Below are 57,671 nucleotides of genomic sequence, written 5' to 3' on the forward strand. Positions count from 1 at the left end.
ACCCACAGAGGGAGGAAGATAACACCCCCCAGGAACCTTCCTGTGAGGCCTACTACAGACAGGGCCAAAGAGGCCTTATTCAATATCCTGGGTAACAGATTCTATTTCGAGGAGATCAAAGTCCTCGATCTCTTTGCCGGTACCGGGAACATCAGTTTTGAATTCGCCTCAAGGGGCAGCCGGGATATTATCAGTGTAGATCAGCATGCAGGGTGCGTGAAGTTCATCCAGGAGAAGTCGGCAGAATGGGGCTTACCCATCAGGGCGGTAAGAATGGATGTCTTCAAATACCTGCAGACCGCCACAGGAAAATTTGATCTCATCCTCGCCGATCCTCCGTACAATTTTTCTGAAGCAGAACTGAAGGAAATTCACGATCTCATCTATGACCGTGAGCTGCTAGAGCCGGACGGTACCCTGATCATCGAACATTCAAAAAAAACGGATCTTTCGAGCCTAAATCACCTGGCGGAAGTGAGGAAATACGGGAATAGCTGGTTTAGCTTTTTTACGGAAGAAAAATAAAAAGCAGATCATAAGCCGGATTCTGTTCCCTTGAGGGGCCCTTATCATTTATCTGGATGTACAGTTGCCCGCACATTCTATCCGCCTACCCTTCAGCTCGGACGTGCCGCCCTCAGACGCTGATATACATGGCGTTTCACCGCATAGAGTTTACCTGATTTCACTACAGCCTTACCTGTACTTGCTTTCTGTTGCACTTGTCCTTTCCCATTTTCACAGGAAGACGGGCGTTACCCGCTATGCTGCACTCCGGTGTCCGGACTTTCCTCCCCCCGTATAGAACGGGGAGCGATAAGGTGATCTGCTCTTTGCAAAGATACGCCAATTGTTGATAAAAATTCGTGAAACCCGATCAAAAGGAAGGTCGTTACCAATCCCTATCTTTATATTTGTGAGACAGGTTGGCCCTTAGGGTAATCGATTTCGCTTCATGGAACCATTCATTGTTTCTGCCCGCAAATACAGACCCCAGTCCTTTAAGGATGTGGTGGGGCAGGAAGCCATTACCAATACCCTTACCAATGCTATAGAGAACAATCACCTGGCGCAGGCGCTGCTTTTTTGCGGACCGAGGGGGGTAGGTAAAACCACCTGCGCGAGGATCCTGGCGAAGCAGATCAACCGAGACGGGACGGAACAGGAAGATGAGGACTTTGCCTTCAATATATTCGAGCTGGATGCCGCCTCCAACAATTCGGTGGATGATATCAGAAACCTGATAGACCAGGTGCGAATTCCGCCCCAGGTTGGCAAATACAAGGTCTATATCATCGATGAGGTTCACATGCTGTCCCAGTCGGCCTTCAACGCCTTTTTGAAAACATTGGAAGAGCCTCCCAGGCACGCCATCTTTATCCTGGCCACAACGGAAAAGCACAAGATCATACCCACCATCCTGTCCAGATGCCAGATCTTTGATTTTAAGCGTATTACGGTTGGAGATGCGGCAAATTACCTCAAGTATATCGCTGAACAACAAGGGGTGGAAGCTGAGGAAGATGCCCTCCATATCATCGCCCAGAAGGCAGACGGCGCCCTGAGGGATGCCCTTTCTATATTCGACAGGGTAGTGAGCTTCTCAGGGAAGGAACTGACCCGGAAGGCGGTAACCGAAAACCTCAATGTGCTGGACTATGACACCTATTTTGAGGTGACGGATCTGATCCTGGAGAACGACATCCCGAATTTACTGCTGACGTTCAACAAGATCCTGGCACAGGGTTTTGAAGGGCATCATTTTGTCATAGGCCTCGCCTCTCATTTCAGGGACCTCATGGTATGCAGGCACAAGGATACGGTGACCCTTCTAGAGGTCGGGGATAATGCCAAACGCCTGTATCTGGAACAGTCAAAGAAAACTCCTCAGGATTTTCTGCTAAAAGCCCTGGAGATCACCAATGAGACAGATCTGCAATACAAGAGCAGCAAGAACAGCAGGCTCTTAGTGGAACTAACTCTGATGAAGCTGGCCTCCCTCACCTTTAAAGGTGAAAAAAAAAATCCTGACACCCACGATAGGCTCATCCCTCTAGGCAGGCTTATCCCGGCTTCTTACTACCGCAAAGCCAAGACCCGGAACGGAAAGGAATCATCACCTGAACAGGCCGAACCGGAACAATCGAGGAAAGAAGAGACCCTTCAACCGGCCCATATCGAAGCAAAATCAGAGGAGGAAATCCAGGAAGTAAGTCTTTCTGATCAAAGCCATGCGGCGGTTGCGGAGGCAGGTCCGAAAATCAGCATTAAAAAACCGGCCAAAAGGGTTTCCGGCCTGTCTCTCTCGAGCATACAGGCCAAGAAAAAACACGAGCTGAACAGGATTGAGGTGACCTATGACGAGGATGATCTACCCAGGGAAGCGGTGACCCAGGAAGATCTCAGAAAACACTGGAACCTGTACATCGAAAAGATTGATGGGGAAGGCAAAAAGATCCTGGCTAGTAACCTCAACGCAGACCTCCCGGTGTTAAAGGATCTCACCATCCACATTGAGCTGCCGAACGACACCATGAAAAAAGAGGTGGAGAGAGAACAATTCTCCCTCATGAATTATCTTAAATCGGCCCTCAACAACCACTACCTGGAATTGTCCATCAGCGTGAATGAAGAGACGGTCAGGAAGTACGCGTTTACTCCGGAGGAGAAATACCAAAAACTCAGGGAAAAAAACCCGGCTATTGACCTGCTTAGAAAGACCTTCGATCTCGACCTCTGAACACGCCTTTCCATTAGTATACCGTTCGCAGAAAGGAACACACCCGCAGATTTTTTTTATTTTTGATCAGCCTGTAAAATCATCGCGTTATGCTCGGACTTAAATTGCCTACCGATCCCAGGTGGGTTAACATCGTGGAAATGAATATTGATGAGATCCTGACCGACCACGCTTACTGTGAACAAAAGGCGGCCAGTACAGCTATTTCCCTCATTGTTAACTTTCCGGAATACCCTGAGCTGGTCAATGAAATGATCGCCCTCTCCAGAGAGGAGATGGGGCATTTCAAAATGGTTCACGAAAGGATTCTCGCCCGGGGTAAAACCCTTGGACGGTACCGAAAGGATGAATACGTGATCGCGTTACAAAAATTCTTTCCCAAGGGCGGATCCAGGACGGAGCAGCTGGTTCACCGACTGCTCTACGCAGCCCTTATAGAAGCCAGGAGCTGTGAGCGCTTCAGATTACTGTCAGAGCAATTGAAGGACAGGGACCTTGCCGAATTCTATCGTTCCCTGATGGTAAGTGAGGCAGGCCATTACACCCTCTTCCTGAAATTCGCCAGGCAATACGGTCAGAGGGAGACCGTGGATGCCAAATGGAAAGCCCTGCTTGAATATGAGGCAACCATAGTCCGGGACCTCGGAAAAAAAGAAACCATCCACGGCTAAACCTATACCTCTTTCAAACGGTAGGTCCAGAACAGACTGATCAGCAGCATTCCGATAAAAAACAGGAGGAGTACCTCTGTATTGAACCATTCCGCAATGAAGCCGATCCCGGCTGTCAGGAGCGTAAAAATGCCTATTAACGTATTGGAGAGAGCGATATATAGCGGTCTTTCCCTTTCCGGTGCGAAGTCTGTCAGATATGTTTTTCTGCTCAACCTCGCGCCTCCATGGGCCATCATATTCAAAAGGATAAGAGGGGCAAAGAGATAAAGGCTCTGAGAAGCCGAAGAGAGGTACATAAAGCCCAGAACCAGTCCGCAATTGATTATCCCGAACAAAGCGATGGCCATCATAAGCTTTCTGGAGGAGCGATCTGCAAAACGGCCCCAGAAAGGACTAGAAACCGTGGCCGCTATCCCTGAAGCGATCACGAAGATCCCCAAGCCAGAGAGATCTGCCCCTGTGGTCTCTTTTCCAATGATGACAAAAAAGGGTTGGGCAAGGGGAATGGCCATGAGAAAAGCCCTGGCCAAGACGAAGTTCCTGAGGTTACTATCTGTCTTGAGGTGTTGCCATCCCGCCCGAAATTCCTCCAGAGGCGTCCTCCCCCCATCGGTAGCCCCCGGCGCCTCTTTTATCCAAGCGAAAAACAGGCCTGCAAGGACCCATAAGGCAGCGGCACATCCAACCAAAAGGAGGATGGTACTCATTGGTTCCCAGGACCTCAGGAAAAAATACAGGGCAAGACCGAAAAGCAGGGTGAGAATACCTCCGCCCGTTGCCCGCCAGGCCAGCAACCGGCCCCTTTTTCCTTTCGGGATCGTCTTCCCCATCACATCCTTGAAGGCGACGGATGAGACCCCGCTGGCCATACTGAAAAACAGAAGGAGGACCACCACGGCAATACCGGCCTTGTCTCCCTCCAGGTACATTAGGGAAAGACCCATCAGGATGACCATCACAGCTTGTACAAAAGCGGGGATAGCCCAAAAGTATTTACGTCTCGGAAATCGGCGTATACTACCCGATACCATGAGTTGGGGGAGCAGGCTCCCGAGATTCTTCAAGGGTACAAGTAAACCAGCCAGGCCAGTGCCGCTGCCTACAAGGGAGAAGATCCATGGTAGTGTGACACCCGGACTCACCAGTTGCTCTGCGAGTTTGGAACAAAACCCACTGCCGGCATTCTTAAGAAAATTACCCGGCACTTCCTTGCAATACTCTTCCTCTATGGGTTCGCAACTTCGCAACTCCACTTCGAGATTGAGCAAGGCAGCCAGTTTTTTCGACATCACTCTGCTATGGAAGGTCTGGGCTCCTTTTTCTTTTCAATGAGCTTAGTTGCATAATAATCATACAACGCAAACTGGGATCGGAGCTTGGGCTTGTTGTTGCGGACATAGCGGTTATCCTGGCTGCGGTTGAACCTCCGCGCCTTGACATTGTCCTTCCAGGAGATCTCAAATGTATCTATGAGTTCCTGTCTGATCTCGGGATCGTAAATAGGACATCCAACCTCTACCCTGTTCTCGATATTACGGGTCATCCAGTCGGCTGAAGAGATATAGATCTTTGGATCACCCCCATTGCCGAAAATAAATAACCTCGGATGTTCCAGGAATTTGTCCACAATACTGATGGCTTCAACATTCTCACTCATCCCTTTGATTCCGGGGATCAAGCAGCAAATTCCCCTGACGATCAACCTGATCTTTACTCCGGCCCTGCTGGCTTCATACAATTTGTCGACCATGTTGTAGGAGGTCAGGCTATTCATCTTTATCTTGATGTATGCCTCTTTTCCTTTTTTGACATTCTCGATCTCCTGGTCGATGAGGTTGTGGAACACGCTCCTGGTGTAGTGGGGAGAAACGATCAGGTGTTTGTACTTGTTGATCTTGTAGCTCGTATCAAAAAACTCGAAAACGAGGTTCAGCTCTTTGAGGATCTTCTCGTTGGCAGTAAAGAGCGTATAATCCGTGTATACCCTACCGGTGGTCTCATTGAAATTTCCAGTGCTGATCAGTCCATAACGCTTAATTCGGTCTTCCTCCTCCCGTTCTATCAGGCAGATCTTGCTGTGTACCTTCAAGCCGGGAACCCCAAAAATGAGCCTTACGCCTTCTTCCTGCAATTGTTCCGCATACATGATATTGGCCGTTTCATCAAAACGAGCCCTTAATTCTATCTGTACGGTGACCTGTTTCCCATTCTTGGCTGCATTGATCAGGGACGCGACGACCTGGGAATTATCAGCCAGTCTGTACAGGGTGATTTTAATGCTCCTGACTTTGGGATCCAGGGCGGCTTCCCTCAGAAAACGGATGATGTAGGAGAATTTGTGATAGGGTACATATTGCAGGTAGTCCTTATGGCGGATCTGGTCCAGAAAACTCCCTTCAGGGTCTATTCCCTTGATGGCCAGCGGCTTGATCTTCTCGTACATCAACTCCTCCTTTCCAAGGCTGGGAAATGACATATAATCCCTCCTGTTGTGATACCTCCCGCCAGGGATCACGCTGTCCGTGTCCGTGATTCCCATCTTATCCTGCAGGAATCTCAGGGTGTCCTTTTCTATGTTCTTGTCATAGACAAAGCGAACAGGATCACTGATCTTCCTGTTGTCTACACTGGATGAGATCTTCTCGATAAAGCTCTTGCTCAGGTCATTGTCTATATCGAGTTCAGCATCACGGGTGATCTTGATCATATGGGCCGTGATAGAGGAGTAATCGAACATGGAGAAGATGCTGTCCAGGCAATAACGAATCAGGTCGTCCAGGATGATGATATAATGCTTGTCCCCTTCCCTTGGCAGGACCACAAAGCGGTCTATCCCCTTAGGGATCTCGATCAGCGCAAAGCTGATCTCATGTTCCTTCGAGCCGGAATCGGTCAGGTACTGGGAATTCAGTACCATCTTTACCGCCAGGTAAGCCGCACTGTCCTTCAACATGGGGAAGGAAGTAAGGTCGTTCAGGATGATGGTCATCAACTGCGGACTCACCTTCTCATGGAAGTAGGTTTTCAGGAAGTCCGACTGTTCCGGCGTGACCTCCTGCTCGTTGATCAGGTAGATATTCTCCCTTTCCAGTTCACCCTCAATGTCTTTGTGTATCTCGAGGCTTCGGGCCTGCTGTTTGATCACGATCTTGGTGATCTCCTCGAGGAGGTCCTTGGCCACCTCTCCTCCCAAAACACTTTTCCCGGACTTTCCAGCTTCCGCGATGCGTTTTACCGTGGCGTATCGCACCTTGAAGAATTCGTCCAGGTTATTGGAAAAAATTCCCAGGAATCGGAGTCTTTCAATCAGAGGAACCTCAGGATCTGCACTTTCCTGCAGAACCCTGTCATTGAATTTCAGCCAGCTGATTTCCCTGTTGATATACTGATTCTTGCTCTTGATCATAGACTTAGTGCTTTGGGGATCAAAAATTGCTCTGTTTTGCCTTTCCGGACCTCATGCCAGTTTTCGATATCGAAGGAAAGATGTACGAGGCCGGTTGTCGGAACGTTCTCTATGGGCCGATCTCCGAGGTCATTAGCCACTTCGGTAAAAGCATGGTTATGCCCGAAGATCATGACCTTATCCTCCGTATCCGGCAGAGCCGCTATAAAGTCGATCAGGGGTTCCCCTGAGAACACGTATAGCCCCTCGGCAAGGGAGAACTTGTGATAAGGTATCCTCATCTTGCGCAGGAAGACCACACAGGTATGCAGCGCCCTGATGGCCGGACTTGAATAGACTGCATCAGGTTCAAAAGAGGAAGATCCGAAATGTCTGGATACCTTGTGTGCATCTCGTATCCCCCGCTCCAGCAAAGGCCTGTCCCTGTCTTCCACTCCGTATTCCCAGGAAGACTTCCCGTGTCTGACCATTATAAGTTGTTTCATCACCTTGTGTAGTTAGTACGTCAACGCTATTTTCGGCAACAGGAGCCTCTCAGGGGGCTAGCCTTTCGACTTTCCAGTCGTGATCCTCCTGGAGGGTATATCTCAACCTGTCGTGCAGCCTGTTGGGCCTTCCCTGCCAGAATTCTATGCTTACAGGCCTGACCAGGTAGCCTCCCCAATAATCAGGGCGGGGAATCTCCTTGCCTTCATATTCTCTTTCGAGTTCCCTGAGCTGTTCTTCCAGAACCTCACGGGAAGGGATAACCTCGCTCTGGTTCGATACGATAGCCCCTAATTTACTCCCTGTAGGCCTTGATTCAAAATATCCGTCGGACATATTCCCCGGGATTTTCTCGGCCTCCCCTTTTATGATCACCTGCCGCTCCATCCCGGGCCAGAAGAATGAGAGACAGACCCTGGGGTCCCCGTCAATGGCCTTCCCCTTTTCGCTTTCGTAATTACTGTAGAAAATAAAACCTTCATACGTAAATCGTTTCAACAGGACCACCCTCCCCTTTGGATAACCGTCAAGGCCGAGGGTTGAAACGGTCATTGCATTGGGTTCATCCGTGGTACCCGACTTCTCGATCTCGTAAAACCATTTTTGAAAGAGTTCCATGGGATTGCCAGAAACCTCTGATTCAAGCAAGGCACTCTTTGTATAGGATTTTCGGTAATCACTCAGGTCGTTCTTCATAGGAAATCCTTCTCTGGGTCATGTGTAACAAAGTTGGTGAAAACTTGACAAAAAGGGAAATCAGACGGGGGCTTTTAACCTAGATTTCGAAGACCTTTCCGTCTTCTGCCATTTCCGTGTCCGGGAATTGGATTATGGCCTCCTTCAGGAACAGGTCCTTGTCCTTGTACCGGGTGGAAAAATGACCCAGGATCAGTTTTTTTACCCCGGCTTTACGGGCGATCCGGGCCGCTTCCGAGGCAGTGGAATGCCCGGTCTTTTGGGCGAGTGAAGCCTCCGTGGACAGAAATGTGGCTTCGTGGTACAGCAGGTCTGCCCCTGCTATAAAGTCTATTTTGGATTCGTCATAGGCGGTATCACTGCAATAAGCGTAGCTTTTCGGAGCCGGGGGGTCGAAGGTCAGATCTAAGTTGACAACCTTCTCTCCCGAGGCAGATAGGCCATCCTTCCCCTTTTTAATATTCTTGAAATACGCCTTGTCTATCTTGTATTTTGCGACCGCTTCCATATTCAAACCCCTTTCCTTTTTTTTCTCCTCATAAAGGAACCCATTGGTGTAGACCCTGTGTTTCAGGGGGATTGTAGACACCTTTACTTTCTCATCCTCGAAGATCATCTCCGGGATAGTTTCCTTCAACTCGTGGAAGACCAATTGATAGCCGGTCCAGGAATTCCCGACCCTCAGTAGCAGCAGGATCACTTCTTTGATGCCTTCCGGACCATAAATATGGAGTTCTTTTTCACGGCCGAGCAGCTGAAAGGTGGAGATAAGGCCCGGCAGCCCAAAAAAATGGTCTCCGTGCAAGTGAGAGATAAAGATGTGGTTGATCCTGGAAAATTTGACCTTGTGTTTCCTCAGCTGCACTTGGGTACCCTCCCCGCAGTCGATCAGGAAAATATGATCCCTGATCTCGAGAACCTGAGAAGTAGGATTCCCTTTCATGCTCGGGGTGGCCGCATGACAGCCGAGGATATGAAGCTTCATAGAAGAGAGGGATTTGCCTCGAGAAACGCTGCCGCTTCTTGTGGAGTACAGTCTGTTCTCAAGGTGAACGAATAAGGGGTCTCCCCTATGGCATTGAGGTGATCGAGTCGTTTTTTTGCTTCGGCAAGGCTTATCTTCGGAATTCGGGTATACCAGCATGCCATATGACTGTCTTCCAGCTTAGAGAACCACTCATTTCGCCTTCTGAAGATCTCGGCATGACCTGTCCTGTACGTGAAGTTCATCAGTGCATCCCGGGATTCCCAAACCGACATATTCACAACCAGGGCCCGGTCACCGAATACCTCTTGCACGCCACTTTCCGGCTCTTCTATCCACCTCCATACAAATCCGGGACTCCCATCGGCAAGAGCATTTATACCGGGAATATTATCGACAAAATCAGACATGCGGGTGTCATCCAAAGGGTATTTGGCCCTGGCGATATTGATCTGTGCGAAGTAGTCGGCCATGACTCAAAGTTCGAGGTCCCGTTCAATATCCTCCATCTCAATAATGTCCATCGCTTCCTGCAGGGTGGGTGCCAGGCTGATCTCTTCCGGGACATCTTCGTAGTCTAACTTATCGGTGACCAGAACGAAGGATTTTTTGGCCTTTTTATGTCGTCTTGAAATTTCCAGGAATTCCAGAACATCCCCTGAGGAAAGACGTTTGAAGGAAAAGAGGTTGACAACAATATGGTCGTTCTTGATCTTTCCATAGGCCTCCTCCAGGTTCTTGATAAATGTCAGCAAGCTGATATTTTCCTGATAGACAATGGTGGTGTTACCGTCTTTATCGAAGATCATGACTCAGGTTTTTAATTGTGAGGCCAGCAGGTAGATCACCGCCATACGGATGGCAACCCCGTTCTCTACCTGGTGAAGGATAATGGACTGGGATGAATCTGCCACATCACTGGTGATCTCCACTCCCCTGTTTATGGGGCCGGGGTGCATGATCACGATTTCCTTGTCCAGGCTGTCGAGCAGTTCCCTGTTAATTCCGAATTGCTGGGTGTACTCCCTGGTGGTCGGGAAGTAACTCATCTCCATTCGTTCGTTTTGTACCCTCAGCATATTGGCCACATCACACCACTCGAGCCCCCTTCTAAGGTCGGGTTCTACTTCCACACCCAGGCTTTCTATGTACTTTGGGATCAGAGTCTTGGGGCCACAGACCTTTACCTGTGCACCCTGAAGTTTCAGAGCAAAAATATTTGAAAGGGCCACCCGCGAATGCAGGATATCCCCTACGATGATCACTTTTTTTCCGCCTACTTCCCCGAGCTTCTCCCTGATGGAATAGGAATCGAGCAGGGCCTGTGTAGGGTGTTCATGGGCTCCGTCTCCTGCGTTGATAATGGACGCATTGACGTGTTTGGAGAGGAAAATCCCGGCGCCGGGATTCGGGTGCCGCATTACGACCATGTCTACTTTCATAGACAGGATATTATTGACCGTATCGATAAGGGTCTCTCCTTTCTTTACCGAAGACTGGGAGGCTGAAAAGTTGAGGACATCTGCAGACAATCGCTTTTCGGCCAACTCAAAACTGAGTTTGGTCCGTGTGCTGTTCTCAAAAAAAATGTTGGCAATGGTAATATCCCTGAGGGAAGGGACTTTCTTGATCGACCGGTTGATAACCTCCTTGAACTGGTCTGCGGTTTCAAAGATGAGTTCGATATCCTTTTCGTTCAGATATTTGATCCCGAGTAAATGTCTTACGCTTAATGCCGGCATTTCTTTACCTGTTGACTAAATAAACTACATCTTTTCCTTCGTTCTCCTTCCAGAGTACCTTTACCTTTTCTTCATTGATCGCATCCACCTGCCGACCCCTGTAATTGGGCTGGATTGGCAGGTGCCTGCTGAACCTCCTGTCTATGAGGGTCAGTAATTCGATCTCTTCCGGCCTGCCAAAAGACTGTATCGCGGTCAGTGCAGCCCGGATGCTGCGCCCGGTGTACAAGACATCGTCGATCAGGACCACTTTCTTGCCTTCAACCAAAAAATCGATGCTGGTAGAACTGGCTTCCAGTGGCTTCTCCCCTCTCCTGAAATCATCCCGGAAAAAGGTGATATCCAGAAGTCCCAGTTTAATATCCTTTACCTTGTATTCCTCCTTGAGGAGTTTCGCCAGCCGATTGGCTAGGAAAGTCCCCCTGGGCTGTAAGCCTATCAAAACCGTATCCTTAAAATCGAGGTGATTTTCTAAGAGTTGGCACGCCAGTCGATGTAAAATAATGTGGATTTCTTTTGAGGAAAGAAGTACTTTTTGACTCATGGGTTGCGATACCAACATATCAGGAAACAAAAATAGCGATTTCTGTTCAATAAATGAGTGGGGTGTGTACGGATCCGCTGCATTGGTCTCCCACCTGATTTGCGGGTAAAAAAAAGCCCCGACCTTGCGGTCAGGGCTGATTCTTATGATTTGATTCGATATCACAGAAGACTATTTTTTCTTTTTGCCTTCCATTTTATCCTTCAGGGCCTGCAATTGCTCGTTGGCGTCTCCCAGTGTAGGTTTTGACTCCTCTGCCTGGGCTGCTGCCTTCTTCCTGGCGGCCCTTACATTGCGTTGCTCTTCTTCTCTGAACACTGCGGTATGGCTGGCCACGACCCTTTTGAATTCCTTGTTGAATTCAATGATCTTGAAGACAGCCTCTTCGCCTTTGCCGAGTTTCTTGCCATCCTCCTTTTCCATATGTCGCTGAGGTACGAATGCAGTGATGTCCTTGTTAAAATCTATCACAGCACCTTTGTCGACGATCTCGGTGATGGCAGCTTTGTGCTCAGTACCCAATGCGAACTCCTCTTCGTATTTGTCCCATGGGTTTTCTGTTGTCTGCTTGTGGCCAAGGCTCAGTTTGCGTCCTTCCACGTCGAGTTCGAGTACTTCTACTTCCAGGGTATCCCCTACAGTCACGAATTCTGAAGGATGCTTGATCTTCTTGGTCCATGAAAGGTCAGAGATATAGATCAGTCCGTCTATCCCTTCCTCCAATTCTACGAATACTCCGAAGTTGGTGAAATTCCTCACGATACCCTTGTGCCTTGATCCAACAGGGTATTTAGATGTGATATCGGTCCATGGATCCGGGGTGAGTTGTTTGAGTCCGAGAGACATCTTCCTATCCTCCCTGTCGAGCGTAAGCACCACGGCTTCCAGTTCATCTCCAACTTTAACGAAGTCCTGTGCAGACCTCAGGTGGGTAGACCAGGACATCTCTGAGACGTGGATAAGTCCCTCTACTCCTTCAGCTACTTCAAGGAAAGCACCGTAATCTGCGATGACAACTACTTTTCCTTTTACCTTGTCCCCTACCTTGATCTCATCGCCCAGGGCATCCCATGGGTGTTTCTCAAGCTGCTTTAAACCAAGTTGGATTCTTGATTTGTTGTCGTCGAAGTCGAGGATCACCACATTGAGCTTCTGATCCAGGTCTACCACCTCGCTTGGGTGATTGATCCTGCTCCAGGAGAGGTCGGTGATGTGCACCAACCCATCGACCCCACCGAGGTCGATAAAGACCCCGTAAGAAGTGATGTTCTTGACCACCCCTTCGAGTACCTGTCCTTTTTCGAGCTGACTGATAATCTCTTTCTTCTGTTCTTCTATATCCGCTTCGATCAGGGCTTTGTGGGAAACTACCACGTTCTTGAATTCCTGGTTGATCTTGACAACCTTGAATTCCATGGTCTTTCCTACATATTGATCGTAATCCCTGATAGGTTTAACATCGATCTGTGAACCGGGAAGGAAGGCTTCGATCCCGAATACATCGACGATCATACCTCCTTTGGTCCTGCACTTCACAAAACCGGTGACCACTTCTTCCTTATCGTGGGCTGCATTCACTCGATCCCATGCTTTGATGGTTCTCGCTTTTCTGTGGGAAAGAACGAGCTGACCGCTTTTGTCCTCACGGATATCGATGAGAACTTCCACCTTGTCTCCAACCTTTAAGCCGGGGTTGTAACGGAATTCATTCAGGGAGATTACTCCTTCAGACTTTGCGTTGATGTCGATGATCGCTTCCCTGTCTGTGATGTGGGTAACGGTACCTTCTACAACTTCTTCATCCGCTGTATCTACAAAATTCTCTTCTACCAGTTTCTCGAATTCCTCAAGTTTGGAATCTTCTACCCGTTCAATACCCTCTTCGTACTTCTCCCAGTCAAAGTTCTTCAGGAACTCCTGAGGATCCTGCTTGGGTGTTTCTTTCTTCTCTGTCTGAACGGCCTCAGCTACCTGAGTTTCTTCTGTTGTTGTTTTTTCTTCAGCCATCTGCTGATTTTTGTTTGTATTCCATAAACCTCCAGGAGCGGGACCATGTCTATGGAAGGTGTTGATGTTTTTTTGTTTCTTCCCTTTTCCTCCTGAATACTAGTCAAAAAGGTGTGCAAAAGTACAATTTAATTCTGGTTTTAACAATCAATTCGGCGGTCTCGTCAAAAAATTAAAGAATTTGGGCTTTACGCCCCGTTATCCTTGGCCATTTCGTATCTTTAATGCTGCAGAAAAAAACTTTTAAAAACCATATTAATGAGCGTAAAAGACAAATACCAGCCAGTATTGACGCTGGGAGAAAAATTAGGGGTAAAAGACGGTAAAGTCACCGTAGAAGATGGGATCCTCAAGGTCAAGGGAGAGACCAAAACCCAGTATGAAAAGAACTTGCTTTGGGACAAGATCAAGGAGATCGGAGGCGAAAAACCCTCAGACATCAAAGCGAATATCACCGTGGCCGATGAGAGCGTTTACCACAGGCATGTGGTCCAGAGAGGGGAGTCTCTCAGCAAGATCGCAAAGCACTACTACGGCGATCCCATGAAATACAAGGCCATCTTTGCGGCTAATACGGATATACTGAAAAACCCGGATCTCATCCACCCGGACCAGGTACTGGTCATTCCGAAGATCTGATGAAGAAAAAATTAATGGCGCCAAAAAGGCGCCATTTTATTTGTTTTCCAATCTCATTTGAACCAGAGACAGAGCCCTTTCGAACTGCTCTTTCTGGCTCATGGCACTGTTGTCCATAACAATGGCGTCTTCTGCCTTCTTTAACGGAGAATGCTCGCGGTTAGAATCCAGGAAATCGCGTTTCTGTACATTTTCCAGTACTTCCTCGTAGCTGATAAGGGCTCCCCTGTCAAGCAATTCCTTGTATCTTCGGGTTGCTCTTATATCAGGACTGGCCGTCATAAAGATTTTCAATTCGGCATGGGGGAAAACCACCGTGCCTATGTCCCTCCCATCCATGACAAGGCCTTTCTCCCTCCCCATCTCCTGCTGAAGGGCTACCAGTTTTTGCCTCACTTCCGGTACCACGGAGATCTGACTCACATAACCGGATACTTCGAGGGTACGGATCTCCTTCTCAACATTCGACCCGTTGAGGTACATTTCTGAATACTGCAGTTCCGGATTGTATTTGAAGCTCAGGTCGATCGCCTTCAGGTCAGCCACGAGAGCATCTTTCCTGAAATCATTTTCATCGATATACCCCTTTTGAAGCGCATATAGAGTTACCGCCCTGTACATGGCTCCTGTGTCTACGTAGATATACCCAAGGGCCCTGGCCAGCTGTTTCGCCATGGTACTCTTACCGGTGGAGGAATATCCGTCTATGGCGATGATTATTTTTTTCATGGGCTAAAAATACGCAGTTTCCGAAAACCCGGCATACTTCAACTTCGGGATCGGCCATTCCAACCCCAATGGCAATTAAAGCTTTTTGGCATTCTTTACCTTCTGATTGGTGATCGCCAGTTCAATGACCTCACTCATATCGGTCACGTAGTGAAATCTCAGTCCCTTCAGGTACTCCTGCTTGATCTCCAGTATGTCCTTCTCGTTGTCTGCGCTCAGGATAATGTCCTTGATCCTTGCACGTTTGGCTGCCAGAATCTTCTCTTTGATACCCCCTACCGGAAGCACTTTGCCTCTAAGAGTGATTTCCCCTGTCATGGCCGTACTCTTCCTGACCTTCTTTTGAGTAAAGAGGGATACGAGCGAAGTGAGCATGGTGATACCTGCACTGGGCCCATCCTTTGGAGTGGCCCCCTCGGGTACGTGGATATGCACGTTGTACCTGCCGAAAACAGATGGATCAATGCCGAAAGCTTCTGCATTCGACTTGATATACTCCATGGCGATGGTTGCAGATTCCTTCATAACCTGACCCAAATTCCCGGTTATATTGAGCTGCCCTTTACCGCGGGACAATATGGATTCAATGAACAGAATATCTCCCCCGACGCTGGTCCAGGCCAGGCCGGTCACCACGCCGGCTACTTCATTGTTCTCGTACTTGTCTCTTTCAAGTCGGGCAGGACCCAGGACCTTTTCAATCACCTCATTGGTCACTTTCACCACGTACTCCTCTTCCATGGCGATCGATTTGGCCGCGTAACGCACCATTTTCGCGATCTGTTTTTCAAGAGTCCTTACCCCCGATTCCCGGGTATAACCTTCTACGATCTTCTCCAGTTGGCGTTTGCCTATCTTGAGGTCTTTTGGACCCAAACCGTGTTCTTTGAGCTGTTTAGGCAGCAGATGCCTCTTTGCGATCTCCACCTTTTCTTCAATGGTATATCCGGTGACCTTGATGATCTCCATCCTGTCTCTCAATGCCGGTTGTATGCTGGAGAGGTTATTGGCCGTGGCGATGAACATGACCTTCGAAAGGTCGTACCCCATCTCCAGGAAATTGTCATGGAAGTCGTTGTTCTGTTCGGGGTCAAGGACCTCCAGCATGGCAGAAGAGGGATCACCCTGGTAACTGCTTGACAGTTTATCGATCTCATCCAGGATGAAAACCGGGTTGGAGGTACCCGCTTTTTTGATATTCTGTATGATCCTTCCGGGCATGGCCCCAATGTAGGTCTTCCGGTGGCCGCGGATCTCAGCCTCGTCTCTCAATCCACCCAGCGACATGCGCACGTACTGCCTGCCTAAAGCCTCGGCTATGGATTTACCAAGGGAGGTCTTACCTACCCCCGGAGGACCGTACAGGCAAAGAATGGGTGATTTCATATCGTTCCTGAGCTTCAGTACAGCCAGGTACTCAATGATCCGCCTTTTGACATCTTCCAGGCCATAGTGGTCCCTGTCGAGTATCTTCTGGGCACGCTTGAGGTCGAACTTGTCCTGGGAAAATTCATCCCATGGCAATTCAAGGAAGAGATCCAGGTAGTTGCGTTGTATACTGTACTCGGCTACCTGCGGATTCATCCGCTGCATCTTCGCCAATTCCTTGTCGAAGTGCTCCCTGACCTTGTCTGCCCACTTTTTATCCCGGGCCCTGAGTTTCATCTCATCGATCTCCTCGTCGTATGAGGCGCCGCCGAGTTCCTCCTGAATGGTCTTCATCTGCTGATGGAGGAAATACTCCCGCTGCTGCTGGTCGAGGTCGCTCTTGACCTTCGACTGGATATCCTTTTGCAGGGCCAGCTTCTGGAGCTCCACATTCATGTGCTTGAGGGTAGCCAGAGCACGGTCCTTGAGATTGCCGATCTCGAGGAGTGTCTGCTTTTCCTTCACGCTAAGGTTGAGGTTGGAGGAAACAAAGTTGATCAGGAAGGAATTACTGTTGATATTCTGAATGGCAAAGGAAGCCTCACTCGGGATATTGGGATTGTCCTTGATGATCTGAAGTGCAATATCCTTGATCGATTCGATGATGGCCAGGAATTCTTCCCCCTGCTGATCGATTTCCTCGTCCTCCACTTCCCTGATGGTAGCCGTCATATACGGTTTCTCAGTGAGTACCTCTGCGATCTCGAATCGCTTCTTTCCCTGTATGATCACCGTAGTGTTTCCGTCCGGCATTTGCAATACCCTGAGAATACGGGCCACCGTACCCAGTGTATTGATATCCTTGACCCCCGGATCTTCGGTGTCTTCGTCCTTTTGAGATACCACACCTATGACCTTTGACCCCTTGTTGGCGTATTTGATCAGGTTGATGGATTTATCCCTCCCGGCCGTAATGGGGATGACCACCCCCGGGAATAATACGGTATTCCTCAAAGGCAGGATGGGTAGGGTCTCAGGCAGGACCTCGTTTTTCATTTCCTCTTCATCCTCAGGGGTAAGAAGGGGAATTAATTCTGATTCCTCATTGATATCCTGCAGCGACATATTGTCAAAACTTATAAATTTTGCGTCTCCCATAATTAATTATTCCGTCATTCTGTCATCTTAAGACGAACGTACTCTTTAAACAATAGCAATTTTTTTCCTCATCCAGGGAATTAACCTACTGAATATAGGCTATTTCCGTGTCTGAAGTCCTACATAAAGGACAATTCCCATGCCAACCCGGGAATTTTTGAAAAAAAACTGTAACAATGCGTAAATTCCTCTATCTATATAACAAATCGAATACTTTTTGAGCCAGGTAGGAGAACATACTGAATCCTTAATACCGCTGTGTCTGAAGGGAGATCGGAAGGCACAACTGGAAATTTACAACAGATATTACAAAGCGATGTACAATACGGCATACAGAATAGTAAAGGACTCGGCAGAGGCAGAGGACGTGATGCAGGAAGCCTTCCTGAATGCCTTTACCAAGCTGGATTCATACAGGGGCGAGGTCACTTTCGGTGCCTGGTTGAAAAAGATCGTGGTCAATAAAAGTCTGGTGTACTACAGGAATCGCAAGAAAAAAAATGAGGTCTCCCTTGACAACACCTTATACAAGGTCGGGGACAATGATGTAACTGAGGCAGACCATTCAGACACAGAACAATTGGCTCAAAAGGTTTTGAAGACGATGGATACGCTAAAGGACAATTACAGAGTTTCCCTGACCTTACATTTGATAGAGGGATACGATTATGAGGAGATCTGCAGCCTTATGGATATCAGCTATGCCAATTGCAGGACCATGATCTCCAGAGCCAAAGACAGTTTGAGAAAAAAATTAGAACCCGTTATATCATGAATGATAAGGATCTGACAGCCCTTTTCAGGGAAATGAAGCCGGAATTTGACAAGGAAGAGCCGAGGGCAGGCCATCAGGAGAGATTTCTATCCAAGCTGGAATCCCAGGGGTCCGAAGGCACCAAAGGGGTATCCTGGTGGAAACCCCTAGCCATAGCGGCCTCCGTAATGCTCCTGCTGGGGATCTTCCTGGGTTCCTTCGCTGAGATCTTACCCACAGGCGACCCTGTGGCCGAACTCTCCCCTGAGGTATCCAATACCGAGCGCTATTTTGCATCAGTGATCGAACAGCAGCTCACTCAGCTAGAAAAGGAAGATACACCTGAAGCGAGGAAACTGGTTTCCGATGCCATGGCCCAATTAGACCTGCTTGAAACCGACTACCAGCAACTCCGGAGTGATTTAATCGAAGGAGGGGATCAAAAGATCCTGCTCAGTGCCATCGTACAGAATTTCCAGATGCGAATCGACCTGCTGGAAGATGTGATGGAAAAATTAGAAACCGTTAAAAAACTTAAAGTGCAAGAAAATGAAAACAGTACTACCCTTTAAAAAATTGATCCTTTTTCTTATCGCCCTTCCATTAATTGCAGGGGCGCATGGGGATCCTATGAAAGGAAAATACACCAAGGAGAAGAAAATTGAAAAAGAATTCAATGTCAATGCCAATGCCACCCTCAAGGTTTCAAACAGCTATGGGAATATCACTATGGCTTCCTGGAATGAGAACCGCGTGGTGATAGAAGTGAACATAAAGACCAATGGCAATGACGAGAGCAAAGTACAGGAGAAGCTCGATGAGATCTCCGTGGCATTCGAAGCAGATGCCTCCATGGTCTCTGCCAGGACCTCTTTCGAAAAGGAAAGGGGTTGGAACTGGGGCTGGGGCAAAAACAACAACGTGAGCATGCAGATCGATTACACCATCAAGCTGCCTGTGAAGAACAGTATCCACATCAGTAACGACTACGGGAATATCACCCTGGACAGGATAGACGGCTTTGCCAAGATCAGCTGTGACTACGGCAGACTGCAACTAGGCGAGCTCAGGGGAAGGAATAACGACCTTAGTTTCGACTATACCTCCAAGTCCTATTTCGGGTACATCAACAGCGCGAAGATCAGGGCAGATTATTCCGGGTTCACCGTGGAGAAGGCCGGCGACCTCATCATCAACGCAGACTACACGGATGCAGTGGTGCAGGAGATGGGAAATCTCCAGTACTCCAGCGATTACGGTAGCCTGGAGGTAAATCGCGTGGACAATGTGCAGGGCAATGGGGATTACATCAATGTAAACCTTGGGACCGTACACGGCAATTTAGACATCAGCGCAGATTACGGGGCCATCAGGATTCAGGAACTGGCATCGGATGCAGGGAATGTAAATATCCGGACAGACTACACCGGGATCAAGATCGGCTATAACCCACAGTATAACTTCGACTTTGAGATCAGTACGGAATATGCCGGGTTAAGCGGTAAGGAAGGCCTGGAGATCACCGTCAGCAAAGAGAAAGACCGGGAGCGGTACTACAAAGGATATCACGGCCGCGAGAACAGTGGGAATCTGATCTCGATAAGCAGTGATTACGGCGGTGTGACATTTAAGAGAAACTAAACCTGAAATATTAAGTGAAATGAAAAAACTTGGAATTCTGATTGTGCTGCTGATCGCAGCGAACATGACTTTCGCTCAATGGGGCAAAAAGGTAAAAGGCAACGGGGAAGTAGTCACTGTAGAACGGATCACAGGCGATTATGACGAGATCTCTGTTGGCGGTTGGTTCAATACAGAGATTGTAGGTGGTGAAGAAGGTTCCGTAACACTTAAAGGTGAAGAAAACCTTCTGGAATACATCATTACCGAAGTTAAGGACGGTAAACTGGTCGTCAAGGTTAAAAACGGCATTAATCTGCAGCCCTCCTCCTGGTTCAATGGTGGAATTACAGTAAGTATCCCGGTTGAGGAGATCAGTTCCCTGTCCATGTCGGGGTCCGGGGACCTCGAAGGAAAGACTGTTCTCAAGGCCAGGGATATGTCGACCCGACTTTCCGGTTCAGGGGATATGGACATTGCCATAGAAGCGGAGAATCTTGAGGTGACCGTTTCAGGATCCGGCGATATGAACCTCGAAGGATCAGCACAAAACCTCAAAGTTCAGATCTCGGGCTCAGGGGATATTCACGCCTACAACCTCCAGGCAAACCATGTAGAGGCCCTGGTATCAGGCTCCGCGAATATTGAAGTTACCGCAAAGGAATCGCTAATGGCGAGGGTCTCCGGTTCAGGGGATATCTCCTACAAAGGGAATCCGGCCAAAGTGGATAGCAAAACTTCCGGTTCAGGGGATATCTCGAAGGGATAAGTCGACTAGATACACTGTAAAAGCCCCGTTAATTAGGGGCTTTTGATTTTACCCTAAGCAATAGGATGGCCCCCAGTATAAAAAAGAGTCCGAGAAAGATCGTCGCATTTCTCATACTTCCCGTGAACTGGGCCACAAATCCGTAAAGAAACGTCCCTATGATGATTCCGATCTTTTCAGCCACATCGTAAAAACTGAAAAAAGAAGTGGTGTCTTTTGTCTCAGGAAGAAATTTACTGTAGGTAGAGCGGGAAAGAGCCTGTATACCTCCCATGACTATGCCAACGAAGCCTGCAGCTATATAGAATTCCATCGGACTCTGAACGGAATAGGCGTAGATACAGATCAATACCCAGATGAGGTTGATCACCACCAGGGTACGGATATTTCCAAAAGCCTCCGAGGCACGTGCAGTAAGGGTGGCGCCCATAATGGCGACAAGCTGGATCAGGAGGATGCTGACGATCAGGCCGATGGTCCGTTCCTCACCTGATCCCCAGGCCACCTCTTCCTCTCCGAAATAAGCCGCGATAAGCATCACGGTCTGTACGGCCATGCTGTAAACGAAGAAGGCTCCCAGATAGCGTTTCAGCCTTCTTTCATGCCCCAGTTGTTTCCAGACACCTTTTAGCTCCCTGAAGCCATTGAGGATAACACGTTGCCTCTCGCCCACCCTTTTGTTCCCTTTGGGCAGGTGGTAAAAGGTGTACTGACTGAAAGCGATCCACCAGATACCCACAGAGGCGAAGGAATATCTCATGGCCAGCATTTCTGCTCCTTCTCCCTCTATCCCGAAAAATCCCGGCCTCATCACCATGGCCAGGTTGATCAGCAGCAGGATGACACTTCCGATATAGCCCATGGAAAATCCCTTGGCACTGATTCTGTCCTGCTGTTCGGGATACGCGATGTCCGGCAAATAAGAATTATTGATTGCGAAACTCACCCAAAAGCCCACCAGCCCGAAAAAATAGCAGATCAGACCGGCCTCGATATGTTCCAGGGAAAACCAGTAAAGTCCTATGCAGGCAACCCCCCCGAGGTAGCAAAAGAACTGCATGAACACCTTTTTGTTCCCCAGGTAATCTGCTATTCCTGAAATGAGAGGGGTGATGATGGCAATACATACAAAGGCAATGGAGGTGGTGTAACTGATGAGAGGCGCTCTGGCGATCTCTCCTCCAAAGATGCTGACCTTCTCAATCCCGGCTACCCTGAAGAGAGCTCCGTAATAGATCGGGAAGATCGCAGAAGCGATGACCAGACTGTATACCGAATTGGCCCAATCGTAGAAAGCCCAGGCGTTGAGTAATTTTCTACTGCCCTTTAAAAGGATGCTGCGGGCCATATAGATCGGTTTTGGACTACTTTAGGTAAAGGCCACATCCCTATCGATACCGGGTACGGTCTAAAGTCACATTTCATTACTGAAAACTCGTCACCCCGAATTTCCTCGCTTCTTCCTTCGCCAGAGGGGCCCAGCTAGTTAGATTGGCGATACGCGTATCATTGGAAGGGTGCGTACTAAGGAATTCAGGCGGGGCGGCACCACCGGAGTTAGCTTTCATCCTCTTCCACAACTCTGCAGCCTCATCGGGATTGTACCCCGCAATGGCCATGATCTGCAGTCCTATCCGGTCTGCTTCGGTCTCGTGGCTTCTGCTGAAGGGTAACATGACACCGACCGTTGATCCGATCCCATAGGCCTGATTGAAGATATTCCTTTTCTGGGGGTCGTCGATGGCGATATTTCCTGCGATGGCGATCCCCTGCTGTACCATGGCGGCACTCATGCGTTGTGCACCGTGATCTGCAAGCGCATGGGCAATCTCATGCCCCATCACGACGGCAACCCCTGTTTCACTTTGGCATATAGGCATGATCCCCGTATAAAAGACGATCTTGCCACCGGGCATGCACCAGGCATTTACCGTTTCGTCCTGCACCAGGTTGTATTCCCATTGATAGTCTTGTAGGTACCCCGGATAACCGTTGGCGCTCAGCCATCGCTCCGCTGCCCTGGCTATCCTCTGACCCACGTTGGTGATCATCCGCGATTCCTCCGTTCCGGAAACGACATTATTGGCCTTCAGGAATTCGTCATACTGTGCAAATGCGGAGGGAAAAATGGAATTATTCTGGTAGAAATTAAGGGTGCTTTTCCCAGTAAAAGGATTGGTCTTACAGGCAGCCACGGCCAGCAACAGGAATGCGGCCAGAAAAAGTCTCTTCTTCATCATTTCGTGTTTGACTGGAATTTACGAAAAATCACTTTCCCAGAATGTGCAGGACCGAAAATTCTTTGGTCACGTGCAAGGTGTTGTTCCCATTCATCTTGACATCCTTGAGGGCGATCGTCTCGTTATCGAGCTGGATACTCTTGATCTTAAATGGAAGACCCATCAAATTGAGTTTAAAGGTCTCATATGACGTAATGTAATTGCCATCCTTGAACTGTTGCAGGATGAGTTCCTTTTCCTTTCCGATCAGTTTGAAATTCCGCAGGCTGAATTCACCTTTCACATAGTCATATCCGTCCTGTGCGTCCTCATAGATCATGGAGCTCTCAATCCCATTCTTGTAATAAACATCCAATTGGAGTTCCTCCAGCTTCAGTTCTCCTACATATTGCTGCACGGGATATTTGGGTATGATGGCTCCTTCCTTGATAAAGATCGGGATCTTGTCGATGTCTGCATCCACCCATTTCTCTGTTCCTCCCTCCAGGGTCTCGTTGGTCCAGTAATCGTACCACCTTCCCCTCGGGATATACATCCGCCTTCCTTTTGCATTGGGCTCCTGTATGGGACAGACCAGGATCTGCTCCCCGAAAATGAACTCATCTGTCCGGAAATGGGTCTGGTGATCGTCCTGGTCAAAGTATACCAGGGACTGGATCATGGGTACGCTTTCCTTGTAGTACTTGTAGAAGGCCGTGTATAAATAAGGCAGGAGCTGATAGCGCAATTCGATGAACTTTCGGACGATCTTGGTCACCTCGGCATCAAAGGACCAGGGTTCCTGGTCTCCGTGGTCCCCACTGCTGTGAACCCTGCAGAATGGGTGGAAGATGCCCAGTTGTATCCATCTGGCGAACAATTCCCCGTTTGGCTGTTCTGCAAACCCGCCGATATCCGTTCCCACAAAAGACATCCCACTCATACACATCCGCTGCACCTGTACGTTGGCTATCCACAGGTGTTCCCAGGTAGCCACGTTATCACCCGTCCACGTGGAGGAGAACCGCTGTGTACCGGAATACGCCGCCCTAGTGATCACAAAAGGCCTCTTTGGGTAGACGTACTTCTTCACCCCTTCATAGGTGGCCCTTACCATCTGCATCCCGTATACGTTGTGCGCCTTTCTGTGGCTGCATGGATTACCGTCAAAATCGTGACGGGTATCCAGAGGGGCGGTCTTGGTTGGGACTTCCATAACCGCCGGTTCATTCATATCGTTCCAGACCGCATGGGCGCCTGTCTCGGACATGAGCTCCTTGTAGAGTCCGGCCCACCATTCCCGCACCTTTGGATTCGTAAAATCAGGGAAGTTACATTGTCCGGGCCATACCTTCCCGCTCATCAGGGGCCCGTCTGCGCGTTTGCAGAAATAATCGTTCTTTACTGCCTCCTGGTACACCCAGTAGTCCCTGTCTACCTTGATACCGGGATCGATCATGACCACCGTCTTAAATCCGTCCTTATTCAGTTCTTTGATCATCCTTTTGGGATCCGGGAATTTGGTCTTATCCCAGGTAAAACACCGGAATCCATCCATATAATCGATATCCAGATAAATGGCATCACAGGGGATCTTCAATTTTCTGAATTTACTCGCGATCTGTTTGACCCGACTTTCAGGGAAGTAACTCCATTTCGACTGGTGGTAACCCAGGGCCCATAAGGGTGGTAACTCAGGTGTTCCTGTCAGATCCGTATACGACCTGACCACACGCGACATGGCCGGGCCGTAGAAGAAATAGTAATTCATCTCCCCTCCTTCGGCCCAGAAACTTGTGACATTGCGCCTTTCGTGGGCGAAATCGAAATGGGTCTTAAAGGTGTTGTCGAAGAATATTCCGTAAGCGATATTATTGTGCAGGCCAATGTAGAAAGGCACGGCCTTGTAGAGCGGATCCTGGTCCTTCCCGAAGGCATATTGGTCCGTAACCCAGTTGTGCACCCTTTTTCCCTTCAGGTTGAAGTGGGTAGCCTTGTCGCCCATTCCGTAGAAACTCTCTCCACTTTGGGTGATCTTGCTCATCTTGACAGTGTTGCCCCCGAAAGCGTAATTCTCCTCGTAATGGAAACCCAGTTCATCCTCATTGATGATATTCCCTTCGAGGTCAGAGATCTGAACCCTGAGGGATTTCTTATCCACCAGGATCTTCACTTTAGAGGTTCGGATCAGGTATTCCGTCTCCGTTTCCTCGGGCTCAAAATGGCTGTATCCCCTCGGAGCGGTCGGACTTATCGCATAGGAGAAATCGGGTTGAAAAACATGGTCAGTGGCATACCTGAACCTGATGGTGCTATTTCGAATGAGAGTAATCTCGAGGATCACACCATTTTCAGTAGTAAAATAAAATTTATCAGAGTCCTGTTTAAAGTCGGCTATTTGGTCGGGGTAAAGATTCCCCTTGTATTCTAATTCCGTATTCGTGATCATGCGCAGTTATCTTAACGGTCGAACAAAAGAAAGACATTCACCGTAATAAAGGAAACAATACCCTGATCATTTATAAACTACAACGTTATAGTGGGGCTCTGTCAGTGGAAAACCACCATGCCCAGCGGTGGAATGTTCACCTCAATGGACTGTTTATGACCATGCCAGGGTTCTTTGGCGACTTTTCTGATAGTGTTCTTCATGCCGCTACCCCCGTATTTCTTAGCGTCGGTATTAAAGACCTCTTTGTACTGCCGGGTCCTGGGTACGCCTATTCTGTAGTTCTCACGAGGGACGGGCGTAAAATTACAGGCGATGAGCAGATCATCCTTCTTGTCGTGTCCTTTCCTCTGGTAAGTGAGCACTGAATTTTGGGCATCCCCGTAATCGATCCACTGGAAGCCCTCAGAACTGAATTGCTTCTCATAAAGTGCCGGATGCTCCTTGTAAAAGGTGTTGAGATCCTTGATGAGATCCTGAATTCCCTTGTGAAAATCGTATTGCAACAGGTGCCAGTCCAGGCTGTTCTGGAAATTCCACTCAGAGGATTGCCCGAATTCTGCCCCCATGAACAGTAGAATAGTTCCGGGATGGGTGAACATATATCCAAAGAGTAACCTCAGATTGGCAAATCGCTGCCATTCATCCCCGGGCATTTTGTAGAGCAGGGATTGTTTTCCGTATACTACCTCATCATGGGAGAAAGGCAGCATGAAATTCTCGGTAAAGGCATAGGTCATGCTGAAAGTCAGGTCGTTCTGATGGTGACGCCTGTAGATGGGTTCTTTCTTAAAATATTCCAGCGTATCGTGCATCCACCCCATCATCCACTTCATCCCAAATCCGAGTCCGCCTATGCTCACGGGCCGGGATACCATGGAAAAGGAAGTGGATTCCTCGGCAATGGTCTGCACCCCGTCGAAATTTTTGTAGACCTCCTCGTTGAGTTCCCGAATAAGGGAAATGGCTTCCAGGTTCTCGTTGTTTCCGTAGATATTGGGTTCCCACTCTCCTGCCTCACGGGAATAATCCAGATAGAGCATGGAGGCCACTGCATCTACCCTCAGTCCGTCTACATGGTACTGCTCCAGCCAGAACAGGGCATTGCTGATGAGAAAGGCCCGCACTTCGTTTCTTCCGTAATTGAAGATCAAAGACTTCCAATCAGGGTGATATCCCTTCCTCCTGTCTGGGTGTTCATACAGGTGGGACCCATCGAAAAATCCGAGTCCGTGCGCATCCTCAGGAAAATGAGAAGGCACCCAATCCAGGATCACCCCGATCTCGTTCTGATGCAGGGTATCGATCAGTTTCTTAAGCCCTTCAGGCTCTCCAAAGCGGGAAGTCGGGGCGAAATATCCCGTAAGCTGATACCCCCAGGAAGGATCATAGGGGTACTCCATGACCGGCATGAATTCCACATGGGTAAAATTCATCTCCTTTACGTACTGAACCAGTTCTTTGGCCAGTTCCTCATAGGTCAGGAATTCGTTCTTCTCGTTCCTTTTCCAGGATCCCAGGTGGACCTCATATACAGAAAAAGGGCTGTCGAGGCTGTTCTTTAACTTCCGCGAATCCATCCACTTGGCATCTTTCCACCTATAGCTCTTGTCCCATATGATGGATGCCGTTTTCGGAGGTTGTTCTGAATAACGGGCAAAGGGATCGGCTTTCTCCGTCTTGATGTCGTTGTTGTGGGAATGTATCTTGTATTTATACCGGGTTCCGGGCATAACTCCCGGGATAAAACCTTCCCAAATGCCACTGGCATCCCAGCGCACGTTGAGCTTGTGATCTCCTTCGATCCAGTAATTAAAGTCGCCTACCACGGATACCGCTTTGGCAGACGGGGCCCAGACGGCAAAATAGGTCCCTTTCTCCCCATTGACTTCTATAGGATGGGAACCTAATTTTTCATAAAGTTTGAAGTGCTTCCCGGCCTTGAAGAGGTTGATATCGAAATCAGTAAACAGGCTGTGGGGTATTACCTTTCCCATGTGTCGTCAGTTATTTAGATTCGTTGATTATGCTCATGATTCCCTGCAGGGGTATGACCGCCCACAAGGGTCTGGAATTCATTTCGTAACCCAGTTCGTACACCGCCTTTTCCAGCATGCAGTATTTCAGGATAAAGATGCGTTCCTGGGCGTAACCTATGTTGATATTGTGTTGCTGGATCAGGTCTACGTAGGTCTCCAGGAAGACGCCTACAAAATAATTATAGAGGATCTCCCCGGCCTTGAACAGTTCTTCCCTGGAATACGGGTAAGACTCCTCATTGTTGAAGATCGTGGCATACACCGCATAATGGAAAGACCTGAACATCCCGGCCACATCTTTTAGGGGGGGTTGTTTTACCTTCCGATCCCTGATAGTGCTCTCCGGTTCTCCTTCAAAATCGAGGAGGTAAAAATCATCATCCTTCACCAGCACTTGTCCCAGGTGATAATCGCCATGCACCCTGATCCTTTCTCCCTTGAGTTTTGTCCAGTCGAAATTCACAAAGCGTTTCCGTATCTCGTTCTTCCGTTCCAGAAATTCCTTGGCGAGTTCAAGGGAAAGGTCCTTTAGCCTGTGCAGGTTATTCTCCACCGTATTGAGCCTGTTCTGAAACTGATACAAGAGGCGGTTCTTCAGCCAAACTTCGTAATCTCCCGTGAAATGGGTAGGGGTAAAGGCCGTATCCTCGAACTCTGAACCCAGCGCAATATGCATCTCGGCCGTCCTCCTGGCGAGCATCTGCAATTTGAGGAAGACGTTAAGACCAGCCCAGTCTATTATTTGAGGGGGCACATCGTTGATCTTAAGGCGTTCGAATAAGGGAACTGAAGGCAGGTGGTTTACGTTTATGTGTTTGCTTTCCAGGTTTTGGAATACCTTGTGGAGTTCTTTGAGCATATAATCCCATGCATCACCCTGGTTAGGGACCAGTTGTTGCATCAGGGCGATGGTCACCCCCACATTATCCGTATCGATGATGCTCAGGCTTCCCTGATACTCCGGTGTATTCTTGTAACCCTTGCGTTCAGAAAGGAATCGGCTCATTTCGTAATCCGGGTTCTTATCTGCGTAGATCCGGCGGAAGAATTTGATGACCGACTTGCCGTTAATGATGATGGACGTATTGCTCTGTTCCATCCCCATGAATTTGGAGGATTCATAGGGTTCGCCCTGAAAATTGACATTGTGGTGGTATTGTACCCTCGTGGTATCGTTCGGTTCTGCTGTTATGATCCGTTCGTACACCAATTTTCGGAACGCTTCCAGGTTGAGAGCGTCAATGATGAAGCCCTCCTGTCCTTTGATGATCAAGGGAAGGATGCGGTCTTTTTCGGCAAAAGACTCGTCAGAAACAAAGGCGATAGGCAGGAAGTAATGCTGGTAAAAAGCCTCTTCAAAGTTGACTTCCAAAAGCAGGCCGTAATACACCTCTCCCTTCTGCTGTATCCTGAAGTATTCCTGCAGTTCTATGTATTTTAATTTACTGCTCTTACCCCCGTACCATCGCTGTTTTACGACATAGGCTTCGAGTATCTCCGAGAGAAAGGCCGAGATGAACTTCTTGTCATCCATCAGGGATTCCCACTCCACGTCAAAGACATAGGGTTTCTGAAGGGCGGTTTCCTGTTTTTTTTCGGCCATGCTTATTTTTTGATCTGGAAGATATGGAAAGGCAAACTCGCCGGAAGTTCCACAAAATTCCATTCGTTATACCAAATATAGCTATTGTCAGTTACCAGGTCCCGCATCTGTATGGGTTTACCTGCCTCAACCCCCAGTTCTCCGAGTGGCAATTGAACCATACCCCTCTGTGGATAATAAGAATCGAGGTTGATCACCACCAGCAACTCGTCTTGCCTCTCATCGTCCCATTTGTAAAAGGCAAGGAGGTTTTCATTTTCCACCGTACAAAACCTGATATTATTGGTCTGCTGCAGCGCCTTATGGTCCTTCCTGATCTGATTGATCTTCCTGATCAGGTAGGTGATCTTGTTCTCGAGGGACCAGTCCCACAGTCGCACCTCGTACTTCTCAGAATGCATGTATTCCTCCTTCCCGGGCATGGACTCCGTGACCATATATTCGTATACGGGGCCGTAGATCCCAATATTTCCGCAAAGGGTTGCAGCCATCGCATACCGGATCAGGTGCATACTTTCATTGGCCCCCTGTAGGTGGTAGGGGTTGATGTCCGGAGTGTTTGGCCAGAAATTAGGGCGATAGTACTCTTTCATCTCCGACTGGGTGAGCTCTGTCATATACTCCATGAGTTCGTGTTTGTGAACCCTCCAGGTGTAATACGTATACGATTGTGAAAAGCCCTGCTTTGCCAGCTGTTGCATCACTTTCGGCCTGGAGAAGGCCTCAGCCAGGAATAAGACATCAGGGTGATCTTTTTTAACTTCAGAGATGAGCCAGTTCCAGAAAAAATATGGTTTTGTGTGCGGATTGTCGACCCGAAAGATCTTTATCCCGAAGCTAATCCAGTGTAGGGTCACATCCAGCAGTTCCTTCCACAGGCTTTGGTATTCCTTGGATTCGAAGTAAAAGTTGACGATGTCCTGGTACTTCTTCGGGGGGTTCTCAGCGTACTGCATGGTTCCGTCCGGTCTCTTCCTGAACCATTCCGGGTTTGAAGTGATATAAGGGTGGTCCGGAGCCGCCTGGAAAGCCAGGTCCATAGCCACTTCCATATCGTGTTCTCCAGCCTTCTTGATAAAAGCTTTGAAATCCGCCTCAGTACCCAGTTCCGGATGGATGGATTTGTGACCCCCATGGCGGGAACCAATTCCCCAGGGCACACCGCTGTCTCCTTCTTGGGCTACTGTCGTATTATTTTTTCCTTTCCTGTTTACCTCCCCTATGGGATGGATGGGCGGCAGGTAGACCGTGTCGAACCCCATGGCCGCAATCTTAGGCAGGATGCGTTCGGCATCCTTAAAAGTACCGTGTTTCCCGGTTTCAGTGGCTGTCGACCTGGGAAAGAACTCGTACCAGGTACTGAAATTGGCCTTTTTACGGTCTACGTATACCTGTAATGTCCGACTTGAATTTACCAGGTTTTTCAGAGGGTATTCAACAAAAAGGGAATGCAGCTTATCAGATACGGCTGCTTTGATAGCCTGATCATAGGAAGCTTTGTCCTGAAAGGCCCGGATAAGTTCTGAAATGTACTCTTTCTGCTTGCCTTTGAGTTGCTTGAGCAGGATCTCGAGGTATTGAACTCCGTCCAGCAATTCACTGGTTACGATTTGCCCGTCCTTCAACTTGGCCTCTATCCCATGTTGCCAGTTCAGGGGGTTATCCACCCAGCCCTGGACCTTGTATTCGTAAAATCCTTGTTTTTCGACCTTAAACTCGGCCTTGTAAACGTCGTTCCCGAGATGATCCATACGCACGTAGGTAAAGGATTTGTCATCCTCGTGCTTAAAGGCGACCTCCGCCTGTATCACATCGTGCCCGTCCCCCAGAACGTCTGCATGAATTATGACTTTTTCCCCTACTACCCTCTTGATAAAATAGGTCCCGCACTGGAGTTGTGGATTCACATTTTCGATCACCACCCGCTCTTGTTTCATCGGCATTTTTGTATTCTTTGGTTTTGGCTAAAAATAGAAAATATTATGGAATAGGTTCCGCTTGAACCGGGAAATTTAGTGGACTTTCACCACCCTTTTCCTTACGACTCAATATTTTTTGGAACGCTTTTTGAACGGTTAAACAAACAATTGATAAATCAGACCGTAAAATAAAGTAGAACCCGCTCCGTTTTTTCAAAGACGGATCTTAAAACAGAAGAAATTATGAAAAAAATTGGACTAATTTTCAGCACCATCGCCATAGCCCTGATGACATCCTGTGAAGGCCCTGCCGGACCTCCCGGGCCTCCCGGATTTGATGGAAGAGACGGCCTCGACGGCCTTGACGGGGTGAATATCCTGGGAACAGTACTGGAGATCGAAGGTACCTTCAGCGCCGCTAATGACTACACCTTGTTCTACGAGTTTCCCAATACGGTAGAGGTCTTTGAATCAGACCTGGTATTGGTCTACATCCTGTGGGACCAGACCGATGACGGCAACGGACAACCCGTGGATATATGGAGACTCCTTCCCCAAACACGTATCCTGAACCAGGGATTGCTGCAGTACAATTACGACCATACTTTCTTTGATGTGAGTGTATTCCTGGAATCGGATTTCGACCTGAGCACCCTCCAGCCGGGCGATACGGATAATCAGGTCTTCAGGATTGCTATCGTCCCTGCAGAATACGGACAGACCTCCAGAATGGATTTATCTAATATCGAATCCGTAATGGCTTCCTTGAAAGTAGATGAGAAAGACATTCACCGAATTACGCTGGATTGATAGACCCCTCATAATAAGAAGGAGCCCCTGGAAACTTTTCAGGGGCTTTTTTATTCCGTATTTTTGAAAGGAAATCGAAAAGAAAACGTCCAAATTAAAAATGTTGCTATGAAAAAGATTTATCTGATCGGAATTTGCCTCCTGGCCGTGAGTTGCAAGGGGGTCTCACAGGAAAAAGAGGGCCAGAAGGCATTGACTGGCACAGAGGCTCAGGAGAAGGAGACCTTTGCGGTCAATAAAACAGAAGCCCAGTGGAAAGCAGAACTCACAGACATACAATTCTTCGTGCTGCGTAAAGAAGGGACGGAAAATGCCTGGAGCAGTGACCTCCTTGACATCAAGTCGCCCGGGACCTATGTGTGTGCGGGATGTGGCACCCCCCTTTTCAAAAGTGAGCACAAGTTTGATTCCGGGACCGGATGGCCCAGTTTCGACCGGGAGATCGAGGGTAATGTTGCCTATGACGTGGACTACAAGATCGGGTATCCCAGGACAGAAGAACACTGCGCCGTTTGCGGAGGCCACCTCGGGCATGTCTTTACTGACGGACCTGCAAACACTACCGGAAAACGCCATTGTATCAACGGGGCAGCACTGAAATTTGTACCTGAAGAGTAGGCGCATCAAACTGTTTTTCAACTCATTACAACAGGAAGGCTAAAACGCCTTCCTATCCTCATCAAAGAACCTTTCAAAGGGCGTGCTTTCTTCGGCGCGTTTCGGATTGGTTTTGTACCTTTGCGACCTCACTTTAACAGATCCAAAAAACATAACATATGAGCACCTTCGATGTAATTGTACTGGGTAGCGGGCCCGGTGGGTATGTGACAGCTATCAGGGCTTCCCAGCTAGGATTAAAAACGGCCATTGTTGAGAAAGAAAGCCTTGGAGGCGTTTGCCTCAACTGGGGATGCATCCCGACCAAGGCCCTGTTAAAATCGGCCCAGGTCTTTGAATACCTCCAACACGCAGGGGATTATGGCCTGAAAGTAAGCGGAGCAGATAAGGACTTTGATGCCGTCGTTAAAAGAAGCCGCAATGTGGCCCAGGGAATGAGCAAAGGAGTACAGTTCCTGATGAAAAAGAACAAGATCGAGGTGATCAATGGGTACGGGAAAGTAAAGCCCGGAAAAAAGGTATCTGTGAAAGGTGAGGACGGGAAAGAGACCGAATACAGCGCCAGCCATATCATCATTGCAACGGGGGCCAGGAGCAGGGAATTGCCCAGCCTTCCCCAGGACGGAAAGAAGATCATCGGATACCGCAAGGCTATGACGCTGGAAAAACAGCCTGAAAAACTCGTGGTAGTAGGCAGTGGCGCCATCGGGATCGAATTCGCCTATTTCTACAATGCCATGGGGACAGATGTAACCGTTGTGGAATTCCTGCCGAATATCGTGCCTGTGGAAGATGAGGAAGTATCCAAGCAATTAGAGCGCAGCTTTAAGAAATTGGGCATCAAGATCATGACCTCCTCAGAAGTTACCAAGGCAGACACCTCTGGGAATGGGGTGAAGGTGACCGTGAAGACCCCGAAAGGAGAAGAGGTCATCGAAGCCGATGTGGTCCTCTCTGCAGTGGGAATCAAGACCAATATTGAAAATATCGGACTGGAAGAGGTAGGCATCGCCACGGATCGCGATAAGATCCTGGTGAACGATTACTACCAGACCAACATCCCGGGCTATTACGCCATTGGTGATGTGACCCCGGGTCCTGCCCTGGCTCACGTAGCTTCCGCAGAAGGTATCCTGTGTGTGGAAAAGATCGCCGGCCTGCACGTAGAACCCATAGATTACAACAATATCCCGGGCTGTACTTACTGTATGCCTGAGGTGGCCTCAGTGGGCCTGACGGAAAAGCAAGCAAGGGAAAAAGGATTTGATGTGAAGGTTGGGAAATTCCCCTTCTCTGCCAGCGGAAAAGCTCAGGCTTCCGGTAATTCAGAAGGTTTTGTAAAAGTAATTTTTGACGCGAAATACGGAGAGTGGCTGGGCTGCCATATGATCGGGGCCGGTGTGACCGACATGATCGCAGAGGCGGTCCTGGGCAGGAAACTCGAGACCACAGGCCATGAGATCCTCAAAGCTGTACACCCTCACCCCACCATGAGTGAAGCGGTGATGGAGGCTGTGGCTGATGCTTATGGAGAAGTGATCCACCTCTAATCCCTGGCTTGTTATGTTGTCATTCATGCGCGCCCTGGCCATTGTAGAGGGCATCTCTTATCTCCTGCTGTTTGGTTTCAGTATGCCTCTCAAATACTGGGCGAATATCAGGGAACCCAATATTTACATCGGTTATGTACACGGGGGACTTTTCATAGCCTTTATTATACTCGCCTTTGTATTTTGCAGACAACAGGGTTGGGGAATGAAGAGAAATCTCAAGTTCTTCCTGGCCTCTCTCCTGCCCTATGGTACCTTTTACATGGATAAAAAATACCTGGCGCCTCTGGTATCAGAAAAGAAGTGACAATTAAGTCCGGTTTCTGATTCTCTCTAGGTGCATTTGCTTTACAGGCTCCCTGTGTTTGATGGCAAAGGGGGTGTGATAGCGGTGTTTTTCCAGGAAGGAAATCTGCTTGTCGCGCCAGGCTTCTTCGGACAATTCTACTCCGAAATGCCTTAATTCTTTGAGTAGCTTTTGACTGATTTTATCATAGTCATCCCGACCCAGATAATCCAGGTCTGCATCACAGAGGATGCGTTCCAGAAGGTTTTTTGGATTTTGTGGTACCTCGGTGGCCCGGATAAGTCCGACCACCACCTTACGCTGCTCAGGACTAAAGCCGAATTCCCTCATATAATTCAGGGTAAGGGCGATCCCGTGATCCTCATGGCGCTCATAGGTGACCGTAAATCCGAGGTCGTGGCACAAGGCCCCGGTGCGCAACAGAAGGGCATCTTCTTTGGTAATTTTGAGTCGCCGGATATAGTCATTAGTTACTTTCAGGACATCAAGGGTGTGTGACAGGCCATGGTAACAAAGGTCTGGTGAGAGTTCTTCCCGAAGTAGCTCGAGAACCTTCTTCCGCAACTTCAAATATCCCGTCATGACGATGACACATTAACTGATGACCTGCACGAGCCAGATAATAAGGCCCAGCATGGCAAACACAAAACTCAGGGCAAAAAATCTCAGGGCTTTGTGTACACTGGCAAATTTATCGGCAATGATCTTGCTTTCGGCATGGATCTGCTGGGCCAGCTGGGTGTAAAGCTCTTCTTCACTACCACAGATCTCAAGCAGTTTTTTCGTGTATTCCTCGGCGCTTCCGAAGGCCTTAACCGCATCCAGAAAGAAAAAGACATTGTCGTCGTATTTCATCTCCATCTGGGGCATAAAGCATTTAAAGCAGTAAAACGTTGAGATCAGAACACAAAGCAACCAGAGAAAGGCAAAGACAGTGAACCAAATGTTGGTCTCAAAAGAAGGCTGAAAAGCATCCAGCCGGTCGGCAAACAGCCCCAGTATAAGACTGTGGAAGGAGAAAATGACCCCCGCCTTGAATTCGGAGGCCCTGATCAGTTTTTCGAGGCGCTCGAGTTGTTCCCAGTAATTATTCGGGTCCTGTCTGCTCATGCTCTTTCCTTACTTGTGAACCACAATTTAGGCATTTACTTCCTCTTTGGTTTTGGCATGGCGGATTATTTTCCTCTTGATAACGTAATACATCTCCATTTCTCCCTTGTTTTTTACCATCACCTTCCCACGTGATTCACACTCATAGACATCCTTAATGCGTTGATAGGTATTCTCAGAGATATTGATCCTGCCCGGTTCCGAGAGAGATTCCATTCGGGAAGCCACATTGACCGCATCCCCCCAAATGTCGTAGGCAAACTTGTTGAGTCCCACAACCCCGGCAACTACTGTACCTGTATTGATCCCGATTCTCACCTCAAAAGGTACAATTCCCTCTTTTGGCTCTTTTTTGATCTCTTCCATGACTGCGGCCATCTCAAAGGCGGCCTCTACCATTTTGAAGGGGTGGTCAGTAGTAGGAAAGGGCAATCCCCCCGCACACATATAGGCATCGCCAACGGTCTTGATCTTTTCCAGGCCGTATTTGTCCATGATCTCATCGAAGCGGGAGAAATAATAATCCACGCTTTTTACCAGGATCTCAGGAGACAGGTTCTGGGCTTGGGAGGTGAACCCCTGGAAATCCGAAAAGAGTATGGTTACAGATTCGAAGCGCTTGGCCGCAACCTTCCCGTTTAGCTTGAGCTCCTGGGCGGTTTCCTCAGGGAGGATATTGAGCAGTAGTTTTTCTGAACGGTCCTTCTCGTCTGCAATGATCTTGTTGGTCTTCTTCACGTATTTGTATCTGCTGTAGGCCCCAATGGCCATGACAAAGACGAGGATGAGGGAAATGATGGTCCCGTAGATCACGTATTTCTGTCGCTTGGCCTGGAGTTCTGCGATCTCCTTTTCCTTGTTCAGCAAGCCGATCTTATCCTGATTCTGCTGATTCTCAAAATCGAATTGAAGTCCCCTTATTTTATCGTCAGTCTCCAGGTTGTACAGGATGTCTTTTTGGGCGAGGTAGAGGGATTGGTATTCGTACGCCTTTTCGTAGTTGCCATTGGCGGAATAGGTAGCAGATAATCCTTCATAAATATCGCGCAGCCCTTTGTCGGAACCCAGCTCTTTGGCCAGGACCTCCGCTTCGGCGTATAGTCCTACGGCTTTAGAGAAATCCGTCTTCTGATAAACTGTGCCCAGACCAATGAGGGCGTTCAGGGTCTCCAGCTGCTGGTTCTTTTCCCTGGCCGTTTCATAGGCCAGGGTCAGGTACTCCACGGCTTTACTTCGGTTCCCGATCTTGTTCTCTATAGTTCCCATTTCCTTCAGAATATGGGCGTAATCTGAAGTGTTCTCGGATAGGGGCAATGCCCATTGATAAGCTTCCAGAGCCCGGTCGTAGTCTCCTCTTTTGTTGTAGATCTCCCCCTTCCCCATATAATAGTAGGTCGAGATCTGAGGATCGGGAATAGAAGGTAGGTAGGTTTCCAGCTTATCAAAATACTCCAGGGCCTTATCATAATCCTTCAAATCGCCATAAACCGCACCGATATTGGGGAGTACGGAAGTGATCCTGAAGGTATCCCTGATCTTCTCCGCAAAGTAGAGCGACCTGAGGTAGTAATCCAGGGCCTTATCGCTGCCGCCCTGACTCAGGTAAACACCCCCGAGATTATTGAGGATATTGGCCATCCCACTTGTATCCCTGACCTTTTCAAAACTCTCCAGGGATTGTGTCCAGTGATCCATGACCGCGAGATAATTTCCCAGGTAGTAATTTCCCAGTCCGATATACTTCTGAGCCAGGGCTTGTCCTTCGGTATATCCCAGTTTCCCTGCGAGTTCCTCAGCCTCCTTTGCATATTGTATCGCCCCTTCTATATCCTCCTGAGAAAGGACTGCGAGGCTCAATGCATTCAGGGAGTTGACCCTCGAGATATCCTGTTTTCCGGATGCGATCACCTGCTGCAAACTGTCTATTTCCCCGGTCTGAGAATATACAGGTAAGACTGTGCAGGTCATAAAAAGTATCAGTCCTGCCAGCGATTTAATTAATAATCTTTTGTTCTTCTTCATAAGCACTTATTCCTTGATAACCCTGTATTCCAATACCCCGTCCTTGGTGGTAAACCTGAAGAAATACAACCCAAGGGGATAATCACTCATATCGATCTGATGCGTTACGGGTCCGGATCTGCCATCCAGGGAGGTACGCAGCATGGAGATACCGTACATATTGAATACATCCAGGGTAACCTGTTCAGGAAGGTCCTGATCTATAAACAACACACCTGCTACCGGGTTAGGATAGAGGATAAAGGCCGTACTTCCCGCACTGCCGGCATCGCATCGGTTAGAATTGGCATTTACCTCAGAGGTGGTGGAACTCTTGTGAGTGCTGTCCCTGGAGGTGAGCTCCCACTTCAGGGTATTACCATCAAATCTTATCTGGAAGGTACCGGTACCCGGCAGGAACCTGAATGGCAATTCCCCGCTGTACTGAGCCGGACCTGTAAGCCGGTTCTCAGGGCCTTCAAGGATATAGATGGTCTGATCATTCGGGTTCTCATAACGGAAATGAGCGATGTAGTTTAGTCCGCCGGGATCCCCCGAGATGAGCTCAACGCAATCCATATAGGTACGGATCTTTCGCAGTTCATTGCCGGTGGGATTGATGTAGACCACACCCACCTGATCATAGGTAATCGTGTAATTCTGAGGCTCTTCGAGGGTAATATAAAAAATACCCGTAGCTCCCGGAGTATAATCCACCCCGTTCGCATCTTTAAAGAGATAATGGATTCCGTCAGGGAAAACATCCGCTGCCGTTTCGTTATAAGCATATCCCTCAATACTTGTCGCGATAGCCGCGGGATCGATCTCCATTCCCTGGTCGATAACGATATCTCCTGTCGATATCGTCAGACTGGCGGGAGTTACACGTATCGTGCCCGATCCATAGGTAATATTGAAATTATAGCCTATAGGATCCAATAATGTACCCGGGAAGGAATTGTGGAACTCTGTCCCCGGGGTCACATCGAGCCCGGTAATCAGGTTGAGGGAATAGAACCTGCTGATCGGTTCATCCCCGTCTCCATCATAGACGATGGCAAATACCTCGGAATAGTCGTTGAGATCATTCGCTCCCCCGAGATCACTGTCATTCACCAGGGCTTTAAAACCGTTTTCTATCGACCCGAAGGAGGCAGCACCATTAAAGAGGTCCTCACTGTTGACCAGGGCCTTGAAATCATTGACCAAAGCTTTAAAACCATTGGTCAGATAGTCTGAATAATCATCAAAATGAGTGGTATTCAGGTTTACGAGGTTCATCTCGTTGACCAGGGCTTTGAAGCCGTTCTGTAAGGTGCGTTCAGTGGAGATCCAGCTGCCCTCATTCAGGAGGTTCAGAATGGCCAGTTGCTCGTCATTGACCAGTGCCTTAAAGCCATTGATCAGGGCCAGGGTATTCTCAGGATAAAAGGTAGTAAGATGAGCCTGGGAAAGGGCCGAGAGGAAGGCCTGGTTATCTGAGATCCCAGTGGAGTCGTAGTTGTAACTTAGGCTCAGTACAATAGGCTCTCCGTAGACCACTTCCACAGGCTCGGGAACAATTTCCAGGTCTTTCTTGCTGACGATAAATGATCCGTTCTTGAAGTTGACCACATAGCCTTCCAGGGCCAATAGTTGTTCAGGAGTGGCATTTTCCAGGTCGAAGGATGGAAAGATCACATAGTTGGCCACTCGTGGAAAAGGACCAACAGCCTCCGTCGTGAATTTGACAGGAGGAAGTCCGAGGCTTTCAAAATCAGTACCTTCCGGCAATCCCTCCACAGTAAAACCGAATTCGTAATCCTGGCCATATTCAATTTGGATGTCGTCTGCTGTAATATTGATCGCGATGGTACCGGGATCCAGCAGGAAGATGGGATTCGACTTTCCTCCATCGCCTCCCAGGGGAGTATTGGAATTCGTAAACACCGTCACCGGGTCGTTCCCCGTAAAGGGACCTACAAGGACCTTGATCTCGGTGGGATTCTCGGGATCGTAGAAGGTGATCGGAAGCTCGTCTTCCCCAAAAAGCACGGTGGGATCCTCAGGAAAATAGTCCCCGTTGATCGTGAGTTCGAATTCGTCTGCACTTACCACTGACCCTTCTGGGGAGGTAAATTCTATATCGAAACCGGAGATTAATGCGGTCTGGGCCGCGATATTCCTGAAAGCCGCAAGGGCATCCATCACCCCGTCACCAAGCTGGGCCTCATTGCCGACTTTTATGGCATTATCCTTGAATAGCTGTAGGACATCCACAGGATTATTAGGTCCATACCAGGATGGTAGGGCCGACTCCATCAGGGCGAAGGCCGAAGCCACGTGCACCACTGAGGCTGAAGTGCCAAAAAAATTCTTGAACGGATCCCCGTCTACGGGAATCCCCCCTACCTCATTCTGTCCTATAGTCAGGACGTTGGTATTCACGCCGTCATAGGAAGACAATGCCACACTCGGGACAGATCCATCGGGAAGGGCCCCTGAAAAGGTCGAAAAAGGTTGGGCTTCAGGACTGTCTGCCTTCCTGAAATCCACAGCTCCAATGGCCAGGGCTTCAGGGGTCCTGGCATGGCCTGTGATCGTCGGGGCACCATCGAAGTACTCCAGGACATCGAGATTGTTTTTAACATAAATGATATATCTGAATGGCAGGGGTCCCGGATCCCCGCTGGCACTGGTGATCAGGAAATTGGCTTCCCCGTCGGCCAGGGCCTTAAAAGTGATATACTCAAGGGCATCCCGCTCCTGGTTGTAAAAATTATTCCCTACAAGGAGTCGTTGCTGGTCGTCCACCACCCAGATATCAAGATCGTTCGCGGCACCAAGCTGATTGTCCTGAGAGGCATTATTTTCAGCGTAATACAGGACGATAAAGTAGGTCTCCCCTGCTTTTACGCTGAAACGCTGGTAGATATCATCCACCCCGTCAAAAGCGTGGGCTACGGTACCGGCATCCGGGAGAAACGCAGGTAGGTTGGCGTTCTGGGCAGCCTGGAATACATCCTGGTACGCAGCATTTGAAAAATTACCGGCAGAAGTAAAGTAGTAGTTCCCTCCGGGCACTACTTCCTGTATGGCCAGGCCTATATTAGTCACTCCAAAGGCACTTATTCCTGGGAAAGTAATGTCATCTACCAACACCTTATTGGTGGAACCGATAAACTCACGGATACCAAGTTCAAAATCCCGGGGAGACAGAACTCCTGTACGGAAGGCAAGGTCGGCACCCGGGGCGATATCATGGGCGATCTGTAACATCGCTCTTCCCTCATCGGAGAGCTGGCCAAAAGTATATGGGTATTCCTTGATCACCCTTACCGGTGTATCATACCCGTTTGGATTGCCATTCCCGGCTATCCCGGGCAGGTCCCCATTGCCTACATCTATGGCCAGATTGGTCGGCTGGCCCGGCTGGGGAGGATTGGCATCAAAACTATTGGAAAACACAACGATCTCTACGCCTTTTCCGTCTACAGGGACACTTTCTTCAGGAGTTACGATCCGGAAAGAACGCCTGACCTCGTCGGTCTTCTGGGCAGCGTCTCCCTGGGTTATGGCTTCGCCCGTAACTTCATCAACCCCGGAGGTAAATGGGGTATACAGGGCCTGGGCAGACCGGATGATATCAAAATAATCCGTCAAAGCAGGTGCTGCCGGCTCGGGCGGTGGAGGCGGTAATATCTTGTCAATAGGAAAGAAGACATCCACTGCAGAAAGTCCCTCGGAGATAATAAGGGCGGGATCTACGATAAAATCGGAGAGGGCCGGTTGGGTCGAATACTGCAATCCGAAGACATTTATCAGCATATCAATGACAGCCTGGGTCTCTCCGGAAATAGGGGTTATCTGGATCAGGACCTTTTCTTGCGGACTGATCTGATAAATGATAGAGGAAGGGTTGTCACCCGCGGTACCCGCTGCCAGGGATATGAGTTCAGGACTAACAAATCCCTCAGTCTTCCCATTCCCGGGTCCGATAACCGGAACAATAAAGGGGTCCCCCTCACAAACAGGTGAATCGAGAGTGGCCCTGATCTTGGAATCATAGGAACCTCCAAAAGAGACTGTCCACTTCGCGTGGCCATTGTCTGCAAAGACCACAGAGATCACTTTCTCATGGGTCCCGGGCTCAAAATTGGTAATCCCCTGTATTTTCTGTATCCCTCCAAATTCGGATTCCTCAATTTTATCACTCAGGAAGATAACACTCTCGGCAGGAGTTACAGTGATGGTCTTGTTGGTGGGATTTGTATATCCAAAGCTGGCCTTGTAAAGCCCGTTTCCAATGTCCTCGGCACAGGTAAACAGGGTTACTTCCTTGTTATTTTTCCCTTTCTGGGAATAGGACTGAAGCCCGAGTAACATAAACGCCAGGCATAGAAGCACATGCAATAACTCGTGAGATTTAAAGAAAGAAAAGTGCTGATTTCTGTCAGGAGCTATCCCGATAGTCGGGCATTGAGTGTTGGTTTTCATTGTTGGTCATTTGGCTTATTGGTTACGTCCTTTGCACTGGGAATAGACGTTCTGAGCTCAGTCAAAAAAAGGTCACCCAGTTAAAGGTCACCATAGTTGAGTTGGATTTGAAACAGCGTCTAAGTGAGACAGACGCTGCTCATTTCGGTCTTGATAAGAAAGGGGATAGTATAGTGAAGATAAGGAAAAAACTTATCCGATAAAGGTTTTTCCCCTTGATTTGTAGGGTTTTGCGATAAAATAACCAAAAGTTAACCTGGGAATCCGGACGGCCACCAAAGTTTTACATAAAGCTCTGAATAGCAAGATCATAGGATTTCAGACCAAATCCCAGGATGACGCCCTTGGCTCCGGGCGAGATATAGGAGACATGGCGGAAGTCTTCCCTGGCAAAGGTATTGGAGATATGTACTTCCACTACCGGTGTGGACACTGCTTTTACAGCATCGCCAATTCCCACTGAAGTATGCGTATAGGCAGCGGCATTCAAAATGATACCGTCATAGGAGAACCCTACTTCCTGGATCTTGTTTATGATCTCCCCCTCTATGTTTGATTGAAAATAGGCGAGTTGAACGTCCTTGAACCTCATCTGTAGCTCAGAAAAATAAGCTTCAAAACTCTGGTTGCCGTAAACATCCGGTTCACGTTTACCGAGCAAGTTCAGGTTGGGACCGTTGATGATGATGATTTTCACGGGGTTAAAAGTAAGGATTCCATCTCCAAGAACAAAAACCGGAAAGTGTACCTTCTTCAATAACCTTAAAGGACTTCTTAATTTAGATCATAGTCTCCTAGGCCTTACCTGAATGGTATGCATTATTCCGACGTTCACGGTAGACCAGGTAGCACCGTCGAGCTGTATGCCGGTGTAAGAGAGATTCACCTCCGTATTGGTCCCGAACAGGTACCCGATCACAGGGCGGTAATAGAGTCCGCCTTCATTCCCGTCGTTGATCCCTACTGCATACCCTGCATCCCCGCCAAAAGAGAAGGAATTGGAGGGCCAGATCCGGAAGGATCCTGCCAGGGGAAGGAACTGTATACTGGGCAGGTCGGGGCCCCCGTCGAAGTTATCGGGAAAACCATTGATGAATCCGGTCATTACACCTGCATCAACAACCTCTCCAAGGGCGTGCATGTAGCCCACATCGACAGCAGCAGACAGGACGACCGCCTCTTTAAAATCATTAAACGGAAAGCTCCCCTGTATCCCGATCTTGATGCCTTCCTGAGCAAAGGAGAAGGCTCCGAAGGCCAGGACCAATAGTACTGATAATCTGTATTTCATATTTGTGTGGTTTACGGTTGATCGAGGCCCAGTTTCTGTATCCGGCTCATCGCTGGATGAGAATATATTCAGGAACCGCCTCGGTTGTACCCATTGTAAACGCCGAAGGTCCTATCTTTATTTCATGAATTGGGAACAGGCTATCCAGGAATACCGCAATTATTTGAAACTCGAGCGCGGACTCTCAAAGAATACCCTGCAGAATTATCAGCGGGATGTGGAGAAACTCCTACGGTTTCTCGAGGATGGTGCTGCGCCTCCTTCCCCCCTAACCATCGATCAGGAGTACTTGTCGGGATTTATCTACGAACTGGGCAAATCCGTCGCCCCTCGTACCCAGGCAAGGGTGATCTCAGGCCTGAACAGTTTTTTCAACTACTTAATCTTCGAACAGTATCGAAAGGACAATCCCATGGAACTTATAGAATCCCCAAAACTAGGCAGGAAACTCCCCGATACCCTTTCCGTAGACGAGATAGACCGACTTATTCGGGCCATAGACCTGTCTAAGCGAGAAGGAGAGCGGAACAGGGCCATGTTGGAAACCCTGTACGGGTGCGGACTCAGGGTTTCGGAGCTCATTGAGCTACGCATCTCGGACCTGTTCTTTGAGGAGGACTTTATACGGGTGACCGGTAAGGGTAACAAACAACGATTTGTGCCCATTGGGACTGTCAACCAGAAATACATAAATCTCTATCGATATCAGGTACGGGTGCATCAGGACATCCAAAAGGGGCATGAAGACATACTGTTCCTCAACAGGAGGGGCAAAGGTCTCAGTCGCGCCATGATATTTACCATCATCAGAAACCTCAGTGAGAAAATCGGCCTGCAAAAAACCATAAGTCCGCACACTTTCCGGCATTCTTTCGCGACCCATCTCCTGGAGAACGGTGCCGACCTCCGGGCCATCCAGCAAATGCTCGGGCACGAAAGTATCACTACGACAGAGATCTACATGCACGTAGACCGAAGCCATCTTTCAAAGGTACTGGAGAAGTACCATCCCAGGAGGTAGACCTGCCTGGTTTCCGAGAGAATTAATGCGATTCCTTGACCTGTACTTAATGAGTCATTTTATATATTTAACTCCATTTAAAATCCAAGACCCATGAAAAATGTTTATCTGCTGGCCCTGACCTTGTTCTCAGGATTTACCCTCCTGGCTCAGGAAGATTCAAAAAAGGTACTCTCGGACCTCGAGGCCCGTGCACCTCAATACGGCAAAATCGCAAATGAGATCTGGAATCTCGCTGAGATGGGGTATCAGGAGGAGCAGAGTGCGGCCCTGCTCCAAAAAACCTTGTCCGGAGAAGGCTTCCGAATCCAAAAGGGAGTGGCGGGGATTCCCACCGCTTTTATTGCCGAATACGGGAGCGGGACACCCGTCATTGCCATATTGGGTGAGTACGACGCCCTGCCCGGATTATCCCAGGAAGCGGTTCCCATGCAGAAGTCGGCCGGCAAAGCCGCGGGTCACGCTTGCGGACATCACTTGTTTGGTACAGCCTCCACAGCAGCTGCAATTGCAGTTAAGAACTGGATGCAGCAGAACAAGATCCCGGGAACGATCCGTTTCTACGGATGCCCGGCCGAGGAAGGGGGCAGTGGGAAAGTATATATGGTAAGAGAAGGCCTTTTTGACGACGTGGACGTAGCCCTCCACTGGCATCCGGGAGCATCGAACGCCGCAAGTGCAGGTGCCGCCCTGGCCAATAAGTCAGCTAAATTCAGGTTTTACGGGATATCTGCCCACGCAGCAGGAGCCCCTGACAAAGGAAGATCCTCCCTCGACGGGGTTGAGGCTATGAATATGATGGTAAACATGATGCGGGAACACATCCCCCAGGAAGCAAGGATACATTATGTGATCACAGACGGGGGCAAGGCGCCCAACGTAGTACCCAACTTTGCAGAGGTGTATTACTACGCCCGCCATTATTCGCGGGATGTGGTGATCGAGATTTTCGACCGCATCGTAAAGGCCGCTGAAGGCGCTGCCCTGGGTACGGGTACGACGATGGATTACGAAATGATAGGTGGCACACATGAACTGCTGCCTAACCTGACCCTACAGGAAGTGATGTATGAAAACCTCACTGAGGTGGGTGGCATCACCTACACCGCCGAGGAAAAGGCCTTTGGGGAAAAGATCGCGAAAAGCCTGGGTATGGACTCCCTGGATGAGGCAACAGCCCGGAACATTCAGCCTTACGAAACTACAGCGAGGGCCTCAGGTTCTACGGATGTGGGAGATGTGAGCTTTGCCGTGCCTACGGTTGGGCTGCGTGCCGCTACCTGGGTACCCGGCACCCCTGCCCACAGCTGGCAGGCCGTTGCTGCCGGTGGTACTTCCATCGGTGCCAAGGGGATGATGGTAGCAGCCAAAGCATTGGCACTGACCGCCATGGACCTCTATAAGGATCCTGAACTCGTGAAAAAGGCTAAACAGGAATTTGTGGAAAGACGCGGAGCAGATTTTCAATACATTCCGTTGCTGGGCGACCGGGAACCTGCGTTAAACTACCGGAATTAAACCTATTTATCTTTTTTATACTTCCCTGTAACTAAGTCGGGGAAATGGGTACTAATCCTAGTGACACCAGCTACAGCGTGAACAAAGAACTGGAACACCAATTTGTTACGGAACTGGAGAACAATCAGAATATTGTTCACAAAGTGTGTAGCCTGTACACGCATGACCGTGATTCACACAATGATCTTTTTCAGGAAATTACCATTCAGCTATGGAAGGCGTATCCAAAATTCAGGGGCGAATCCAAATTCAGTACGTGGATGTATCGCGTAGCCCTGAATACGGCAATTACCCTTTACAGGAAATCCAAAAAAAGGGTTCCCACCCAGGATTTTGATTCGGTACTCTTTAAGATCAAGGCAGATGAATACGATGCGGAGGAAGAAAGACAGCTCAAGCTGATGTACGATGCCATCAGACAACTGGGAGATATCGACAAAGCCCTTGTCTTCCTCTACCTGGAGGACAAGAGTTACAGCGAGATCTCAGAAACCCTGGGGATCACGGAGGTCAATGCGCGAGTAAAAATGAATCGAGTGAAAACAAAATTACGAACCATTCTCAATCCCTGAACCCATGATGGATGAATTGGATTTATTGAAGAAGGATTGGCAGAAACAAGGAGAAAAGCTTCCCAGACTCACCTACGATGAGCTTTATGCCATGATTTGGAAACGCTCCTCCTCTATCGTGAAGTGGATCTTCATCATCAGCATACTCGAGTTTGCCCTGCCCCACTTGCTGTACCTTCTACCCTCGGCCCGGGAAGGCCTGGCCCTTTACGATGAATTAGGGCTGAGATATGCAATCCTCGGACTGACGGTTCTTCAGTACAGCGTTGTTTTTTATTTTATCTTTCAATTCTATAAGCGGTATCGTGAGATCTCTGTACTGGACAGCGCCCGTGAGCTCATGCGCAAGATCATTCGTACGAGAAAAACGGTTAAGAACTACATCATTTTCGCCCTTTCCGTCTTCCTGTTCACCTTTATCATCATAGCTATTGGGATCCTCTTCAGTGACGGGGATAGTTTTCTTCACGTCTTTGAACTCGAAGGCAAGTCCATCGATATGAGCACCCAGCAATTGAAGCTCATTATCTCAGGGGTCATGATAGCTATGGGTATTGTCTGTACTGCGCTACTGGGTCTGATCTACTTCCTGATCTATGGACTGCTGCTCAGAAAACTCGGCAGGAATTATTCAGAATTGAAAAGACTGGAAGTTTAAGCCTTTTTCTTGCGCCATAATCGTTCCTTGTGGGCTTCTTCATAGGCCAATAACTCTTCCATGGGGATCACCTTTAAAAAGGAGGGGTGCTGTTCGATGGCAAATTCCAGCTTTTCGATGATCTCCTCCACAGTTTCATTGTCGTAATCGATCTCCAGAGGTTCTTTGATGTGCATAGACTGGAGGATGCCTTTCTTTTTGATATACAAACCCTTTTTATCAAAAGAGCGTCGGAAGCCGTCGATAACAACGGGTACAACAACAGGTTTATACTTCTTGATAATGTGTGCAGTTCCTTTTCTCAGGGGCTTCCAGGGAGTAGTAGTCCCCTGGGGGAAAGTGATGACCCATCCGTCTGCCAGTGCCTTCCCGATATTGGAGATGTCGCTCATCTTGACCTGCCTGTTTACGTTCTGCCCGTCAGCCCTCCAGGTCCTTTCAATGCTTATCGATCCCACGTAAGCGAGGATCTTGGTCAGTAAGCTCTTACGCATGGTTTCTGCGGCAGCTACATAGTACATATTTAGTTTGGGGTTCCAGAGGTATCCTACATTCTTGATGGAATCCGTCCTCCCGTTCAGGGCGGCATTAAAGACGTGGAACATGGCCACCACATCAGCAAAATAGGTCTGATGATTACTCACAAAGAGTACATTCCTGTCCGGCAGGGCCCTGATCACTTCGGATCCGTCGATCTCCAGTTTGTTAAACCCTTTGTAACGCTGATGCGTCATGAGTCCGAGGATACGGATGATCCATTTCTTGATAAACAGAATATGACCGAATGGGTTCTTTTTAAACAAAGGCATAGTCTACAAAACTACAAAATTAGGATTACAACACTTTCTTAATCAAGTCCCGGATCTCATTAAGCATCATGGCCGTGGCGCCCCACACGGTATAGCCTTCCAGTCGGAATGCCGGTACTTCTATGTTCCGGGCGTATGAAGTCGAGAGTATCTGAGAGGTGAGGTATTTATCGTCAAGAACCTGGGCCAGGGGGACTTCGATAAGGTGCTCAACCTCCTCTTCCTGCAACACAAAAGAGGCCGAATGGTGATAGAGGCCTACAAAGGGTTGTACTTCAAAATTACTTGGCGGGATATAGACTTCGCTTACTTCCCGGATCACTTCTACGTGTTTAGTGATCACCCCTACTTCTTCCCTGGTTTCCCTCAGGGCCGTATCGAGAATAGACACATCCCCTTTTTCCTTTTTCCCTCCCGGAAAAGCCACTTGCCTGGCATGAATTCCGTTGTAGGATTTCCTCATGATGAATAACAAGCGGGTCTGAGAGGCTGCGTCGGGGTAAAATAAGGCCATTACACCGGCTTTCCTCGGGTTCTTTTTAAGGATCCTGCCCTCTTCCAGTTCGCGTATCCTGATCTCCGGGGCCAATTTATAATGGGCTTGCCTTCCCGGAAGAGGCAGATTTTTTATTTTTGGAATCTGATCGGCAAAACTCTTAAAATCCATGTCTGTCCAAAAATTTCTTTTTCCTGTACTATCACTGATTTTGTTCCTCTCGGCCTGTGGGGAAGCTCCAAAAAAACAGTCCGGTTCCCCGGTTGCCACCACTGAGGCAGACAGTACAGAGACAATTGCAAAAATAACACAAGAAAAGGACACCGTCCCTAAAGAGGAGGAAGAAGAGAAACCTTTCGTACTCACTGAGGAAAATGCCATCGATTTCTTTTTCAACTATCAGAAGAACCTGCCGACGACAAGGGTAAAACTCACCACCAGCCTGGGAAGCTTTACTGTGGAGCTCTACGATAACGTTCCCTATCACAAGGCTAATTTCATTTACTTAACCAAGAAAGGGTATTTTGACAATACCATGTTCCATAGGGTCGTCAAAGACTTTATCATTCAGGGTGGGAATGCCGACAATGTGGAAACGGCCAGGAAGAGAACCGAGATAGGGCGTTATCTTCTGCCCCCGGATACCCGCAAAGGATACAAGCACCACCGCGGGACGATCTCCATGCCCAGCAGTGAGATCAACAACCCCCATATGCTGGCGAGTCCTTATGAATTCTTTATCGTGGTCACCGATCCGGGTTCCTACCACCTCGACGGAGGCTATACCCCTTTTGGAAGGGTGGTGGAAGGCATGGACGTCGTAGATCTCATCAATCGCCAACCAGTGGACGACGGCGACTGGCCTTCAAAAAATATCTATATCAAAAAGGCCGAGATTGTAAAGTGATCCGGCTGAATTCTTCCGAATATTTCGGTGCGACTTAAGTCCTATTCCCTTTGATAGATACTGGGTAAGGCAATTTTAAAGCGAACCGCGAGCAGTCGTATCCCGATGACGATAACAATAGCTGCCGCATAGGCGTATTCATCTACGATAGGTAGTCGGATGAGCAGAAAAAAACTGGCACCTCCCAGGATGCAGGCTGTGGCGTATATCTCTTTGCGGAAGATCACTGGGATCTCATTACAGAGGATATCCCGGATAACCCCTCCAAAACAGGCTGTTATGGTCCCCAGGGCAATGCACATCAGGGGCATGAGTTCTGCCTGCAGCCCCTTTTCTATTCCTACCAGGGTGTAGAGTCCAATCCCAATGGTATCGAACAGGAATAAGGACTTCCTCAAATATTTCAGGCGTTCCCGAAAGAGGATAGCAAAGACCACCGAGCCAAGGATGGTATAGGTGTAGACCGGTGCCTGCATCCAGGCCACAGGTGTATTGCCTATCAGCATATCCCTGAGCGTTCCGCCACCCACGGCCGTTACAAAAGCGATGATAAAGACCCCGAAGAGGTCGAGTTTCTTATCCATGGCAACCAGCACCCCGGAGATGGCAAAAGCTATGGTACCCAGTACATCAATGGTCAGGTAGAACATGTCTTAACTTTGGCGTTAAAATAAGTATAAATTGACCGGATCATCGCAACACTCAACGGATAACTTTTATTTTTAGAAATCAAAATCAAATCCATAGGCAAGATGCCTGTTCTGAAATTCTTATTGTTCCTGCTTATGTCACAGGCTCCTTTTACCCTCTTTCAATTCTCTGACCAGGCCGACTTAAGCGCCTGGAGAATAGTCAATGACGGGGTCATGGGCGGCCTTTCCAAAGGAAAACTCACCCTGAGTGAACAAGGGCATGGGGTATTTACGGGATTTGTTTCCCTTGAGAATAACGGAGGATTTACAATGATCCAGCACGCGTTCAGGCCTGTAGAGGCTACCCACTTCACTTCCCTGGAGATCCGGCTGAAGGGAGATGGCAAAAAATATCAGGTACGCCTTAAATCAAGTCCTACTCAGTATTACAACTATTCACATACAGTCAGCACCACAGGTGAATGGCAGTCGATAAAGATCCCATTCTCCGAATTCAGGCCTCAGTTCAGGGGTAGGCAGTTGAGCAAGGCGCCGTATCCAGGGCAAGAACTTGGGGAGGTCGCCATCCTGATCGGCAATAAAAAGGCAGAATCCTTCAGATTAGAGATTGACGAGATCACCCTCAAATAAATGATCCCATCAAGGCAGAAGTTTTATATCTTGTTTCAAATTCCCGAACCATGATACATTCCAAGATTCTTCCCTGTTTAATATTACTCCTGAGTATGTGCGCTGTAGGTCAGGAGCTACCTGCGGTGGATCAGGACCGGCTTGAGGATACTATTTACATGCTCGCCAAACGGGGGATGATGGAGAACGGGGAAACCAACCGTGTGGCCTTCAGCGATGCCGACCTGCAGGGACGGGCCTATATTATTTCCCTGATGCAGGTAAGCGGACTCGAAGTAAGCGTGGACTACGCCGGGAATATCATAGGAAAAAGAAAGGGGAATAACCCTGATTTGCCGCCCATCGGTTTTGGGTCGCATATCGATATGGTTCCCAATGGAGGAAATTACGATGGATGTGTGGGCTCCCTGGCCGCCATAGAAGTGGTCCGCACCCTTAATGAAGCCGGGATCCAAACCGAACATCCCCTGGAAGTATTCATCTTCTCCAATGAGGAGGGTGGAGTGATGGGCAGCCGTGCCCTGGTCGGAGATCTCAAGGAAGAGGCCCTGGGGGTAGTCAACAGCACCGGGTACACAATGAGAGAAGGGATCAACAGACTTGGGGGAAATGCCGACCTGATTGCCGAGGTGGAACGACCTGAAGGCAGCCTGGCGGCTTTCCTGGAATTACACATAGAACAGGGAGGTATCCTTCACAGGGAAGGAATAGATATCGGGGTGGTAGAAGGGATCGTAGGGATCAAATGGTGGGATGTAAAGGTCAGTGGTTTTGCCAACCACGCAGGCACCACCCCTATGGATATGAGGCAGGATGCCCTGCTGGCTTCCGCTCAATTCATCCTGGCAGTGAATGAGGAGACCCTGAAGATGGACGGTAAGCAAGTAGGTACCGTGGGGCGGATTCAGGCCTTACCCGGGGCACCTAACGTTATACCCGGGGAGGTGCAGATGAGCCTGGAGATACGCGACCTGTCTGTTGAAAATATGGAAGAACTCTTTAAATCCATTGAGGAAAGGGCTACATCAATAAGCCGGGAAACGGGAACTACATTTTCCTTTACACCAATCGATGCCACCTCAGCTCCGGCCCTAACAGATCCTGGTATCAGGCAGATTATTGCAACGGCGTCAGAAGAACTCGGGCTGAGTACCAAGAACATGCAAAGCGGGGCTGGGCACGATGCGCAGGATATGGCCCGGATCACTCCGGTTGGGATGATCTTTGTCCCCAGTGTGAACGGAATCAGTCATTCACCCAAGGAATATACCTCCCCTGAGGATATGGCCAACGGGGCTAATGTGCTCCTTCGCACCCTGCTCAAAATCGATGCATCCTGGTAAAGAAGATGCCTGTCATATCCAAATGAATTTATATCGACCTAACAAAGAATAGTAAACTCAACAACTTCATCTCATGATTCAAAAATTCATCACGCTCACCCTTGTCCTCCTGCTAAGTCTCGGAACCTATGCACAGTCTATCACTGGTTTCAAACCCGAAAATAAGGCCGCTCAGCTGGAGCTGGAAGCCCAATTTGAATCCCGCCTGAAGGCTGAGAATCTCGATGCCTGGATGCAGCGTCTGGCGGCTGAGCCCCACTGGGTGGGAACTGATTACGGCAAGAAGAACGCAGAATGGATGGCAGAGCAGTTCAGGTCCTGGGGATACGATGCGAAGATAGAGACCTACCACATCCTCTTTCCCTATCCTAAGGTGCGGGAACTGGAGCTATTGAGTCCGGATCCTTATACAGCCAAACTCACGGCTGTCCCGGTGGAGGGGGACCCCTATACCGCACAGGGAGACGCACTTCTCCCTAGTTACAACGCCTTCTCCACCGATGGGGAAGCAGAAGCAGAACTGGTCTTTGTCAATTACGGCATCCCCCAGGATTACGAGGAACTCGAGAAAATGGGGATCGATGTGAAAGGAAAGATCGTCATCGCTAAATACTACGGCTCCTGGAGGGGGATCAAACCCAAACTGGCCGCGGAGAAAGGTGCCATCGGCTGCATAATTTACTCAGACCCCGAGGATGACGGTTATGTTAGAGGAGATGTATATCCCGAAGGAGCTTTTAAGAACAAGACAGGAGTGCAGAGAGGCTCTGTGATGGATATGCCCCTGTATCCCGGGGATGTCCTCACTCCTGGCTACGCCGCCAAAAAGGATGCTAAAAGACTCGACAGGAAGGATGCACCCACTATTACCAAGATCCCCGTCCTGCCGATCTCCTACGAAGACGCCTTACCCCTCTTGTCTGCCTTAAAAGGGCCCGTGGCTCCCAATGCCTGGAAAGGGGGACTGCCCATCACGTATCATGTCGGTCCGGGTCCTGCCAAAGTCAGGATAAAGCTGGAATTCGACTGGAAGATCACTCCTGCCCATAACGTCATAGCTAAGCTTGAGGGAAGTACCTATCCAGACCAATGGGTCATGAGGGGTAACCACCACGATGCCTGGGTACATGGGGCCAATGATCCCGTGAGCGGGATGGTGGCCGTCATGGAGGAAGCCAGGGTCATTGGGGAATTGGCCAAGCAGGGCAAGCGCCCGAAGCGGACCGTAGTATACGCCGCCTGGGATGCCGAGGAACCCGGACTTATAGGGTCTACAGAGTGGGTTGAGGACCACGAGAAGGAATTACAGGCCAAACTGGTTGCCTATATCAATACAGACAGTAATGGTCGTGGCTTTTTCGGGGCCGGGGGCTCGCATACGCTTCAGGCCATGGTGAGTGAGGTAGCCGATGCGGTCACCGACCCACAGACAGGGGTTTCGATCAAGGAAAGAAGGATCGCACGTCAGCTAGCGGGAGGCGGAAATGCCAGTTTTGAGCTGAGTGCATTGGGATCAGGATCGGATTACACACCTTTTATCCAGCACGCAGGAATCGCTTCCCTGAATATAGGTTTCGGAGGGGAAAATGCCGGAGGGGAATACCACACGATCTACGATACCTATCCCCATTATACCCGATTTAAAGATCCCGGCTTTAACTATGGAGTGGCCCTGGCCAATACTGCCGGTCGTATCGTTTTGCGTATGGCGAATGCCGATGTACTTCCCTTCGAATTCAAACAATGGCACGCCACTGTAGAAGGATACCTGAAAGAGATCATGGAAGAGACAGAGAACCGGAGAAAAGAAGTGAAGCGGCATAATGAACTGGTAGACAGAAAGGCCTATGCCCTGGCTGCTGATCCCCGGGAAAACATCGCTCCTCCTAAAAAGAAAGAGGAGATCCCCTACCTGGATTTCTCCCCTCTTCAAAACAGCCTGGCCACGTTGGGAGACCGGATCGCAGAGCTGGAAGCCCTTTCCCCGGAATCCCTGCCCGTCGAAAAACAAAAATCCCTGAATGCAGCCCTTCAGGAAACAGAACAGGTATTAACAGACATGACAGGTCTTCCCAGAAGGCCCTGGTTCAGACACAGGCTCTACGCCCCGGGATTCTATACAGGGTATGGAGTGAAGACGCTCCCCGGTGTTCGTGAGGCCATTGAACAGGAGAACTGGAAGGAAGCCCAGGAACAGATCGAATTGCTGGCTGAGACATTTAAGAGGATGGATCAGCATATCGTGAACTTGATCAGGCTTAGTAAATAGGATTTTTTGGAAGGCTGAAAATTTTTCTTCTTAATGACAGAATAAATCATTATCTTCCTGTGAGCTAGGACTTTAGTGAAAAAGGACGGCTTTTGATGTACCAGTCCCCACTAGACCCTGCTCCTCAACAACCTTCCAAAAATGAAAAATAAATCCACCCTTGGCTGGGCAGGACTGCTCCTGACCGCCGCAGTTGTTCTCTACCTGCTCCCTTCACGGCAAGAGATATTACCTAAACGAGATAAAGCCTCGATAGGTGCCATTAAATGTACAGTTGCCAAGTTTTTACTTTCAGTGCCGGACAGCACACAACAGATCGCACCCCTGTTTGAGAATCTGGGATCTTATACTTTTCCCGTGACCACCAATAATGAAAGGTCACAGAAATTTATTAATCAGGGAATGAGGCTGACGTTCGCCTTCAATCATGCTGAGGCCCACCGTTCTTTTATGGAAGCCGCCAGACTCGACCCGGATAATGCGATGGCCTATTGGGGTCAGGCTTACGCCCTCGGACCTAATATTAACGATCCTTTACCCGACCAGGAGAGAAAGGAAGCAGCGTGGAAGTCCCTGCAAAAAGCTAATCAAAAAATGAAAGGGGTTTCGACAATGGAACAGGCCCTGATAGGTGCATTAAATGCTCGTTATAGTGACGACTGGGATACCGATCAATCTCTTTTGAACCAAAATTATCTGATGGCAATGGAGAAGGTAAGGTCATCATTTCCTGAAAACGCCGATATACAGACCTTGTATGCCGCTGCGGCGATGAATACAATGCCATGGAATTACTGGGACACCGAAGGGAATCCGATGCCCAATACACCAGAAGCTAAGATCGCCCTTGAGAAAGCCATTTCCCTCAATCCCCTGCACCCCGGGGCCCATCACTACTATATTCACATGGTGGAGCTACCCAAGCCGGATCTGGGTGTTCCCAGCGCGGAAGCACTGGAGGACCTTATGCCTGCTGCGGGCCATCTCGTTCATATGCCATCACACATCTATATAAGAGTAGGTCGATACAAAGACGCAGTCAATGCTAACCACAAGGCCATCGCTGCGGATGAGGATTATATTTCTCAGTGCTATTCCCAGGGACTTTATCCTCTCGGATATTATCCTCACAACATACATTTTCTCTGGTCTGCCTCCAGTCTGATCGGGGAGAGCAACACAGCCATCTCGGCGGCCAAGAAAACAGCAGAGAAAGTTCCCCAGGGGGAAATGGAAAACCTGACCTTCCTGCAGGATTTTGCAGCCACTCCGCTGCTCGCCTATGTCCGTTTTGGCAAATGGAATGATATTCTGACATACCCTCAGCCAGCCTCTGGGATAATACACCTGAACCTGATAAGACATTACGCGAGAGGGCTGGCCTTTGTGCGGAAGAACAACCCCAAAGAAGCCAAGGAAGAACTTATGGCTATCAAGGAAATCATGGAAGATCCGAAAACTGCAGATATAATAGCCACAGCTCACAATTCATCAGATCGCATCGCCAGGGTCGCCTATGAGGTAGTGGCAGGGGAACTGGCCCATCTTGAAGGAGATTCAGATAAAGCCATCGAACATCTTGAAAATGCAGTTGCTGCGGAGGATGCCCTCACCTATACTGAGCCATCTGCGTGGCACATACCCCCGCGACAAAATCTCGGTGCAATGTTAATGGAATTAGGACAATATGCAGAAGCGGAGAAGATATACCGGGAAGACTTAAACCGACTGAGACAAAACGGCTGGTCACTATACGGGTTATCCAGGGCTCTGAAAGAACAAGGGCGAAAAGATGACGCCTTGAAAATCCTGAGAGAATTCGAAGAGGTTTGGCAATATGCCGACGTTCCTGTAAGTCGATCAGTATTTTAGAGAGGATTGGGTCAATTAAAATTGTAATCCCCTGACGGCCTCACGGGCCGTATCAAATTCCTCCATCATATCCCGAACGATCTGGGCGGCTGGCTTGATATCGTGGATAATAGCTGAAACCTGTCCGATCTCGAGCTCCCCTTCCTCAAGGTCGCCTTCAAACATGCCTCGTTTGGCCCTGGCCCGACCCAGGAGTTCCCTGAGTTCTTCCGGGGTGGCGCAACGACTGTAGGCTTCCTGTACCTGTTGGTAGAAACCGTTCTTAAGCATACGCACAGGGGCCAATTCCTTTAAGGTGAGCTGTGTATCCCCCTCCCCTGCTGCTACTACCCTGTCCTTGAAAGATCTGTGGGAAGAGGCCTCATCGGAGGCGACGAATCGACTGCCGACCTGGACGCCGTCTGCACCCAGTACCATGGCTGCCAGCATAGACCTGCCCGTGGCGATCCCCCCGGCTGCGATCAAAGGGATATGTATCTTTTCTTTGACCGCCGGAATAAGGGTAAGAGTTGTGGTCTCGTCCCGACCGTTGTGTCCCCCTGCCTCAAAACCTTCAGCCACTACAGCATCTACCCCTGCCTGCTGTGCCTTTAGCGCGAATTTTACACTGCTGACCACATGGACCACAATGATCCCTTTTTCCTTGAGGTGGGCCGTCCATGTTGCGGGATTTCCCGCAGAGGTAAAGACAATGGGCACTTGCATCTCCACAATGATCTCCATCAATTTGTCAATGTCCGGATAGAGCATAGGCACATTGACCCCAAACGGACGGGATGTAGCTCTCTTACATTTGTCTATATGCTCCCTCAGCACCTCGGGATACATGCTGCCTGCACCCAGCAATCCGAGTCCGCCCGCATTGGAAACCGCCGAGGCCAGGCGCCATCCGCTGGCCCATATCATCCCGGCCTGTACAATGGGATATTGAATTCCAAAAAGTGCGGTAATTCTGTTCTTCATATTTACATAGTATTGGAAGGGTCGCAGGATGGAAAACTCTCAGGAGATCACTCCTGACCCAACCAGTTCTTCTCCTAAATACCAGGCGACAAACTGGCCTTCGGTGATGGCCGACTGTTTTTCGGCAAAGTCGACGTAAAGCCCGTGTTCCATTTGATGGAGGGTTGCTTTCTCCAGTGCCTGCCTGTAACGAATCCTGGCCATGACCTCCATGGTCTCATCAGGTTGGAGGGCGAGGTCTGGCCGGACCCAATGTACTTCCTCCTGTTTGACAAAAAGTGTTTTACGGTACAGCCCGGGATGGGATTTTCCCTGTCCTGTGTAGATCACATTCTGTTTTACATCGGTCCCGATCACGAAGAGGGGTTCAGGAGTGCCTCCCACATCCAGGCCTTTTCGCTGACCTATGGTGAAATAGTGTGCACCCTGATGTTCACCCACGACTTTTCCATCTTCGGGCCTATACACCGGTTTTTCGGAATGAAAAAGCAATTCCTCCTTTTTGCTGCTAAATTCGGGGGCGCTATTTCGAAAGTGCTGGGCATCAGCCGGTACTTCCACGATATCTCCTTTTTTAGGCTTGAGTTGTTGCTGGAGGAATTCCGGCAACCTTACCTTTCCGATAAAACAAAGTCCTTGTGAATCCTTCTTATCTGCCGTCACCAAATTGTTCTCAGCCGCTATCCTTCGTACTTCCGGTTTGGTAAGTTCCCCTATCGGGAACAAGGTCCGCGCGAGTTGTTCCTGGGAGAGCTGGCACAGGAAATACGATTGATCTTTGTTGGGGTCCTTACCGGCAAGCAACTGGTAGACTGTACGGCCCTGTTGATCCCTGGTTTCTCCTTTGCGGCAATAGTGACCTGTTGCTACGTAATCCGCACCAAGGTCGAGCGCGATCTTCATAAACACGTCGAACTTGATCTCCCTGTTACAAAGCACATCCGGGTTTGGGGTCCTGCCCATTTCATACTCCCGGAACATATAATCAACAATGCGTTCTTTGTACTGAGCACTCAGATCGACAGTCTGAAAAGGGATACCCAGCTTTTCGGCCACGATCAGGGCATCGTTGCTGTCTTCCAGCCAGGGACATTCCTTGGAAATAGTCACGGAATCGTCATGCCAGTTCTTCATGAACAAGCCAATGACCTCGTATCCCTGTTGTTTCAGAAGGTATGCCGCCACACTGCTGTCGACGCCTCCCGAAAGTCCGACTACTACCTTTTTCATACCTGTATCCAAGCCGCAAAA

Annotated in this window: 50 protein-coding genes and 1 other RNA gene (1 of these 51 cut by a window edge); 21 read left to right on the forward strand and 30 right to left on the reverse strand. The window is 49.0% G+C overall.

The features are described from left to right. Positions 1-525, forward strand: the 3' portion of a protein-coding gene (locus IEV19_RS03165) for an RsmD family RNA methyltransferase (protein ID WP_188369249.1). It extends 18 nt beyond the left edge of the window; 525 of the gene's 543 nt are visible here — the last part of the coding sequence; its start codon lies beyond the left edge, outside the window; its stop codon occupies positions 523-525. On the opposite strand, the gene rnpB is transcribed toward IEV19_RS03165, so the two are convergent. Continuing rightward, an RNA gene (gene rnpB, locus IEV19_RS03170) (RNase P RNA component class A) lies at positions 522-833 on the reverse strand. The genes IEV19_RS03165 and rnpB overlap by 4 nt on opposite strands. 122 nt (positions 834-955) lie before the next feature. Here rnpB and IEV19_RS03175 point away from each other — a divergent pair. Further along, entirely contained in the window at positions 956-2,740 is a 1,785-nt protein-coding gene (locus tag IEV19_RS03175) for a DNA polymerase III subunit gamma/tau (protein ID WP_188369250.1), read from the forward strand. A gap of 89 nt (positions 2,741-2,829) precedes the next feature. Continuing rightward, positions 2,830-3,411: a MiaE family protein gene (locus tag IEV19_RS03180; protein WP_188369251.1), complete on the forward strand. Its 582-nt coding sequence runs from the start codon at positions 2,830-2,832 to the stop codon at positions 3,409-3,411. A 2-nt stretch (positions 3,412-3,413) separates the two neighbouring features. Here the strand turns inward: IEV19_RS03180 and IEV19_RS03185 are convergent, their stop codons facing one another. From IEV19_RS03185 to rpsA, 10 genes are all read right to left on the reverse strand, one after another. Continuing rightward, entirely contained in the window at positions 3,414-4,703 is a 1,290-nt protein-coding gene (locus IEV19_RS03185; RefSeq protein ID WP_188369252.1) for an MFS transporter, read from the reverse strand. Beyond that, entirely contained in the window at positions 4,703-6,820 is a 2,118-nt protein-coding gene (gene ppk1, locus IEV19_RS03190) for a polyphosphate kinase 1 (RefSeq protein WP_188369253.1), read from the reverse strand. The genes IEV19_RS03185 and ppk1 overlap by 1 nt, the downstream gene beginning before the upstream one ends. Then, a complete protein-coding gene (locus IEV19_RS03195; RefSeq protein WP_188369254.1) occupies positions 6,817-7,305 on the reverse strand; it encodes a SixA phosphatase family protein in 489 nt (162 codons plus the stop codon). The genes ppk1 and IEV19_RS03195 overlap by 4 nt, the downstream gene beginning before the upstream one ends. 49 nt (positions 7,306-7,354) lie before the next feature. Beyond that, positions 7,355-8,002 carry a pyridoxamine 5'-phosphate oxidase gene (pdxH, locus tag IEV19_RS03200; protein WP_188369255.1) on the reverse strand — a complete coding sequence of 216 codons (648 nt, stop codon included), beginning with the start codon at positions 8,000-8,002 and terminating at the stop codon, positions 7,355-7,357. A 79-nt stretch (positions 8,003-8,081) separates the two neighbouring features. Beyond that, the gene (locus tag IEV19_RS03205) at positions 8,082-8,987 is read right to left on the reverse strand and encodes a ribonuclease Z (protein ID WP_188369256.1); all 906 of its coding nucleotides are present in this window, start codon (positions 8,985-8,987) and stop codon (positions 8,082-8,084) included. Further along, a complete protein-coding gene (locus IEV19_RS03210; RefSeq protein WP_188369257.1) occupies positions 8,984-9,460 on the reverse strand; it encodes a DUF3291 domain-containing protein in 477 nt (158 codons plus the stop codon). Before IEV19_RS03210 ends, IEV19_RS03205 begins: the two co-directional genes overlap by 4 nt. A gap of 3 nt (positions 9,461-9,463) precedes the next feature. Continuing rightward, the gene (locus IEV19_RS03215) at positions 9,464-9,796 is read right to left on the reverse strand and encodes a ribonuclease Z (RefSeq protein WP_188369258.1); all 333 of its coding nucleotides are present in this window, start codon (positions 9,794-9,796) and stop codon (positions 9,464-9,466) included. Between the two features lie 3 nt (positions 9,797-9,799). Next, entirely contained in the window at positions 9,800-10,729 is a 930-nt protein-coding gene (locus IEV19_RS03220) for an aspartate carbamoyltransferase catalytic subunit (RefSeq protein WP_188369259.1), read from the reverse strand. Between the two features lie 4 nt (positions 10,730-10,733). Continuing rightward, positions 10,734-11,273: a bifunctional pyr operon transcriptional regulator/uracil phosphoribosyltransferase PyrR gene (gene pyrR, locus IEV19_RS03225; protein ID WP_188369260.1), complete on the reverse strand. Its 540-nt coding sequence runs from the start codon at positions 11,271-11,273 to the stop codon at positions 10,734-10,736. 171 nt (positions 11,274-11,444) lie between these two features. Then, the gene (gene rpsA / locus IEV19_RS03230; RefSeq protein ID WP_188369261.1) at positions 11,445-13,280 is read right to left on the reverse strand and encodes a 30S ribosomal protein S1; all 1,836 of its coding nucleotides are present in this window, start codon (positions 13,278-13,280) and stop codon (positions 11,445-11,447) included. A 258-nt stretch (positions 13,281-13,538) separates the two neighbouring features. On the opposite strand from rpsA, the gene IEV19_RS03235 reads away from it, so the two are divergent. Then, positions 13,539-13,919: a LysM peptidoglycan-binding domain-containing protein gene (locus IEV19_RS03235; protein ID WP_188369262.1), complete on the forward strand. Its 381-nt coding sequence runs from the start codon at positions 13,539-13,541 to the stop codon at positions 13,917-13,919. 36 nt (positions 13,920-13,955) lie between these two features. Here IEV19_RS03235 and cmk read toward each other — a convergent pair whose 3' ends face one another. Beyond that, positions 13,956-14,648, reverse strand: coding sequence for a (d)CMP kinase (gene cmk, locus IEV19_RS03240; RefSeq protein WP_188369263.1), 693 nt, complete (start codon positions 14,646-14,648; stop codon positions 13,956-13,958). 75 nt (positions 14,649-14,723) lie between these two features. Then, a complete protein-coding gene (lon, locus tag IEV19_RS03245) occupies positions 14,724-17,174 on the reverse strand; it encodes an endopeptidase La (RefSeq protein WP_188369264.1) in 2,451 nt (816 codons plus the stop codon). A 217-nt stretch (positions 17,175-17,391) separates the two neighbouring features. On the opposite strand from lon, the gene IEV19_RS03250 reads away from it, so the two are divergent. The 4 genes from IEV19_RS03250 to IEV19_RS03265 are packed head-to-tail and all read left to right on the forward strand — an operon-like array spanning position 17,392 to position 20,317. Next, the gene (locus tag IEV19_RS03250) at positions 17,392-17,949 is read left to right on the forward strand and encodes an RNA polymerase sigma factor (protein WP_188369265.1); all 558 of its coding nucleotides are present in this window, start codon (positions 17,392-17,394) and stop codon (positions 17,947-17,949) included. Continuing rightward, positions 17,946-18,500, forward strand: a complete 555-nt coding sequence (locus IEV19_RS03255) for a hypothetical protein (protein ID WP_188369266.1) — start codon at positions 17,946-17,948, stop codon at positions 18,498-18,500. The genes IEV19_RS03250 and IEV19_RS03255 overlap by 4 nt, the downstream gene beginning before the upstream one ends. Then, positions 18,478-19,569 carry a DUF4097 family beta strand repeat-containing protein gene (locus IEV19_RS03260; protein ID WP_188369267.1) on the forward strand — a complete coding sequence of 364 codons (1,092 nt, stop codon included), beginning with the start codon at positions 18,478-18,480 and terminating at the stop codon, positions 19,567-19,569. Before IEV19_RS03255 ends, IEV19_RS03260 begins: the two co-directional genes overlap by 23 nt. A 19-nt stretch (positions 19,570-19,588) precedes the next feature. Beyond that, a complete protein-coding gene (locus IEV19_RS03265) occupies positions 19,589-20,317 on the forward strand; it encodes a head GIN domain-containing protein (RefSeq protein ID WP_188369268.1) in 729 nt (242 codons plus the stop codon). 28 nt (positions 20,318-20,345) lie between these two features. Here IEV19_RS03265 and IEV19_RS03270 read toward each other — a convergent pair whose 3' ends face one another. From IEV19_RS03270 to IEV19_RS03295, 6 genes are all read right to left on the reverse strand, one after another. Then, positions 20,346-21,665 carry an MFS transporter gene (locus IEV19_RS03270; protein ID WP_188369269.1) on the reverse strand — a complete coding sequence of 440 codons (1,320 nt, stop codon included), beginning with the start codon at positions 21,663-21,665 and terminating at the stop codon, positions 20,346-20,348. A 76-nt stretch (positions 21,666-21,741) separates the two neighbouring features. Further along, entirely contained in the window at positions 21,742-22,554 is an 813-nt protein-coding gene (locus IEV19_RS03275) for a M48 family metallopeptidase (RefSeq protein ID WP_188369270.1), read from the reverse strand. 31 nt (positions 22,555-22,585) lie between these two features. After that, on the reverse strand, positions 22,586-24,985 hold the full coding sequence (locus IEV19_RS03280; RefSeq protein WP_188369271.1) for a glycoside hydrolase family 31 protein: 2,400 nt from the start codon (positions 24,983-24,985) through the stop codon (positions 22,586-22,588). A 101-nt stretch (positions 24,986-25,086) separates the two neighbouring features. After that, a complete protein-coding gene (gene glgB / locus IEV19_RS03285) occupies positions 25,087-26,982 on the reverse strand; it encodes a 1,4-alpha-glucan branching protein GlgB (protein ID WP_188369272.1) in 1,896 nt (631 codons plus the stop codon). Positions 26,983-26,992: 10 nt separating this feature from the next. Continuing rightward, positions 26,993-28,627 (reverse strand): maltokinase N-terminal cap-like domain-containing protein, encoded by a 1,635-nt coding sequence (locus tag IEV19_RS03290; RefSeq protein ID WP_188369273.1) that lies wholly within the window; start codon positions 28,625-28,627, stop codon positions 26,993-26,995. 2 nt (positions 28,628-28,629) lie between these two features. After that, positions 28,630-30,570, reverse strand: a complete 1,941-nt coding sequence (locus IEV19_RS03295; RefSeq protein ID WP_308418521.1) for an alpha-1,4-glucan--maltose-1-phosphate maltosyltransferase — start codon at positions 30,568-30,570, stop codon at positions 28,630-28,632. Between the two features lie 219 nt (positions 30,571-30,789). Between IEV19_RS03295 and IEV19_RS03300 the strand changes: the two genes are divergently transcribed. The 4 genes from IEV19_RS03300 to IEV19_RS03315 all read left to right on the forward strand — a co-directional run bounded on the left by IEV19_RS03300 (position 30,790) and on the right by IEV19_RS03315 (position 33,831). After that, positions 30,790-31,356: a collagen-like protein gene (locus IEV19_RS03300; RefSeq protein ID WP_188369274.1), complete on the forward strand. Its 567-nt coding sequence runs from the start codon at positions 30,790-30,792 to the stop codon at positions 31,354-31,356. A 108-nt stretch (positions 31,357-31,464) separates the two neighbouring features. Then, positions 31,465-31,974: a peptide-methionine (R)-S-oxide reductase MsrB gene (msrB, locus tag IEV19_RS03305; protein WP_188369275.1), complete on the forward strand. Its 510-nt coding sequence runs from the start codon at positions 31,465-31,467 to the stop codon at positions 31,972-31,974. Between the two features lie 158 nt (positions 31,975-32,132). After that, a complete protein-coding gene (gene lpdA / locus IEV19_RS03310; protein ID WP_188369276.1) occupies positions 32,133-33,524 on the forward strand; it encodes a dihydrolipoyl dehydrogenase in 1,392 nt (463 codons plus the stop codon). A gap of 13 nt (positions 33,525-33,537) precedes the next feature. Further along, positions 33,538-33,831 carry a DUF3817 domain-containing protein gene (locus IEV19_RS03315; protein ID WP_188369277.1) on the forward strand — a complete coding sequence of 98 codons (294 nt, stop codon included), beginning with the start codon at positions 33,538-33,540 and terminating at the stop codon, positions 33,829-33,831. Between the two features lie 3 nt (positions 33,832-33,834). On the opposite strand, the gene IEV19_RS03320 is transcribed toward IEV19_RS03315, so the two are convergent. From IEV19_RS03320 to IEV19_RS03345, 6 genes are all read right to left on the reverse strand, one after another. Then, on the reverse strand, positions 33,835-34,413 hold the full coding sequence (locus IEV19_RS03320) for an HD domain-containing protein (RefSeq protein WP_188369278.1): 579 nt from the start codon (positions 34,411-34,413) through the stop codon (positions 33,835-33,837). Positions 34,414-34,425: 12 nt separating this feature from the next. Next, a complete protein-coding gene (locus IEV19_RS03325; RefSeq protein ID WP_188369279.1) occupies positions 34,426-34,941 on the reverse strand; it encodes a Pycsar system effector family protein in 516 nt (171 codons plus the stop codon). 27 nt (positions 34,942-34,968) lie between these two features. Continuing rightward, positions 34,969-36,909, reverse strand: coding sequence for an adenylate/guanylate cyclase domain-containing protein (locus IEV19_RS03330; RefSeq protein WP_188369280.1), 1,941 nt, complete (start codon positions 36,907-36,909; stop codon positions 34,969-34,971). Positions 36,910-36,969: 60 nt separating this feature from the next. Then, positions 36,970-41,418 carry a S8 family peptidase gene (locus IEV19_RS03335; RefSeq protein WP_188369281.1) on the reverse strand — a complete coding sequence of 1,483 codons (4,449 nt, stop codon included), beginning with the start codon at positions 41,416-41,418 and terminating at the stop codon, positions 36,970-36,972. A 283-nt stretch (positions 41,419-41,701) separates the two neighbouring features. Continuing rightward, positions 41,702-42,115 carry a type II 3-dehydroquinate dehydratase gene (gene aroQ / locus IEV19_RS03340; RefSeq protein WP_188369282.1) on the reverse strand — a complete coding sequence of 138 codons (414 nt, stop codon included), beginning with the start codon at positions 42,113-42,115 and terminating at the stop codon, positions 41,702-41,704. An 87-nt stretch (positions 42,116-42,202) separates the two neighbouring features. Next, positions 42,203-42,709, reverse strand: coding sequence for a hypothetical protein (locus IEV19_RS03345; protein WP_188369283.1), 507 nt, complete (start codon positions 42,707-42,709; stop codon positions 42,203-42,205). Positions 42,710-42,833: 124 nt separating this feature from the next. Between IEV19_RS03345 and xerD the strand changes: the two genes are divergently transcribed. From xerD to IEV19_RS03365, 4 genes are all read left to right on the forward strand, one after another. Further along, entirely contained in the window at positions 42,834-43,730 is an 897-nt protein-coding gene (xerD, locus tag IEV19_RS03350; RefSeq protein ID WP_188369284.1) for a site-specific tyrosine recombinase XerD, read from the forward strand. 93 nt (positions 43,731-43,823) lie between these two features. Continuing rightward, entirely contained in the window at positions 43,824-45,248 is a 1,425-nt protein-coding gene (locus IEV19_RS03355; protein ID WP_188369285.1) for an amidohydrolase, read from the forward strand. Positions 45,249-45,325: 77 nt separating this feature from the next. After that, positions 45,326-45,820, forward strand: a complete 495-nt coding sequence (locus tag IEV19_RS03360) for an RNA polymerase sigma factor (RefSeq protein WP_188370710.1) — start codon at positions 45,326-45,328, stop codon at positions 45,818-45,820. A 4-nt stretch (positions 45,821-45,824) separates the two neighbouring features. Beyond that, positions 45,825-46,478, forward strand: coding sequence for a DUF8845 family protein (locus IEV19_RS03365; protein ID WP_188369286.1), 654 nt, complete (start codon positions 45,825-45,827; stop codon positions 46,476-46,478). Here the strand turns inward: IEV19_RS03365 and IEV19_RS03370 are convergent. Continuing rightward, positions 46,475-47,287, reverse strand: coding sequence for a lysophospholipid acyltransferase family protein (locus tag IEV19_RS03370; protein ID WP_188369287.1), 813 nt, complete (start codon positions 47,285-47,287; stop codon positions 46,475-46,477). The two genes, IEV19_RS03365 and IEV19_RS03370, sit on opposite strands and share 4 nt — an antisense overlap. Positions 47,288-47,312: 25 nt before the next feature. Next, positions 47,313-47,954 carry an NUDIX hydrolase gene (locus IEV19_RS03375; protein ID WP_188369288.1) on the reverse strand — a complete coding sequence of 214 codons (642 nt, stop codon included), beginning with the start codon at positions 47,952-47,954 and terminating at the stop codon, positions 47,313-47,315. Between IEV19_RS03375 and IEV19_RS03380 the strand changes: the two genes are divergently transcribed. Next, positions 47,953-48,690 carry a peptidylprolyl isomerase gene (locus IEV19_RS03380; protein ID WP_188369289.1) on the forward strand — a complete coding sequence of 246 codons (738 nt, stop codon included), beginning with the start codon at positions 47,953-47,955 and terminating at the stop codon, positions 48,688-48,690. The genes IEV19_RS03375 and IEV19_RS03380 overlap by 2 nt on opposite strands. 41 nt (positions 48,691-48,731) lie before the next feature. Here the strand turns inward: IEV19_RS03380 and IEV19_RS03385 are convergent, their stop codons facing one another. Then, positions 48,732-49,340, reverse strand: coding sequence for a trimeric intracellular cation channel family protein (locus IEV19_RS03385; protein ID WP_188369290.1), 609 nt, complete (start codon positions 49,338-49,340; stop codon positions 48,732-48,734). 102 nt (positions 49,341-49,442) lie between these two features. Here IEV19_RS03385 and IEV19_RS03390 point away from each other — a divergent pair, with 102 nt between their 5' ends. The 4 genes from IEV19_RS03390 to IEV19_RS03405 all read left to right on the forward strand — a co-directional run bounded on the left by IEV19_RS03390 (position 49,443) and on the right by IEV19_RS03405 (position 55,457). Then, positions 49,443-49,973, forward strand: a complete 531-nt coding sequence (locus tag IEV19_RS03390) for a CIA30 family protein (protein ID WP_229732464.1) — start codon at positions 49,443-49,445, stop codon at positions 49,971-49,973. Positions 49,974-50,023: 50 nt separating this feature from the next. Next, positions 50,024-51,316, forward strand: coding sequence for a Zn-dependent hydrolase (locus tag IEV19_RS03395; protein WP_188369291.1), 1,293 nt, complete (start codon positions 50,024-50,026; stop codon positions 51,314-51,316). Between the two features lie 73 nt (positions 51,317-51,389). Beyond that, positions 51,390-53,585, forward strand: coding sequence for a M28 family peptidase (locus tag IEV19_RS03400; RefSeq protein ID WP_188369292.1), 2,196 nt, complete (start codon positions 51,390-51,392; stop codon positions 53,583-53,585). Between the two features lie 141 nt (positions 53,586-53,726). After that, positions 53,727-55,457, forward strand: a complete 1,731-nt coding sequence (locus IEV19_RS03405; RefSeq protein ID WP_188369293.1) for a tetratricopeptide repeat protein — start codon at positions 53,727-53,729, stop codon at positions 55,455-55,457. Positions 55,458-55,472: 15 nt separating this feature from the next. On the opposite strand, the gene IEV19_RS03410 is transcribed toward IEV19_RS03405, so the two are convergent. Together IEV19_RS03410 and mnmA are read right to left on the reverse strand one after the other, a co-directional pair. Further along, complete coding sequence (locus IEV19_RS03410) at positions 55,473-56,420, reverse strand: NAD(P)H-dependent flavin oxidoreductase (RefSeq protein ID WP_188369294.1); 948 nt, start codon at positions 56,418-56,420, stop codon at positions 55,473-55,475. 39 nt (positions 56,421-56,459) lie between these two features. Beyond that, the gene (gene mnmA / locus IEV19_RS03415) at positions 56,460-57,650 is read right to left on the reverse strand and encodes a tRNA 2-thiouridine(34) synthase MnmA (RefSeq protein WP_188369295.1); all 1,191 of its coding nucleotides are present in this window, start codon (positions 57,648-57,650) and stop codon (positions 56,460-56,462) included. Positions 57,651-57,671: the final 21 nt, after the last annotated feature.

The organism is Muriicola marianensis (genome assembly GCF_014638095.1).
Classification (GTDB): Bacteria; Bacteroidota; Bacteroidia; order Flavobacteriales; family Flavobacteriaceae; genus Muriicola; species Muriicola marianensis.

Bases quoted from the DNA above. Each gene is read 5' to 3' on its own strand.
- mnmA (WP_188369295.1), bottom strand. From the start codon at position 57,650: ATGAAAAAGGTAGTAGTCGGACTTTCGGGAGGCGTCGACAGCAGTGTG.
- IEV19_RS03315 (WP_188369277.1), top strand. From the start codon at position 33,538: ATGTTGTCATTCATGCGCGCCCTGGCCATTGTAGAGGGCATCTCTTAT.
- IEV19_RS03365 (WP_188369286.1), top strand. From the start codon at position 45,825: ATGATGGATGAATTGGATTTATTGAAGAAGGATTGGCAGAAACAAGGA.
- IEV19_RS03290 (WP_188369273.1), bottom strand. From the start codon at position 28,627: ATGGCCGAAAAAAAACAGGAAACCGCCCTTCAGAAACCCTATGTCTTT.
- IEV19_RS03375 (WP_188369288.1), bottom strand. From the start codon at position 47,954: ATGGATTTTAAGAGTTTTGCCGATCAGATTCCAAAAATAAAAAATCTG.
- IEV19_RS03180 (WP_188369251.1), top strand. From the start codon at position 2,830: ATGCTCGGACTTAAATTGCCTACCGATCCCAGGTGGGTTAACATCGTG.
- IEV19_RS03330 (WP_188369280.1), bottom strand. From the start codon at position 36,909: ATGACCTGCACAGTCTTACCTGTATATTCTCAGACCGGGGAAATAGAC.
- IEV19_RS03295 (WP_308418521.1), bottom strand. From the start codon at position 30,570: ATGCCGATGAAACAAGAGCGGGTGGTGATCGAAAATGTGAATCCACAA.
- IEV19_RS03280 (WP_188369271.1), bottom strand. From the start codon at position 24,985: ATGATCACGAATACGGAATTAGAATACAAGGGGAATCTTTACCCCGAC.
- IEV19_RS03410 (WP_188369294.1), bottom strand. From the start codon at position 56,420: ATGAAGAACAGAATTACCGCACTTTTTGGAATTCAATATCCCATTGTA.
- IEV19_RS03320 (WP_188369278.1), bottom strand. From the start codon at position 34,413: ATGACGGGATATTTGAAGTTGCGGAAGAAGGTTCTCGAGCTACTTCGG.
- IEV19_RS03335 (WP_188369281.1), bottom strand. From the start codon at position 41,418: ATGAAAACCAACACTCAATGCCCGACTATCGGGATAGCTCCTGACAGA.
- pdxH (WP_188369255.1), bottom strand. From the start codon at position 8,002: ATGAAGAACGACCTGAGTGATTACCGAAAATCCTATACAAAGAGTGCC.
- IEV19_RS03260 (WP_188369267.1), top strand. From the start codon at position 18,478: ATGAAAACAGTACTACCCTTTAAAAAATTGATCCTTTTTCTTATCGCC.
- msrB (WP_188369275.1), top strand. From the start codon at position 31,465: ATGAAAAAGATTTATCTGATCGGAATTTGCCTCCTGGCCGTGAGTTGC.
- IEV19_RS03210 (WP_188369257.1), bottom strand. From the start codon at position 9,460: ATGGCCGACTACTTCGCACAGATCAATATCGCCAGGGCCAAATACCCT.
- IEV19_RS03270 (WP_188369269.1), bottom strand. From the start codon at position 21,665: ATGGCCCGCAGCATCCTTTTAAAGGGCAGTAGAAAATTACTCAACGCC.
- IEV19_RS03400 (WP_188369292.1), top strand. From the start codon at position 51,390: ATGATTCAAAAATTCATCACGCTCACCCTTGTCCTCCTGCTAAGTCTC.
- IEV19_RS03385 (WP_188369290.1), bottom strand. From the start codon at position 49,340: ATGTTCTACCTGACCATTGATGTACTGGGTACCATAGCTTTTGCCATC.
- xerD (WP_188369284.1), top strand. From the start codon at position 42,834: ATGAATTGGGAACAGGCTATCCAGGAATACCGCAATTATTTGAAACTC.
- ppk1 (WP_188369253.1), bottom strand. From the start codon at position 6,820: ATGATCAAGAGCAAGAATCAGTATATCAACAGGGAAATCAGCTGGCTG.
- IEV19_RS03185 (WP_188369252.1), bottom strand. From the start codon at position 4,703: ATGTCGAAAAAACTGGCTGCCTTGCTCAATCTCGAAGTGGAGTTGCGA.
- IEV19_RS03370 (WP_188369287.1), bottom strand. From the start codon at position 47,287: ATGCCTTTGTTTAAAAAGAACCCATTCGGTCATATTCTGTTTATCAAG.
- glgB (WP_188369272.1), bottom strand. From the start codon at position 26,982: ATGGGAAAGGTAATACCCCACAGCCTGTTTACTGATTTCGATATCAAC.
- IEV19_RS03255 (WP_188369266.1), top strand. From the start codon at position 17,946: ATGAATGATAAGGATCTGACAGCCCTTTTCAGGGAAATGAAGCCGGAA.
- IEV19_RS03390 (WP_229732464.1), top strand. From the start codon at position 49,443: ATGCCTGTTCTGAAATTCTTATTGTTCCTGCTTATGTCACAGGCTCCT.
- pyrR (WP_188369260.1), bottom strand. From the start codon at position 11,273: ATGAGTCAAAAAGTACTTCTTTCCTCAAAAGAAATCCACATTATTTTA.
- IEV19_RS03235 (WP_188369262.1), top strand. From the start codon at position 13,539: ATGAGCGTAAAAGACAAATACCAGCCAGTATTGACGCTGGGAGAAAAA.
- cmk (WP_188369263.1), bottom strand. From the start codon at position 14,648: ATGAAAAAAATAATCATCGCCATAGACGGATATTCCTCCACCGGTAAG.
- IEV19_RS03205 (WP_188369256.1), bottom strand. From the start codon at position 8,987: ATGAAGCTTCATATCCTCGGCTGTCATGCGGCCACCCCGAGCATGAAA.
- lon (WP_188369264.1), bottom strand. From the start codon at position 17,174: ATGGGAGACGCAAAATTTATAAGTTTTGACAATATGTCGCTGCAGGAT.
- rpsA (WP_188369261.1), bottom strand. From the start codon at position 13,280: ATGGCTGAAGAAAAAACAACAACAGAAGAAACTCAGGTAGCTGAGGCC.
- IEV19_RS03215 (WP_188369258.1), bottom strand. From the start codon at position 9,796: ATGATCTTCGATAAAGACGGTAACACCACCATTGTCTATCAGGAAAAT.
- IEV19_RS03195 (WP_188369254.1), bottom strand. From the start codon at position 7,305: ATGAAACAACTTATAATGGTCAGACACGGGAAGTCTTCCTGGGAATAC.
- IEV19_RS03300 (WP_188369274.1), top strand. From the start codon at position 30,790: ATGAAAAAAATTGGACTAATTTTCAGCACCATCGCCATAGCCCTGATG.
- IEV19_RS03325 (WP_188369279.1), bottom strand. From the start codon at position 34,941: ATGAGCAGACAGGACCCGAATAATTACTGGGAACAACTCGAGCGCCTC.
- IEV19_RS03380 (WP_188369289.1), top strand. From the start codon at position 47,953: ATGTCTGTCCAAAAATTTCTTTTTCCTGTACTATCACTGATTTTGTTC.
- IEV19_RS03175 (WP_188369250.1), top strand. From the start codon at position 956: ATGGAACCATTCATTGTTTCTGCCCGCAAATACAGACCCCAGTCCTTT.
- IEV19_RS03220 (WP_188369259.1), bottom strand. From the start codon at position 10,729: ATGCCGGCATTAAGCGTAAGACATTTACTCGGGATCAAATATCTGAAC.
- lpdA (WP_188369276.1), top strand. From the start codon at position 32,133: ATGAGCACCTTCGATGTAATTGTACTGGGTAGCGGGCCCGGTGGGTAT.
- IEV19_RS03395 (WP_188369291.1), top strand. From the start codon at position 50,024: ATGATACATTCCAAGATTCTTCCCTGTTTAATATTACTCCTGAGTATG.
- IEV19_RS03405 (WP_188369293.1), top strand. From the start codon at position 53,727: ATGAAAAATAAATCCACCCTTGGCTGGGCAGGACTGCTCCTGACCGCC.
- IEV19_RS03275 (WP_188369270.1), bottom strand. From the start codon at position 22,554: ATGAAGAAGAGACTTTTTCTGGCCGCATTCCTGTTGCTGGCCGTGGCT.
- IEV19_RS03265 (WP_188369268.1), top strand. From the start codon at position 19,589: ATGAAAAAACTTGGAATTCTGATTGTGCTGCTGATCGCAGCGAACATG.
- IEV19_RS03355 (WP_188369285.1), top strand. From the start codon at position 43,824: ATGAAAAATGTTTATCTGCTGGCCCTGACCTTGTTCTCAGGATTTACC.
- IEV19_RS03345 (WP_188369283.1), bottom strand. From the start codon at position 42,709: ATGAAATACAGATTATCAGTACTATTGGTCCTGGCCTTCGGAGCCTTC.